Origin of the sequence: Limimaricola sp. AA108-03, from assembly GCF_050847355.1 — a bacterium.
Taxonomy (GTDB): Bacteria; Pseudomonadota; Alphaproteobacteria; order Rhodobacterales; family Rhodobacteraceae; genus Limimaricola.
Genome location: NZ_CP193755.1, coordinates 3,121,375 through 3,177,121, shown reverse-complemented (window position 1 = coordinate 3,177,121; position 55,747 = coordinate 3,121,375). Strand labels below are relative to the sequence as shown.

Annotated in this window: 50 protein-coding genes and 1 tRNA gene (1 of these 51 cut by a window edge); 16 read left to right on the top strand and 35 right to left on the bottom strand. The window is 68.4% G+C overall.

Annotated elements, in window-relative coordinates; all coding sequences use genetic code 11:
• Positions 1–382 carry the 3' portion of a flagellar type III secretion system pore protein FliP gene (gene fliP, locus ACRAQ3_RS15470; RefSeq protein WP_432255213.1) on the top strand. It extends 344 nt beyond the left edge of the window, so only the last 382 of its 726 coding nucleotides appear in the window; its start codon lies beyond the left edge, outside the window; the stop codon is at positions 380–382.
• 84 nt (positions 383–466) lie between these two features.
• Here the strand turns inward: fliP and ACRAQ3_RS15465 are convergent, their stop codons facing one another.
• The 9 genes from ACRAQ3_RS15465 to ACRAQ3_RS15425 all read right to left on the bottom strand — a co-directional run bounded on the left by ACRAQ3_RS15465 (position 467) and on the right by ACRAQ3_RS15425 (position 11,120).
• Entirely contained in the window at positions 467–1,567 is a 1,101-nt protein-coding gene (locus tag ACRAQ3_RS15465; RefSeq protein ID WP_432255212.1) for a flagellar basal body P-ring protein FlgI, read from the bottom strand.
• Positions 1,564–2,571 carry a flagellin gene (locus ACRAQ3_RS15460; protein WP_432255211.1) on the bottom strand — a complete coding sequence of 336 codons (1,008 nt, stop codon included), beginning with the start codon at positions 2,569–2,571 and terminating at the stop codon, positions 1,564–1,566. The genes ACRAQ3_RS15465 and ACRAQ3_RS15460 overlap by 4 nt, the downstream gene beginning before the upstream one ends.
• A gap of 2 nt (positions 2,572–2,573) precedes the next feature.
• Entirely contained in the window at positions 2,574–4,028 is a 1,455-nt protein-coding gene (gene flgK, locus ACRAQ3_RS15455) for a flagellar hook-associated protein FlgK (RefSeq protein ID WP_432255210.1), read from the bottom strand.
• A 20-nt stretch (positions 4,029–4,048) separates the two neighbouring features.
• Positions 4,049–5,350 carry a flagellar hook protein FlgE gene (locus tag ACRAQ3_RS15450; protein ID WP_432255209.1) on the bottom strand — a complete coding sequence of 434 codons (1,302 nt, stop codon included), beginning with the start codon at positions 5,348–5,350 and terminating at the stop codon, positions 4,049–4,051.
• A 69-nt stretch (positions 5,351–5,419) separates the two neighbouring features.
• Positions 5,420–6,250, bottom strand: coding sequence for a flagellar motor protein MotB (locus tag ACRAQ3_RS15445; protein ID WP_432255208.1), 831 nt, complete (start codon positions 6,248–6,250; stop codon positions 5,420–5,422).
• 86 nt (positions 6,251–6,336) lie between these two features.
• Complete coding sequence (locus tag ACRAQ3_RS15440) at positions 6,337–7,125, bottom strand: hypothetical protein (RefSeq protein WP_432255207.1); 789 nt, start codon at positions 7,123–7,125, stop codon at positions 6,337–6,339.
• A 74-nt stretch (positions 7,126–7,199) separates the two neighbouring features.
• Positions 7,200–7,970 carry a sulfite exporter TauE/SafE family protein gene (locus tag ACRAQ3_RS15435; protein WP_269397365.1) on the bottom strand — a complete coding sequence of 257 codons (771 nt, stop codon included), beginning with the start codon at positions 7,968–7,970 and terminating at the stop codon, positions 7,200–7,202.
• 19 nt (positions 7,971–7,989) lie between these two features.
• Complete coding sequence (locus ACRAQ3_RS15430) at positions 7,990–8,862, bottom strand: ribokinase (protein ID WP_432255206.1); 873 nt, start codon at positions 8,860–8,862, stop codon at positions 7,990–7,992.
• The gene (locus ACRAQ3_RS15425; protein ID WP_269397363.1) at positions 8,859–11,120 is read right to left on the bottom strand and encodes an NADP-dependent malic enzyme; all 2,262 of its coding nucleotides are present in this window, start codon (positions 11,118–11,120) and stop codon (positions 8,859–8,861) included. Before ACRAQ3_RS15425 ends, ACRAQ3_RS15430 begins: the two co-directional genes overlap by 4 nt.
• Positions 11,121–11,264: 144 nt before the next feature.
• Here ACRAQ3_RS15425 and mutS point away from each other — a divergent pair, with 144 nt between their 5' ends.
• A complete protein-coding gene (gene mutS, locus ACRAQ3_RS15420) occupies positions 11,265–13,916 on the top strand; it encodes a DNA mismatch repair protein MutS (protein WP_432255205.1) in 2,652 nt (883 codons plus the stop codon).
• A 97-nt stretch (positions 13,917–14,013) separates the two neighbouring features.
• Here mutS and ACRAQ3_RS15415 read toward each other — a convergent pair whose 3' ends face one another.
• Entirely contained in the window at positions 14,014–14,574 is a 561-nt protein-coding gene (locus ACRAQ3_RS15415; RefSeq protein ID WP_085895172.1) for a nucleotide exchange factor GrpE, read from the bottom strand.
• Positions 14,575–14,589: 15 nt separating this feature from the next.
• Entirely contained in the window at positions 14,590–15,624 is a 1,035-nt protein-coding gene (hrcA, locus tag ACRAQ3_RS15410; RefSeq protein WP_432255204.1) for a heat-inducible transcriptional repressor HrcA, read from the bottom strand.
• A gap of 166 nt (positions 15,625–15,790) precedes the next feature.
• On the opposite strand from hrcA, the gene rph reads away from it, so the two are divergent.
• The 3 genes from rph to hemW are packed head-to-tail and all read left to right on the top strand — an operon-like array spanning position 15,791 to position 18,259.
• The gene (gene rph / locus ACRAQ3_RS15405; RefSeq protein WP_432255203.1) at positions 15,791–16,498 is read left to right on the top strand and encodes a ribonuclease PH; all 708 of its coding nucleotides are present in this window, start codon (positions 15,791–15,793) and stop codon (positions 16,496–16,498) included.
• Complete coding sequence (gene rdgB, locus ACRAQ3_RS15400) at positions 16,498–17,106, top strand: RdgB/HAM1 family non-canonical purine NTP pyrophosphatase (RefSeq protein ID WP_432255202.1); 609 nt, start codon at positions 16,498–16,500, stop codon at positions 17,104–17,106. Before rph ends, rdgB begins: the two co-directional genes overlap by 1 nt.
• Positions 17,096–18,259 (top strand): radical SAM family heme chaperone HemW, encoded by a 1,164-nt coding sequence (hemW, locus tag ACRAQ3_RS15395; protein ID WP_432255201.1) that lies wholly within the window; start codon positions 17,096–17,098, stop codon positions 18,257–18,259. The genes rdgB and hemW overlap by 11 nt, the downstream gene beginning before the upstream one ends.
• Before the next feature lie 6 nt (positions 18,260–18,265).
• Here the strand turns inward: hemW and ACRAQ3_RS15390 are convergent, their stop codons facing one another.
• From ACRAQ3_RS15390 to hemJ, 7 genes are all read right to left on the bottom strand, one after another.
• Complete coding sequence (locus ACRAQ3_RS15390) at positions 18,266–19,147, bottom strand: ParB/RepB/Spo0J family partition protein (protein ID WP_269397358.1); 882 nt, start codon at positions 19,145–19,147, stop codon at positions 18,266–18,268.
• Between the two features lie 8 nt (positions 19,148–19,155).
• Positions 19,156–19,938: a ParA family protein gene (locus ACRAQ3_RS15385; protein ID WP_432255200.1), complete on the bottom strand. Its 783-nt coding sequence runs from the start codon at positions 19,936–19,938 to the stop codon at positions 19,156–19,158.
• Positions 19,931–20,551 (bottom strand): 16S rRNA (guanine(527)-N(7))-methyltransferase RsmG, encoded by a 621-nt coding sequence (gene rsmG / locus ACRAQ3_RS15380; protein ID WP_432255199.1) that lies wholly within the window; start codon positions 20,549–20,551, stop codon positions 19,931–19,933. The genes ACRAQ3_RS15385 and rsmG overlap by 8 nt, the downstream gene beginning before the upstream one ends.
• Complete coding sequence (gene mnmG, locus ACRAQ3_RS15375) at positions 20,548–22,413, bottom strand: tRNA uridine-5-carboxymethylaminomethyl(34) synthesis enzyme MnmG (RefSeq protein ID WP_432255198.1); 1,866 nt, start codon at positions 22,411–22,413, stop codon at positions 20,548–20,550. The genes rsmG and mnmG overlap by 4 nt, the downstream gene beginning before the upstream one ends.
• A gap of 3 nt (positions 22,414–22,416) precedes the next feature.
• Complete coding sequence (gene mnmE / locus ACRAQ3_RS15370) at positions 22,417–23,700, bottom strand: tRNA uridine-5-carboxymethylaminomethyl(34) synthesis GTPase MnmE (protein ID WP_432255197.1); 1,284 nt, start codon at positions 23,698–23,700, stop codon at positions 22,417–22,419.
• Positions 23,701–23,724: 24 nt separating this feature from the next.
• On the bottom strand, positions 23,725–24,999 hold the full coding sequence (gene rho / locus ACRAQ3_RS15365) for a transcription termination factor Rho (protein WP_269397353.1): 1,275 nt from the start codon (positions 24,997–24,999) through the stop codon (positions 23,725–23,727).
• Between the two features lie 133 nt (positions 25,000–25,132).
• Entirely contained in the window at positions 25,133–25,582 is a 450-nt protein-coding gene (gene hemJ, locus ACRAQ3_RS15360; RefSeq protein WP_269397352.1) for a protoporphyrinogen oxidase HemJ, read from the bottom strand.
• A 417-nt stretch (positions 25,583–25,999) separates the two neighbouring features.
• Here hemJ and ACRAQ3_RS15355 point away from each other — a divergent pair, with 417 nt between their 5' ends.
• The 4 genes from ACRAQ3_RS15355 to dnaQ are packed head-to-tail and all read left to right on the top strand — an operon-like array spanning position 26,000 to position 28,695.
• Positions 26,000–26,599 carry a Maf family protein gene (locus ACRAQ3_RS15355; protein WP_432255196.1) on the top strand — a complete coding sequence of 200 codons (600 nt, stop codon included), beginning with the start codon at positions 26,000–26,002 and terminating at the stop codon, positions 26,597–26,599.
• Positions 26,596–27,426 (top strand): shikimate dehydrogenase, encoded by an 831-nt coding sequence (locus ACRAQ3_RS15350; RefSeq protein WP_432255195.1) that lies wholly within the window; start codon positions 26,596–26,598, stop codon positions 27,424–27,426. The genes ACRAQ3_RS15355 and ACRAQ3_RS15350 overlap by 4 nt, the downstream gene beginning before the upstream one ends.
• Positions 27,423–28,016 carry a dephospho-CoA kinase gene (gene coaE / locus ACRAQ3_RS15345; protein WP_432255194.1) on the top strand — a complete coding sequence of 198 codons (594 nt, stop codon included), beginning with the start codon at positions 27,423–27,425 and terminating at the stop codon, positions 28,014–28,016. Before ACRAQ3_RS15350 ends, coaE begins: the two co-directional genes overlap by 4 nt.
• Complete coding sequence (gene dnaQ, locus ACRAQ3_RS15340) at positions 28,009–28,695, top strand: DNA polymerase III subunit epsilon (protein ID WP_432255193.1); 687 nt, start codon at positions 28,009–28,011, stop codon at positions 28,693–28,695. Before coaE ends, dnaQ begins: the two co-directional genes overlap by 8 nt.
• A 3-nt stretch (positions 28,696–28,698) precedes the next feature.
• On the opposite strand, the gene secB is transcribed toward dnaQ, so the two are convergent.
• Positions 28,699–29,244, bottom strand: coding sequence for a protein-export chaperone SecB (secB, locus tag ACRAQ3_RS15335; protein ID WP_085895187.1), 546 nt, complete (start codon positions 29,242–29,244; stop codon positions 28,699–28,701).
• A gap of 55 nt (positions 29,245–29,299) precedes the next feature.
• On the bottom strand, positions 29,300–29,797 hold the full coding sequence (locus ACRAQ3_RS15330) for an FxsA family protein (protein WP_269397347.1): 498 nt from the start codon (positions 29,795–29,797) through the stop codon (positions 29,300–29,302).
• A gap of 141 nt (positions 29,798–29,938) precedes the next feature.
• Here ACRAQ3_RS15330 and ACRAQ3_RS15325 point away from each other — a divergent pair, with 141 nt between their 5' ends.
• From ACRAQ3_RS15325 to ACRAQ3_RS15315, 3 genes are read left to right on the top strand one after another with little or no spacing between them, the layout of a single operon-like run.
• On the top strand, positions 29,939–30,598 hold the full coding sequence (locus ACRAQ3_RS15325; RefSeq protein WP_432255192.1) for a Tim44/TimA family putative adaptor protein: 660 nt from the start codon (positions 29,939–29,941) through the stop codon (positions 30,596–30,598).
• Positions 30,595–31,626, top strand: coding sequence for a murein transglycosylase A (mltA, locus tag ACRAQ3_RS15320; protein ID WP_269397345.1), 1,032 nt, complete (start codon positions 30,595–30,597; stop codon positions 31,624–31,626). The genes ACRAQ3_RS15325 and mltA overlap by 4 nt, the downstream gene beginning before the upstream one ends.
• A gap of 2 nt (positions 31,627–31,628) precedes the next feature.
• Positions 31,629–32,243, top strand: a complete 615-nt coding sequence (locus ACRAQ3_RS15315) for a Smr/MutS family protein (RefSeq protein ID WP_432256303.1) — start codon at positions 31,629–31,631, stop codon at positions 32,241–32,243.
• On the opposite strand, the gene ACRAQ3_RS15310 is transcribed toward ACRAQ3_RS15315, so the two are convergent.
• The gene (locus ACRAQ3_RS15310; RefSeq protein WP_432255191.1) at positions 32,240–33,487 is read right to left on the bottom strand and encodes an MFS transporter; all 1,248 of its coding nucleotides are present in this window, start codon (positions 33,485–33,487) and stop codon (positions 32,240–32,242) included. The two genes, ACRAQ3_RS15315 and ACRAQ3_RS15310, sit on opposite strands and share 4 nt — an antisense overlap.
• A 121-nt stretch (positions 33,488–33,608) precedes the next feature.
• On the opposite strand from ACRAQ3_RS15310, the gene ACRAQ3_RS15305 reads away from it, so the two are divergent.
• On the top strand, positions 33,609–34,547 hold the full coding sequence (locus ACRAQ3_RS15305) for a diacylglycerol/lipid kinase family protein (RefSeq protein ID WP_269397343.1): 939 nt from the start codon (positions 33,609–33,611) through the stop codon (positions 34,545–34,547).
• The gene (locus ACRAQ3_RS15300; protein WP_269397342.1) at positions 34,544–35,332 is read left to right on the top strand and encodes a metallophosphoesterase family protein; all 789 of its coding nucleotides are present in this window, start codon (positions 34,544–34,546) and stop codon (positions 35,330–35,332) included. The genes ACRAQ3_RS15305 and ACRAQ3_RS15300 overlap by 4 nt, the downstream gene beginning before the upstream one ends.
• On the opposite strand, the gene hslU is transcribed toward ACRAQ3_RS15300, so the two are convergent.
• The 10 genes from hslU to regB form a co-directional block, all read right to left on the bottom strand.
• Complete coding sequence (gene hslU / locus ACRAQ3_RS15295; protein ID WP_432255190.1) at positions 35,329–36,627, bottom strand: ATP-dependent protease ATPase subunit HslU; 1,299 nt, start codon at positions 36,625–36,627, stop codon at positions 35,329–35,331. The two genes, ACRAQ3_RS15300 and hslU, sit on opposite strands and share 4 nt — an antisense overlap.
• Positions 36,628–36,693: 66 nt before the next feature.
• Complete coding sequence (gene hslV, locus ACRAQ3_RS15290) at positions 36,694–37,251, bottom strand: ATP-dependent protease subunit HslV (protein ID WP_269397340.1); 558 nt, start codon at positions 37,249–37,251, stop codon at positions 36,694–36,696.
• 178 nt (positions 37,252–37,429) lie between these two features.
• Positions 37,430–37,750 carry a thioredoxin gene (gene trxA / locus ACRAQ3_RS15285; RefSeq protein ID WP_085895197.1) on the bottom strand — a complete coding sequence of 107 codons (321 nt, stop codon included), beginning with the start codon at positions 37,748–37,750 and terminating at the stop codon, positions 37,430–37,432.
• Between the two features lie 57 nt (positions 37,751–37,807).
• Positions 37,808–41,179, bottom strand: a complete 3,372-nt coding sequence (gene addA / locus ACRAQ3_RS15280; RefSeq protein ID WP_432255189.1) for a double-strand break repair helicase AddA — start codon at positions 41,177–41,179, stop codon at positions 37,808–37,810.
• Positions 41,176–44,145, bottom strand: coding sequence for a double-strand break repair protein AddB (addB, locus tag ACRAQ3_RS15275; protein ID WP_432255188.1), 2,970 nt, complete (start codon positions 44,143–44,145; stop codon positions 41,176–41,178). Before addB ends, addA begins: the two co-directional genes overlap by 4 nt.
• A complete protein-coding gene (locus ACRAQ3_RS15270) occupies positions 44,135–44,836 on the bottom strand; it encodes a nucleotidyltransferase family protein (RefSeq protein WP_432255187.1) in 702 nt (233 codons plus the stop codon). The genes addB and ACRAQ3_RS15270 overlap by 11 nt, the downstream gene beginning before the upstream one ends.
• A complete protein-coding gene (locus tag ACRAQ3_RS15265; RefSeq protein ID WP_432255186.1) occupies positions 44,833–45,792 on the bottom strand; it encodes an aminoglycoside phosphotransferase family protein in 960 nt (319 codons plus the stop codon). The genes ACRAQ3_RS15270 and ACRAQ3_RS15265 overlap by 4 nt, the downstream gene beginning before the upstream one ends.
• On the bottom strand, positions 45,785–46,252 hold the full coding sequence (tsaE, locus tag ACRAQ3_RS15260; protein WP_432255185.1) for a tRNA (adenosine(37)-N6)-threonylcarbamoyltransferase complex ATPase subunit type 1 TsaE: 468 nt from the start codon (positions 46,250–46,252) through the stop codon (positions 45,785–45,787). The genes ACRAQ3_RS15265 and tsaE overlap by 8 nt, the downstream gene beginning before the upstream one ends.
• 47 nt (positions 46,253–46,299) lie before the next feature.
• Positions 46,300–47,904 carry a PAS-domain containing protein gene (locus ACRAQ3_RS15255; RefSeq protein WP_432255184.1) on the bottom strand — a complete coding sequence of 535 codons (1,605 nt, stop codon included), beginning with the start codon at positions 47,902–47,904 and terminating at the stop codon, positions 46,300–46,302.
• Between the two features lie 117 nt (positions 47,905–48,021).
• Positions 48,022–49,395, bottom strand: a complete 1,374-nt coding sequence (gene regB, locus ACRAQ3_RS15250) for a sensor histidine kinase RegB (protein WP_269397333.1) — start codon at positions 49,393–49,395, stop codon at positions 48,022–48,024.
• Positions 49,396–49,486: 91 nt separating this feature from the next.
• Here regB and ACRAQ3_RS15245 point away from each other — a divergent pair, with 91 nt between their 5' ends.
• Positions 49,487–50,113 carry an SCO family protein gene (locus ACRAQ3_RS15245; RefSeq protein ID WP_269397332.1) on the top strand — a complete coding sequence of 209 codons (627 nt, stop codon included), beginning with the start codon at positions 49,487–49,489 and terminating at the stop codon, positions 50,111–50,113.
• Between the two features lie 52 nt (positions 50,114–50,165).
• Positions 50,166–50,717 (top strand): ActR/PrrA/RegA family redox response regulator transcription factor, encoded by a 552-nt coding sequence (locus ACRAQ3_RS15240; RefSeq protein WP_085895205.1) that lies wholly within the window; start codon positions 50,166–50,168, stop codon positions 50,715–50,717.
• Positions 50,718–51,095: 378 nt separating this feature from the next.
• On the opposite strand, the gene ACRAQ3_RS15235 is transcribed toward ACRAQ3_RS15240, so the two are convergent.
• From ACRAQ3_RS15235 to ACRAQ3_RS15220, 4 genes are all read right to left on the bottom strand, one after another.
• Positions 51,096–51,875: a hypothetical protein gene (locus ACRAQ3_RS15235; protein ID WP_432255183.1), complete on the bottom strand. Its 780-nt coding sequence runs from the start codon at positions 51,873–51,875 to the stop codon at positions 51,096–51,098.
• A 605-nt stretch (positions 51,876–52,480) separates the two neighbouring features.
• Positions 52,481–52,556 (bottom strand) — tRNA-Thr (locus tag ACRAQ3_RS15230).
• A gap of 42 nt (positions 52,557–52,598) precedes the next feature.
• Positions 52,599–54,188: a heme biosynthesis protein HemY gene (locus tag ACRAQ3_RS15225; RefSeq protein ID WP_432255182.1), complete on the bottom strand. Its 1,590-nt coding sequence runs from the start codon at positions 54,186–54,188 to the stop codon at positions 52,599–52,601.
• A 10-nt stretch (positions 54,189–54,198) separates the two neighbouring features.
• Complete coding sequence (locus ACRAQ3_RS15220; protein WP_432255181.1) at positions 54,199–55,683, bottom strand: hypothetical protein; 1,485 nt, start codon at positions 55,681–55,683, stop codon at positions 54,199–54,201.
• Between the last annotated feature and the right edge of the window lie 64 nt (positions 55,684–55,747).

Sequence of the window (55,747 nt, the reverse complement as noted above, 5' to 3'; positions counted from 1 at the left end):
GGGCGTGGCGCTGGAGACCGCCCTGCCCCGCGCCATCGATCCGTTTCGCGGCTTCATGGCGAACCGGACCATGCCGGATACGTTCGCCGAACTGGCGGCGCTGCGCCCTGCCACGGAGGCCCCGCGCGGGACCGGCGACGCGCCGCTTTCGCTGCTCGTCCCCGCTTTCCTGCTGTCCGAGATCGAGCGGGCGTTCCAGATCGGTTTCCTGATCTTCCTGCCGTTCCTGATCATCGACCTGGTGGTGGCGGCGGTGCTGATGTCGATGGGCATGATGATGGTGCCGCCGGCCATCGTCTCGATGCCCTTCAAGCTGGCGTTCTTCGTGGTGGCCGATGGCTGGAGCCTCGTCGCGGGAAGCCTGGTGCGCAGCTATCAGTGATCGCCTGCACTGCCACCTCGGCATCGATCTGAGACCCTAGATCGGGCCTTTTGGGGCCCTGTATCATGCTCTGCCACTTCCGCCCTAGCGGACGATGAACTCCGCATGCAGCGCGCCCGCGGCGCGAATGCTCTTGAGAATGTCGATCATGTCATGTGGCGCCACGCCCAGCGCGTTGAGCCCGGCGACGAGCTGCGACAGGGAGGTGCCGCCCGCCACCTCGGCCAGTCCGATCCCCGGCTCCTGCCGGATCTCGGCCTCGCTGCGCGGCACCACGACCGTCTCGCCGGGGGAGAACGGGTTCGGCTGGACCACCACCGGGGCCTCCTCGACCGAGAGCGTCAGGTTGCCCTGGCTCACCGCGACGCGGGAAATCCGCACATCCTCTCCCATCACGATGGTGCCGGAGCGTTGATCCACCACCACCCGGGCCCGGATCTCGGGCTCCACCAGCACGTTTTCGATCCGGCCCAGCGCATGGGCGGTCGTCGGCATGTTCATGCCCGCGATATCGAGCCGCACCGTGCCGGCATCGGTCATCAGCGCCACCGCGCGACCGAACTCGGCGTTGATCGCCCGCTCGATACGGCCTGCGGTGGTGAAATCGGGACTGCGCAGCGCCAGGCGCAGCTCGGACAAGTTGCCGAAGTCGAAGGCCACCTCGCGCTCCACCTTGGCACCCGCCGGAATCACCCCCGCCGTGGGCACGCCCTGCGTCACCCGGGCAGCCTCGCCTTCGGCGGTGACGCCGCCAGCGATGATCGTGCCCTGCGCCACGGCATAGATGTCGCCATCGGCCGCGTTGAGCGGCGTCATCACCAGCGTGCCGCCCAAGAGCGACGAAGCGTCTCCGATCGCGCTCACCGTCACGTCGATCGGCGAGCCCGCGCGCGCGAAGGGTGGCAGGCTCGCCGTGACCATCACGGCGGCGACGTTGCGGGGCCGGAACTGCTCGCCCGACACGTTGACCCCGAGCCGCTCGAGAATGTTGGTCATGATCTCTTCGGTGAAGGGCGCGTTGCGCAGCCCGTCGCCTGTCCCTGCAAGCCCGACCACGAGCCCATAGCCCACGAGGTCGTTCTCGCGCACGCCGTCGAACTCCACCAGATCCTTGAGCCGCACCGGCGCCGCCGTCGCCGGTAAGGCGCCGCAGCCCAGGAGCGCCGCGATGAGCAGCGCCCTCATCTCAGATACCGGGTCAGCGACAGCTCCGAGAGCCGCGCCGTGAGCATGTAATGGGTCTCGAGCTGGGTCTGGATCTCCTGCAGCGCGGTCGCCGTCGCATAGGGATCGGCGGCGGTCATCCGGTTCTGCATCAGGCCGAGCGCCGTGGCACGGGCGGCGTGGCGCGTGGATGTCGCCTCGACCGTGGCCTCGGCGGCGCCCAGCGCCGCCCGGGTTTCGGTCATCCCGGAGGCGGCCGAGAGCAGCATGGTGCCGGCCTCGCGGATCAGCGCCCCGCGCGCCGCGCCGCCCATCGCTTCGGCCTCGCCCGCCAGCGTTGCGAGCGCCAGCGCCTTCATCACCGTACGCGGCGCCGGATCGTCGGCCCGGGCCGCGAGCGTCACCGTCACGCCCGCGCCGACCCGTGGCGTCGCATGACCCTCGGCATCGCCGAGATAGCCTGCGCTTTCGAACCCGCCCTCCGGCGTGTCGAACCAGTCCGACACCGCGATGCGCAGGGCCTCGGCACCCGGCTGCGGCGGCAGGGTCGCGCGGATCGCGTCTAGCATCTCGCCGGGCGGGGTCAGCGCGGTCGCGTCGCCGTCGCGCCCGGCGAAAAGCGCGGTGCCGCCCATGCGCCGGTTCAAGGCGGAGACGACAGCCTCGAAACCCTGCTCCGCCGAACGGCCCATATTGGAGAGCACGCCATCGCTGCTGGTTTCGCCCACCAGGACGAGTTGCTCCGCGAGCGCCTCGCGCAGCCCGTCCAACTCCCCGAGCGTGGTCTGCATCAATGCGAGCCGCTGACCGGTTTCGGCGGCGGCGCGGCCATAGGCCTCGGTCGCGCCATGGGCACTGCGCGTGGTGGCGAGGCGGGTCACGTCGCGGCCCATTGCCGCGACGGGATCGGTGGCGCGACCCGAGGACAGCGCCGAGACCAGGCCGTCGAGCCTGTGGCGCAGCGCGACGCCCTGGTTGCGCATCAGGAAATGGCGGCTGCCGTCGCCAAGCGAGGTGAGGCTCATGGTCAGATCTCCATCAGGCGGTGGATCATGGATTGCACCACCTGCATCACGCGGGCATTGGCCGCATAGCTTTCCTCGATGCGCAGCAGGCGCTGCATCTGCTGGTCGCTGTCGACACCGCCGGCCAGTTCGGCCGCGTGCAAGCTGTCGCGCCTGGCTTGGGCGAAGCCCAGCACCTCCTCGGCCCCGAGCCTGTCGGCGCCGATCCGGGCCGTGAAACGCGCGGCATGGGTGGCCGCGCCGGCGCTGCTGCCCTCGCCGTTCGAGAGGCGCGGCGCGGCCAGCGCATCGAGCCAGCGACCGATCTGCGCGGCGTCACCCGTAAGGCCCGGCGCCGTCGCGCCGACCCCGCCGCGCAGACGCCACAGCGCGCCGCCCCGTGCGGGATCGACGGCCGCGTTGACCGCGATGCGTCCGGCAAGCCCTGCCCCGCCCCCGGGGTCGAGCGTACCGCCCGCCTCGGTCAGAAGCCCGGCCTGCCCGGCGCCGCGACCGGGATCGGCCGCCGCCGTCTCGAACCGGGCGATCAGGTCGCGTGCCAGCGCGTCGAGCCCCGCCTGCGCCGCGGGGAGGACCGTGTCGCGCAGCGCGAACGCGGCGCCGAGCCCGCCGCCCCCCGTCCGTCCGAAGCCATCCGCCTCGCTGCGCGCGACCGGCTCGCCATTCCGCGTGAGACCGGAGAGCGCGCCGCCGGCAAAGCTCATTTCGGGGGTGATCAGCGGCGTGGGGGTAAAGCCGAACTCGGCGGCGCGGCCGTCGATCAGCATCACCCCCTGCGCCGAGATCAGCGCCACCTGCCCCGCCGGACGCGCCATCTCGCGCAGCGGCACGATTTCGGACAGGGCGTCGATCACCACCTGCCGCTGATCGATCAGGGCCGCCGGATCGCTGCCAGTACCGCGGGCACGGGCGATGTCGGTATTGAGCCGTTCCACGCGGGACAGGCCCTGATTGAGAGCGGCGACCTGCGCGGCGATGTCGCCATCCGCCTCGGCCCGCATCTCCGAGATCGCGGCGCTGCCGTCGTTCAGCGCGCCGGTGAGCCCGTCGAGCGCCGTGAGCACGTTGGAGAGCCTGAGATCGGAGCCGGGATCGGCAGAGGCCGAGATCAGCGCCGTGTTCAGCGCGTCGATCCGGCCCGGCAGAGAATCCGCCTCGCCGATCGCGCCGAGCCGCGTCTCGAGGCGCGACAGCGCCGTGGAGGTGGCGCGGTCGGCCGAGAGCCCCGCATCGGCCCGGCGCCGGTCGGCGAGCAGCGCCCGATCGAGCTGCCGCACCACGGCTTCGACCCGCACCCCGGCCCCGCGCCCGCCCACGGCGCGGGCCGAGAGCACGGTCTCGCGCGGGGCGTAGCCCTCGGTCATCGCGTTGGCGAGGTTCGAGGACACGGTTTCGGCCATGCGGGCGCTGGCGGTCAGCCCGCTCAGCGCGTTGGACAGCGAATAGGACAGGCCCATGACTGGTACCTCCTTTCGGATCAGCGCTTGAGATTGGTGGTTTCCTGCAGCATTTCATCGACGGTCTGGATGACCTTGGCATTGGTGGAATAGGCGCGCTGGGTCTGGATCAGCTGGGTCAGTTCGGAGGCGACGTCGACGGTCGATTCCTCGCGCGCGAAGCCGACGATGTCCCCGGTGGGGCCGTCGCCCGCGTTCCACAGCAGCATGTCGCCGCTGTCGCGGGTCAGGGTGTAGGACTGGCCGTCATGGGTTTCGAGCCCGTTGGGATTGGGCACGTCGACGAGCGGGACCTGATAGATGCGGCGGCTCGCGCCATTGTCATAATAGGCATGGACGAAGCCGCCGGGATCGACCTCGACGGAGGTCATGTTGCCGGTGGCGGCGCCGTCGCGGCTGATCGTCAGGGGCGAGAACAGCGCCGCGAGCTGCGACAACCCGCCGGAGACGTCTCCCGCGCCGATATTCACCGAGATCGGTCCGCCCGCCACCTCGATCTCGAAGGCACCGGTTTCGGGATCGTAGTCGCCGCCCAGCGTCGCCGTGGCAGAGAGAAGCGCCCCGCCCGCCTCGCGGCTGTCCTCGAAGGTAAGGGTGTATTCGCCCACAAGCGTATCGCCTGCGGCGCCGTCGGTGATCTGCATCACCCATTCGTTCGTCGGCGCGCCGCCCGCCGCCGGCAGGCTCGGCGTGAAGGTCAGGCCGAGCTGCTGCGTGGTGCCGAGATTGTCGTAATACTCGACCGTCAGCTCCTCTGGCAGGCCCTCGGCGCCGTCCTGCGTCGAGGTGGCGGGCAGGTTGACCGCGAGCGTCACCTCGGTGGTGGGAATGCCCGAGAGCTGCCCGGCGGGCACGCGCACCGGCTGCAGCCCGCCGATCGTGTCGCGTGGAAAGGTGCCGATCGTCCCGTCGAGCCCGGCGGGCCAGCCCAGCAGCGTCTGCCCGTCCGGCGTGCGCAGGTAGCCCTCCTCGTCGGCGCGGAACGAGCCGGTGGTGGCGAGCCGGAAATCCGCATCGTCGCCGCCGATGATCGCGGTGGCGCTGACCGGCAGGAAGCCGCGGCCGCGCACCGCGAGATCGGTGGGGTTCGATGTCGAAGAGAGCGCGCCGCTTTCGTCGACCAGCCGCTGCGACGTGGTCGCCACCCCGCCCGCCACGTAGCGGCCCGGCCCGCTGCCCATCATCAGAGAATGGAAATCGGTGGTGGCGCGGCGATAGCCGAACGTGGCCGAGTTGGCGATGTTGTCGGAGATCGTCGCCAACCGGTGGGCATTGGCCGCGAGACCGGAGACGCCGGCGCTGAGAGAGGAGGAGATCGTCATGGTGACCTTTCCGGTGAAACGGGTGGAGCCTGTCCCTTTCCGACCTACAGCGCCGGGCTTAAGGCGGCGCTAATGGCGGCGCAGCAGCGTGATCTCGAGCCGATCGCTGCGCGGCGCGGCGGGCCCCTCGGCCGAGGGGTCGCGGTCGCCAAGACCCGTGACGCGACGCATCCGCGCGGGGGCGAGCCCGGCCGCGACCAGCCCCGCGCGCGCCGCCTCGGCCCGGCCCGAGGACAGGCGCCAGACCGGGTTGTCGGCCAGCACCACCGGCCGCGCGGCCAGATGCGCCGCCACGGCGACCGGGTTCTCGACCAGGGAGGCAGCCTGCGCCACGAGCCCCAGAAGCAGGGTCGTGACCGGCAGCGGCGCGGTCTCGCCGGGGGCGAAGATCGGCGCGCCCGGGCGCGCGAAGATCTCGATCACCAGCCCCTCGTCGGTCAGCCGCGTCACCACGTGGCGCAGCGCCTCGCGCGCGACGAGGCTTTCGCCACCGCGGCCGAGCAGCACCTCCTCGATGTCGCGCAGCGCCGCCACCTCGGCGAGGGCGGCACCCTCGCCCGGCGGTCGTGGCGGGTCGTCGGCGAGAGGCGGCAGGGCCGCGGGACTCCCCCCATCGACGCCGGAGGCGCTGAGCCGTTCGCTGCTGGACAGGGAATCGCCCGCGAGCACCTTGTCACCGCCGCCCGAGGTGCGGCTGATCGCGATGGTCGGGGCGAAGTAGTCGGCCAGCCCCTTGCGCTGCTGCTCGGTGGTGGCGTTGAGCAGCCACATCAGCATGAAGAAGGCCATCATCGCGGTGACGAAATCGGCATAGGCCACCTTCCAGGCGCCGCCGTGATGGCCGCCGCCGGCGACGACCTTCTTGCGCTTGATGACGACCGGCGCGTTCTGTGCTGACATGCGCTCCCCCCCGGGCCGGAGCGGCCCGAGGCCCGAATGCTAGCGCCCCGGGGTTAAGCGCGGGTGTAGCCCCCGGGGCGCGACGCCTATCCCTGCCGAGACCTGCGGGCCACCGGCGTCACCAGGGTCTCGGGACGGCGCGCCTCTGCCGCCTCGAACAGCGAGAAGGTCTGGTTCACGTAGTTCACCGCGCCCGAGATCAGCTCGAGATATTCCAGCAGTTCCGGCGTGCGCTGCGCCTCGACCATGGCCACGCCGCGATCCTGCGGCAAGGTTTCGAAACAGGCATAGAACAGCGGATCGCCGCGCGCGATCTTCAGCGGCTTTTGCGGCTCGTGCCATTCGAAGGCCCACATCAGCGGCCGCGGCCAGACATTGATCGGAAAGCGTCCACCGAAGATCGTGCCGGGCAAAGGTTCGCGGCTGTAATGCATGAAGGGCGCGACCTGGCTCATGTACACCGGCTCGTCGCACAGGAACAGATAGGGCAGGGAGAGCTGGAGCGTCGGCACGCCGGGGTGGCGCCATTCGGCCTCGCCGACGAGATGCAGCTTGTCGCCGAGCTTGTTGGCGCGGATCGTGCTCGCCGCGCCGTTCAGGTTCCTCAACACCGGCTTGCCCTTATCGTCGCGGGCGAAGCCGATATGGATGTCGAAGGGGCAGCGGATCAGGAAATGGCGGCTTTCGAGGTTGATCACCGCCGGGCAGCGCGAGGCCGATTTGGCATGGCTGCGGTCGAGATCCACCGAGCGCACCCGTTCCGGCGGGGCATAGATGATGCCGGCCTTGGTCTCGTTCAGGCACCAGCCGACCGTGACCGGGCCGCTGTTGGAACCGGTATCGCGGGTATTCTCGAAACGGACGGACAACTGCATGAAACGAACACCTCGAAGCTCTGTTGGAGGCGGACCATGCCCGACCACGAGGGGCTGTCAAAGCCCCAATCGCATCAGAGCAAAGCCGAGAGCCCGTCCCAGCACAGCTTGAGACCGACGAGGACGACCATGGCGTACATCACCGGATAGAAGATCTCGGCCCGCATCCTGCGGACCACGAAGGCCCCCGCCAGCGTCGCCGCGACCGCGAGCGGCAGCAGGGTGGCCGCCGCGGTGAGATTGGCCGCGTCGAACTGCCCCAGAAAGGCGTAGGGGATCACCTTGATGGCGTTCACCACGGCAAAGAAGATCACGCTGGTACCGGTATAGAGCCGCGGATCGAGCCGGAGCGGCATCGCGTAGACCTGGTACGGCGGACCGCCCGCATGGGCGACGAAACTGGTGTAGCCCGCGAGCGTGGCCCAGAGCGAAGCGCGCATGATGCTTTCGGACCGGGGCGCGGCGCGGCGCGCATGGCCCGACAGCAGCCAGCGTGCCGAAAAGGCCAGCGCCACCACGCCGACGATCAGCCGCACCGCCGCGTCCGAGACCAGCGCCGCCGTCAGCCAGCCGATGCCGATGCCGATCGCGGCCCCCGGCAGCATCCGCTTGAGCGTGCCGATATGGTACTGGCCACGCCAGGCCCAGAGACTGATCGCGTCCATCACCAGAAGGATCGGCAGCAGGATACCCGCCGCCTGCACCGGCGGGATCGCCAGCGCCATGATCGGTACGCCCAAGAGCGCCAGCGCGCCGCCCAGGCCCCCCTTGGAGAGCCCGACGAGCACCACCGCGACGCAGCCCGCGAGCAGGGCCGAAGGCTCCGAGAAGACGAAATCCTGCATGCTCGTCCCGGCGGCGGCCTCAGAAACGCGCCGCCTCGACCTCCTCGCGCGAGGGGATCGCATCGGCCGCGCCGTGGCGACCGACCTTGAGCGCCCCGGCCCGCGCGGCCAGTTCGAGCGCCCGCGGCATCGTCAGGCCCTCGGAGAGCCCGGCCAGCAGGTAGCCGGTGAAGGTGTCGCCGGCGCCGGTGGTGTCGACCGCCGTGACCTTGGGCGCATCGACATGGTGACGCGCGCCCGTCGCGGTCTCGATCCAGTCGCAGCCCGCCGCGCCCAGCGTCACCACGACATGCGGCACCGGCAGCTTCTCCACCGGGGCGCCCAGCGCCTCCGAAAGCTGGCGGGCCTCGACTTCGTTGAGAACCAGAAGGTCGAGATGCGGCATCACCGCGCGCACCGCTTCCGCCTCGAAGGGGGCCGCCGCATAGGCCACGGTCAGCCCCAATACCCGGGCCTGCGCCGCCGCCTCGACCTGGCCATTGGTCTCGTTCTGCATCACCAGCAGATCGCCCGCGACGGCCCCGTCCAGAGCCTGTTTCACGGCGTCGAGGTCGATCTCGCGATTGGCACCGGGCCAGAGCGTGATCGCGTTCTCGGCCTGCGCGTCCACGGCGATGATCGCATGGCCGCTCGATCCCTCGCGGCGCTGCACGTGTGTGCAATCGACGCCGTAGCCCTCGAGCCGCTCGATCATCCAGCCGCCATCGTCCCCCACCGCGCCCAGATGCGCCACCCGCGCCCCGGCCCGCGCCGCCGCGACCGACATGTTGGCGCCCTTGCCGCCAAGACCGTGATCCAGCGCGGTCGCCGCCAGTGTCTCGCCCGGGGTCGGGATATGCGGCACGGCATAAACGTGATCGGCGTTGATCGAGCCGAGATTCCAGATCGTCATGCCCGGCGCGCCTTGCAGGCGGCCATGACGGCCATGTTGACGATGTCGTTGACGGTCGAGACGGTCGAGCAGATCTGGATCGGCTTGTCGACGCCGGACAGGATCGGGCCGATCACCGTGGCGCCGGCCATCTCCTGCATCAGTTTCACGCTGATCGAGGCCGAGTGGCGCGCCGGGACCACCAGCACGTTGGCCGGGCCGGTGAGCCGCGAGAAGGGATAGTTCTCCTGCCCCTTGGGGTTCAGCGCCACGTCGACGGCCATCTCGCCCTCGTATTCGAAATCGACGTTGCGCCCGTCGAGAACGCCTGCGGCGGCATGCATCTTGGTCGCGCGCTCGGAAACCGGATAGCCGAAGGTCGAGAAGCTGACGAAGGCCACGCGCGGCTCGAGCCCCAGCTCGCGCGCCACCTGCGCGCCCTGCGTCGCGATGTCGGCGAGATCCTCCTCGTCGGGCCACTCATGCACGAGCGTGTCGGCGATCAGCACGATCCGGCCGTTATGCATCACCACCGAGACGCCGACCGCCCCGTCATGCGGGCCCGCGTCGAAGACGTGGTTCACCAGTTCCATCACATGCGCCGATTTACGGGTGGCGCCGGTGATCATGCCGTCGCCATGGCCATGCGCCAGCATCAGCGAGGCAAAGACGTGCCGGTCGCGCCCGGCGAGGCGATGGATGTCGTGCTGGTCGTGGCCCTTGCGCTGCAGCCGCTCGTAGAGAAACGCCTTGTAGGTATCGAGATGCGGCGTGTTGGCGGCGTTGACCACCTCCAGCTCGGCCGCCGCCTCGGCCATGCCCTCGGCAGCGAGCTTCTCGGCCACGTCGTCGCTGCGCCCCACCACCAGGGCCTTGCCGAAGCCCGAACGCTGGTACTGCACGGCGGCGCGCAGCACCCGCGGGTCGTCGCCCTCGGCGAAGATCATGGTGGCCTGCGCCGCCCGCGCCCGGGCGTTGAGGCCGCGCAGCACGCTCGCCGTGGGGTCCATCCGGCCCTTCAGCGCCTGCTGGTAATGCTCCATGTCCTCGATCTTGCGCCGGGCCACGCCGGTGGCCATGCCGGCGCGGGCCACGGCGGGCGGAATCCGGTGGATCAGTCTTGGATCGAAGGGCGTCGGGATGATGTAGTCGCGCCCGAAGCTGAGCTTCTGGCCATAGGCCAGCGCCACCTCGTCGGGCACCTCCTCGCGCGCCAGCTCGGCCAGCGCCTCGGCGCAGGCGATCTTCATCTCGTCGTTGATGGCGCGGGCATGGATGTCGAGCGCGCCCCGGAACAGGTAGGGAAAACCGAGAACGTTGTTGACCTGGTTGGGATAGTCCGAGCGCCCCGTGGCCACGATCGCGTCCTCGCGCACCTCGTGCGCCTCCTCCGGCGTGATCTCAGGGTCGGGGTTGGCCATGGCGAAGATCACCGGGTTCGGCGCCATCGACCTGACCATCGCCTGCGTCACCGCGCCCTTGGCCGAAACGCCGAGGAACACGTCGGCCCCGTCCATCGCCTCTTCCAGCGTCCTGAGGGATGTGTTGGCGGCGTGGGCCGACTTCCACTGGTTCATCCCCTCGGCGCGCCCCTTCCAGATCACGCCCTTGGTGTCGCACATGATGCAATTGTCATGCTGCGCGCCCATCGCCTTGAGCAGCTCCAGGCAGGCGATCCCGGCCGCGCCCGCGCCGTTCAGCACGATCCGCACATCCTCGATCTTCTTGCCCGAGATATGCAGCGCGTTGATCAGCCCGGCGGCACAGATCACCGCGGTGCCGTGCTGGTCGTCATGGAAGACGGGGATGTCCATCTCTTCCTTGAGGCGCTGCTCGATGATGAAGCATTCGGGCGCCTTGATGTCCTCGAGGTTGATGCCACCGAAGGACGGGCCCATCAGACGCACCGCGTTGCAGAAGGCGTCCGGGTCCTCGGTGTCGAGTTCGAGATCGATCGAGTTCACGTCGGCAAAGCGCTTGAACAGCACCGACTTGCCCTCCATCACCGGCTTCGACGCCAAGGCGCCGAGATTGCCAAGCCCGAGCACGGCGGTGCCGTTCGAGATCACCGCGACGAGATTGCCCTTGTTGGTATAGTCATAGGCGGTCTCGGGCTGCTCGGCGATCACCTCGCAGGGGATCGCCACGCCGGGGCTGTAGGCGAGGCTCAGATCGCGCTGGGTGGTCATCGGGACGGTCGCCGTCACCTCCCACTTGCCGGGGCTCGGGGCCTCGTGGAAGTTCAGCGCGTCCTCGCGCGTGAAACGGGGTTTGGCCATCGCTCGTCCCTTCTGTCCCTTGGACGCACAGGCATAGCGGGATGCTGCGGCGCGGCGCAACGCCCTAGCGTCAGCGTGGCTGCGGGGTTTCGCGCAGGGCCGGCAAAAGCTAGGGTCGCGCCGCTGCACCCCCGGGAGAGACGCATGAACACGCAGGCCGGCACCGTGACGCCGATGATGGCGCAGTATCTGGAGATCAAGGCGGCGCATGCCGACGCGCTGCTGTTCTACCGGATGGGCGATTTCTACGAGATGTTCTTCGACGACGCGGTGGCCGCCGCCGAGGCGCTCGACATCGCGCTGACCAAGCGCGGCAAGCATATGGGCGAGGACATCGCGATGTGCGGCGTCCCGGTTCATGCCGCCGAAAGCTATTTGCTGACGCTGATCCGCAAGGGGTTTCGCGTGGCCATCGCCGAGCAGCTCGAAGACCCGGCCGAGGCCAAGAAGCGCGGCTCGAAATCGGTGGTGAAGCGCGACGTGGTGCGGCTCGTCACCCCCGGCACGCTGACCGAGGAGAGCCTTCTGGACGCGCGGCGGCACAACTTCCTCGCCGCATTCTCGGAGCTGCGCGACGACTGCGCCCTGGCATGGGTCGACATCTCGACCGGCGCGATCTCGGTGCTGGGCTGCGACCGGCTGGCGCTGGGCCCGGAGTTGGCGCGGCTGACCCCGAGCGAGCTCTTGGTCGACGAAAGCCTCGAACGGAGCTTGTCGGAGGTCACCTCGGGATTCGATCTGGCGGTGACGCCGCTGCACCGGGGGGCGTTCGACAGCGCCGGCGGCGCGGCGCGGCTGGCAGGCCTCTGGAAGGTCGCCTCGCTCGATGCCTTCGGATCGTTTTCGCGTGCCGAGATCTCGGCGATGGCGGCGCTGGTCGAATATCTGGAGCTGACCCAGAAAGGGAACCTGCCGCTGCTGCGCCCGCCGCATCAGGAGGCGCGGATGTCGGCGATGCGGATCGATGCCGCTACGCGCCGGTCGCTGGAGCTGACCCACGCGCTGCAGGGCGGGCGCGAAGGCTCTCTGCTGCATGCGATCGACCGCACGGTGACGGCGGGCGGGGCCCGGCTGCTGGAGCGGCGGGTGGCCTCGCCCTCCTGCAATCTTGACACCATCACGGGGCGCCAGCAGGCGGTGGCGCATCTGGTCGAGGAGGACCGGCTGCGCGGCGATCTGCGCGAGGCGCTTCGCGGCGCGCATGATCTCGACCGGGCGCTGTCGCGGCTCGCGCTCGACCGAGGCGGTCCGCGCGACATGGCGGCGATCCGCGCCACGCTCGACGTCGCAGACCGGATCGCCGCCTTGGCCGAGGGGCGCGACCTGCCCGGGCCGCTGGCCGAGGCGATGCGTAGCCTGAGCGGACAGGAGGCGCTGCATGCCCTACTCGACGAGGCGCTGGTGGCCGAGCCGCCGCTTCTGGCGCGCGATGGTGGCTTCGTCGCGGCGGGCTATGACGCCGATCTCGACGCGGCGCGACGGTTGCGCGACGAGGGGCGCGGTGTGATCGCCGCGATGCAGGCCCAATATGCTACGGAAACCGGTGTTCAGAGCCTGAAGATCAAGCACAACAACGTGCTGGGCTATTTCATCGAGACCACCGCCACCCATGCCGCGAAGATGCTGGCGCCGCCGCTTTCCGAGCGGTTCATTCATCGCCAGACCACTGCGAACCAGGTGCGGTTCACGACCGTGGAGCTGAACGAGATCGAAACCCGCATCCTGAACGCGGGCGGTCACGCGCTGGAGCTTGAAAAACGGGTCTATGACAGGCTGAAATCGGCCATTCTCGATCATGCCGCGCCGCTCGGGCAGCTGGCCCGGGCGCTGTCCAAGATCGATCTCGCGGCCGGTCTCGCCGATCTGGCGCGCGGCGCGGATTGGTGCCGACCGCAGCTCGATGACAGCCGCGCGTTTCACGTGGAATCCGGTCGCCACCCGGTGGTCGAGCAGGCGCTGCGCCGCGCTGGCGAGACCTTCGTCGGCAATGACTGCGATCTCGGCGATGCGCCGCTCTGGCTGCTGACGGGGCCGAACATGGCGGGCAAATCGACCTTCCTGCGGCAGAACGCGCTGATCGCGGTGCTGGCGCAAATCGGCAGCTACGTGCCCGCGGCCTCGGCCCATATCGGTCTGGTCAGCCAGATATTCAGCCGCGTCGGCGCCTCCGACGACCTGGCGCGCGGCCGCTCCACCTTCATGGTCGAGATGGTCGAAACGGCGGCGATCCTGAACCAGGCGGACGACCGCGCCTTGGTCATCCTCGACGAGATCGGGCGCGGCACCGCCACCTATGACGGGCTCTCGATCGCCTGGGCGGTGCTGGAGCATCTGCACGACGTGAACCGCTGCCGCGGCATCTTCGCCACCCATTACCACGAGATGACCCAGCTTGCCGCCAAGCTCGACGGCGTGGCGACCGCGACCGTCGCGGTGCGCGAATGGCAGGGCGAGGTGATCTTCCTGCACGAGGTGCGGCGCGGCAGTGCCGATCGCAGCTACGGCGTGCAGGTGGCGCGGCTCGCGGGGCTTCCGGCGGCGGTGGTCGATCGGGCGCGGGTGGTGCTGCAGGCCCTGGAGCAGGGCGAACGCGAAGGAGGTGGGCGGCGGCAGGCGCTGATCGACGATCTGCCGCTCTTTGCCGCCGTGAGCGCCGCTCCGGAACCCGCCGCGCCGGCGGTCTCGGCGGTGGAAGCGCGGCTGCGCGAACTGCATCCCGACGAGCTGACGCCGCGCGCCGCGCTCGAACTGGTCTACGAGTTGCACGGGCTGCTGCCCGCGTCGCGGGACCGCTGAAAAAAGAAAGGCGCGGCCATCGGCCACGCCTTCGATCACGTTTCAAATCGAACTTGCCCTTTCAACCCGCGTCGACCGGACAAGTTCCGAGAAAATTTCAGCTTTCCTTAAAGGAAGACACGCCGACCTGCGCCGGGCGCAGCAGCCGGTCATGCAGCAGGAAGCCCTGTGCCGCGACCTGGATGATCTCACCCGCCTTGGTGCCGGGCACCGGCGCCTCGAACATCGCCTGATGCATCTGCGGGTCGAACTTGTCGCCCACCTTCGGGTCAATCGGGTGGATACCGTGCTTCTTGAAGACGCTCAGCAGCTCGCGCATCGTCAGCTCGATTCCCTCGATCAGCGCCTTTTGCGCCTCGCGCTGGTCCTCGGCGATGGCGTCGAGGGCGCGTGAGAGGTTGTCATGCACCGGCAGCAGGTCGCGCGCGAGCTTGGAGCCGCCGTAGTTCTCGGCCTCGCGGCGATCGCGCTCCGCCCGCTTGCGGGTGTTCTCGGCATCGGCCAGCGCACGGATGAAACGGTCGCGGATCTCGTCGCGCTCGCGCTTGAGGATCTCGAGATCGTCCGAGCCCTCGGCGGCCTCGGCGCTCACTTCGCCGTTCTCGTCCACCTCTGCGGCCAGCTCGTCGAGGCTGCGCGGTTCGTCTTGCTCTGCCATCTATCGTCTTTCCCTTCAGGAGCGGTCGGAGACGAGGCGCCCGACCAACTGTGCTGTGTAGTCCACGATGGGCACGATCCGCCCGTAATTGAGACGGGTCGGCCCGATGACGCCCACGGCGCCGATGATCTTACGGTCGGCGTTCATATAAGGAGAAACCACCAGAGAGGAACCCGAAAGTGAGAAAAGCTTGTTCTCGGAGCCGATGAAAATCCGCACCCCGTCACCTTCTTCGGCAAGGTCAAGGAACTGCGCGATGTCACGTTTGCGTTCGAGATCGTCGAAGAGCAAACGGATCCGGTCCAGATCCGCCTCCTCGCCCGGGCCACCGAGCAGGTTTCCGCGACCCCTCACGATCAGGCGTTCGCCCTGCTCGCCCGGATTGACCCATGTGGCGAGGCCCGATTCGACGAGATCGGCGGCGAGCCGGTCGATCTCCTGCCGCCGGGCCGCGATCTCGCGCGAGATCACGCCAGCCAGTTCGCGCAACGTGTGACCGCCGGCGATGGCGTTGAGGAAATTCGCCGCTTCGCGCATCGAGGAAGGCGTCTGACCGGCCGGCGGGGTGAAGATGCGGTTCTCGACATGGCCATCGGCGAAGACCAGCACCACCAGCGCCCGATCCGGCGAAAGCGAGACGAATTCGACATGCTTGATCGGCGCCTCGTGCTTGGGCGTCAGCACCAGCGATGCGCCATGGGTGATCCCCGACAGCGCGTGTCCGACCCGGTCGAGCAGCGTGGTCACGTCGCCATCGGCCTCCTGCATCGACTGGTCGATGCGGCGGCGGTCCTCGCCATCGAGATCGCCGACCTCGAGAAGCCCGTCGACGAACATCCGCAGGCCCGTCTGGGTGGGAATCCGCCCGGCGCTGACATGCGGGCTGCCGAGCAGACCCAGATGTTCGAGATCCTGCATGGTGTTGCGAATGGTGGCGGCGGAGACCTTTTCCGACATGTGCCGGGTCAGCGTGCGCGATCCGACCGGGGCGCCGGTTTCGAGATAACCCTCGACCACGCGGCGGAACACCTCGCGGGAGCGGTCGTTCATATCCTCGATTCGGGGCGATCTGTCTGGCATCGCGGGTTTGGGTCCTGTCTGGGGGCACGGCACAGTAAGGGCGGCACCGGCAGGAGGTCAATGCGGCCCCATGCCGGCCTTGGATTTGTGGCCTGCAAGGCGTATGCGCAAGCCCGACATATGAAAGGATGAGACCATGCGCCCCTCCGGCCGGACCCCCGACGCGCTGCGCGCCGTCGAGATCGAAACGGGCTTCAACCGCCATGCGGAAGGCTCCTGCCTGATCCGCATGGGGGATACCCAGGTGATCTGCACCGCCACGGTCGAAGAGCGGGTGCCGCCGTTCAAGCGCAATTCCGGCCAGGGCTGGGTCACCGCCGAATACGGCATGCTGCCGCGTGCCACGAACAGCCGGATGCGACGTGAGGCCAAGGACAAGCAGTCGGGCCGCACCCAGGAGATCCAGCGTCTGATCGGCCGCAGCCTGCGCGCCGGGGTCGACTTCCACGCGCTCGGCGAGCGGCAGATCACCATCGATTGCGACGTTATCCAGGCCGATGGCGGCACGCGCTGCGCTTCGATCACCGGCGGTTGGGTCGCAATGAAGCTCGCGGTGCAAAAGCTGATGAGCGCCGGGCTGGTGAAGTCCGACCCACTCGGCGATCCGGTCTCGGCGGTGAGCTGCGGGCTCTATGCCGGGCAGCCGGTCCTCGATCTCGACTATCCCGAGGACAGCGAGGCCGGTGTCGATGGCAACTTCGTCATGATCGGGTCGAAGCTGATCGAGGTGCAGATGTCGGCCGAGGGCTCGACCTTTTCGCGCGAGCAGATGACCCAGCTTCTGGATCTTGCCGAAGCGGGCTGCGCCGAGCTGGCCCGGGCGCAGTTGCAGGCGACCGCCTGATGCGGCGCTTCACCGAGAAATCGCTGGTCGTGGCGACACACAATGCCGGCAAGCTGGAGGAATTCCGCGCCCTGCTCGGGCCGTTGGGGGTGACCGTGACCGGCAATGCCGATCACGGCCTGCCCGAACCCGAAGAGACCGAGCACAGTTTCGTCGGCAATGCCCGGATCAAGGCCCGCGCCGCCGTGGCCGCGACGGGCATTCCGGCATTGGCCGATGACAGCGGCCTTGAGGTCTTCGACCTCGATGGTCGCCCCGGGGTTCATACCGCGGATTGGGCCGAGACCGGGAATGGCCGCGATTTCGATATCGCCATGGAGCGGGTTCATCGCGAGCTGGAAGCGAGCGGCCGCCCTGCCCCGCATCGCGCCCGGTTCTGCTGCACGCTGGTGCTGTGCTGGCCCGACGGGCATGAAGAAGTTTTCGAGGGCTTCGCCGAAGGGCAGGTCGTCTGGCCGATGCGCGGTGCGCGGGGCCATGGCTACGACCCGATATTCATGCCGGATGGGCATGACATCACCTTCGCCGAGATGGATTCCTCGGACAAGAACGCTATGAGCCACCGGGCCCAAGCCGTCGAGAAATTGCGGGCCTGTCTTGGAGAATAGGGTCGAAAACTGGCAGAGGGGCGGGTTCGGTCTCTACCTGCACTGGCCTTTCTGTCAGGCCAAATGCCCCTATTGCGACTTCAACAGCCATGTCGCGCAGCGGATCGATCAGGACCGATGGGCCGCGGCCTATCTTACGGAACTCGACCGCTTGGCCGAGGAGACCGGGGATCGGATTCTCGGCTCGGTCTTTTTCGGCGGCGGTACACCAAGCCTGATGGAACCGCGCATCGTCGGGGCGATCCTCGACCGGATTTCGCGTCACTGGCGGTTGCGCAACGATTTCGAAGTGACCCTGGAAGCCAACCCGACCTCTATCGAGGCGGACCGGTTCACCGGATACCGCCATGCCGGGGTCAATCGCGTCTCGATGGGCATGCAGGCGCTGAACGACGTGGATCTGCGGCGGTTGGGACGCCTGCACAGTGTCGATGAGGGGCTTCGGGCCTTCGACATCGCGCGCAATGCCTTCGACCGGATCAGCTTTGACCTGATCTATGCGCGGCAGGATCAAAGCCCCGAAGCTTGGGAAAGCGAGCTGCGGCGGGCCATGGAGCTTTGCGCCGACCACCTTTCGCTTTATCAGCTTACGGTCGAGGAAGGCACGGCCTTTGGCGACCGGCTGGCGCGGGGCGGGCTTCGCGGTCTGCCGGACGAAGATCGTTCGGCGGAGATGTACGAGATCACCCAAGCGCTGACCACCGAAGCGGGCCTTCCGGCCTATGAGATATCGAACCACGCGGTTCCCGGCGCGGAGAGCCGGCACAACCTCGTCTATTGGCGCTCGGGCGATTGGATCGGGATCGGTCCGGGCGCGCATGGGCGGTTGGAATTCGACGGCATTCGTTATGCCACCGAAGCGCCGAAAGCGCCCGGAGCCTGGCTTTCGCAGGTCGAAAGTGGTCGTGGTGGCGAGATCGATCGCGTACGGCTTTCGCCGCTCGAAGGCGTCGAAGAACGCCTTATGATGGGGCTGCGGTTGGCAGAGGGTGTGCAGCTTCCGGAGAAGATCGATCTCCTCGCCGAGGATTTCGACCGGCGCGTGGATGCGCTGATGGAATTGGGTCTCTTGAACAGAGTTCAGGACCGGCTCGTCGCCTCAGAGGCGGGCCGACCGATCCTGAACGGCGTGTTGCGGGAATTGCTGGCCTAGGAGGGCTCAGTTCCCCGAGAGCACTCGAAGGATGTCGTCCAACTGCTCCAGATCGCGATAGCGCATCGAGATACGGCCGCCCTCCCCTTGGCTATCGTGATCGATGCTCACTGGCATTTGCAGCGTCGCGGAAAGCTCGCTCTCGATCTGAAGGGTATCGGCATCCTTGCTCGGCTTGCGTGCGGCCTTCGGTGTCGGTGCCTTGCCGGGTTTGCGGACCAGCGATTCAGCGTCGCGCACCGACATGCCCTTGAGCAGGATCTGGCGCGCGAGGCTGGAGGCATGTTCGTTGCCGACCAAGGTCCGCGCATGGCCGGCCGTCAGCTGGCCGGTCGTCAGCATTTCCTGCACATCCGCGGGAAGCGACAGGAGACGCATCAAGTTCGCGATATGGCTCCGGCTCTTGCCGAGCGCGCTGGCCAGTTGCTCTTGCGTATGGCCGAACCGGTCCATCAGCTGCCGATAACCGGCGGCTTCGTCGATCGCATTGAGATCGGCCCGCTGGATGTTCTCGATGATCGCGACTTCGAGAACCTCGGTGTCGCTGTATTCGCGGATCAGTACCGGGAGTTCGTGCAGTTTCGCGATCTGCGAAGCGCGCCAGCGGCGTTCACCGGCGACGATTTCGAAATAGCCGTCGCGATTGGGATCACGGCGCACGATCAGCGGCTGGATCACGCCCTTTTCACGGATCGAGGATGCGAGTTCCTCGAGCGCCGTCTCGTCGAAATGGCGCCGTGGCTGGTCCGGATTGGGACGGATCTTTTCGATCGGAACCATCATGTCGGGACGCCTTGCCTGTTCTGCGGTGGTCTGATCCTGGGTCACATCGGCCATGAGGGCGGAAAGCCCCCGCCCGAGACCGCGCGTCTTCTGCTTTTCGGCCATATCCGCTCTCATCCCTCCCGTTCAATGACTTCTGCGGCCAGATCCAGATAGGCCTTGGTGCCCGCGCAGGCGGGATCGTAATCAAGAACCGGCATGGCATGGGACGGCGCTTCGCTCAACCGCACATTGCGCGGGATTACCGTCTTGAACACGAGATCGCCCAAGGTGCCGCGCGCGTCGGCCTCGACCTGCTGGGACAGGTTGTTGCGGCGATCATACATGGTCAGGACGATGCCCTCGATCCGCAGGGCTTCATTGGCGGTGCTGCGCACCTCGCGCAATGTCAGCATGAGCTGCGAGAGGCCTTCAAGAGCGAAGAACTCGCTCTGCAAAGGCACGATCATCGAGCCGGCGGCGACCATCGCGTTGATGGTGAGAAGGTTCAGCGCCGGGGGACAATCGATCAGAACGTAGTCGTAGTCGCCCCTGTCGGCGATAAGCTCAGCCAGACGACGCTGCAGCATGCGACTGCGGCCGCCCGAGGCCATCAGCTCGGCATCGGCGGAGCTCAGATCGGTCGTCGCCGGGATGATATCCAGCCCATAGACCTGCGTCCCATGTATCCCCTCCGACGCGGGATCCTGCCCCAGTAGCAGATCGTAGGTAGTGGATCGACGATCACCGGCGGCAAGCCCGAGGCCCGTCGAGGCGTTGCCCTGGGGGTCCATGTCGACCAGCAGGACCCGGCGCCCGGCCTTGGCCAAAGCCGCGCCGAGGTTGATCGCCGTGGTGGTTTTCCCGACCCCGCCCTTCTGGTTGGCAAGGGCGATGATACGACAGGTCTCAGGCATGGGTCAGGTTGCTCACGAGCAGGATACGGGCTGCGGGGTCGGTGACACTCTGTCGGGCATCGACGTCGAATTGCCAAGACCTACGTGCTTCGGCGATCTCGGCTGCGTAGGTCTGTCCCTTCAGGAACACGCATCGCCCGCCCGGCGCAAGGTGCCGGTGCGCATAGGACAGTAGATCCGTCAGCGGCGCCAAGGCACGCGCGCTGATTGTTGCCGCCCCCAAGGGAGCGAGCTGCTCGACCCGCGTGCAGTGGACGGTCAGGGAGAGATCTAGCTCCCTTCCAGCGGTTCGCAGGAACGCCGCTTTCCGTTGGTCGCTTTCGACCAGATGCAAGTCGAGACCATTTTCCTGCTCGGCAGCCAAGATGGCCACCACGATCCCTGGGAATCCGCCCCCTGATCCGAAATCCGCCCAAGTTCCAGGCGCGTTAGGAAGGAAGTCAGCGAGTTGCAGGGAATCGGCAATGTGCCGGGTTTCGACCTGCTCCAGGTCAGATTTGGAAACGAGATTAATCGCCGGGGACCATTTGCGGACAAGTGCGGCGTAAGCGATCAAGCGTTCTCGTGTTTCACGTGAAACACCCAAGTCGAAAAAAACGCTGTCAGCGGTCATGCGGCCGACCGGCGGCTGGCGTTGATAAGCAGAAGCATACCGGCCGCGGTCATACCCTCGATCTTGCCAGCTTCGCCTACCGACCGGGGGCGCGCCGCCTCGAGTTTCTGCCGCAACTCATTCGAGAGACCGGGCAAGCTGGCGTAATCGAGATCCATTGGAAGACGACGTGCTTCGTCGCGCCGGATCGAGTCGGCGTCACGATCTTGTCTCTGCGCGTAGGCGCTATAGATCGCATCGTTCTTCAGTTGAACCGCGGTATCAGTGTCGATTTCGGCCAGTTCAGGCTCGATGGCACGCAGCATTTTGAAACCGACATCGGCGATGCTCAGGGCCTCGATACCGTCCTTTCTCGGACGATCCGGGTTGAGATTTGCACCTTGTGCGGCAAGATCCCGCGGCGCGAAACTCAGCTTCGCAAGTTTCAAACGCCCGGCTTCGAGACGGTCCATCTTGGCCGAGAACCGTTCCCAGCGCACCTCATCCACGCACCCGGCAGCGTGCCCCATGGGTGTCAGCCGCTGATCTGCGTTGTCCGCGCGAAGCGACAGCCGGAACTCCGCCCGCGAGGTGAACATGCGATAGGGCTCGGTCACACCCCGCGTGACGAGGTCGTCGATCATTACACCAATATAGCTGGATGTCCGGCTGAACTCCGGGGGCGTACGATCCAAAGCCTCTGACGCTGCGGCGAGGCCGGCGGCGCAGCCTTGGGCGGCCGCCTCCTCGTAGCCGGTCGTGCCATTGATCTGTCCCGCAAGGTACAGCCCCGGGACGTCCTTCAGCTCCAGTCCGCGCGTCAGCGCTCGGGGGTCGATGTAATCATACTCGATGGCGTAGCCAGGCTGTTCGATACGGACGTTTTCCAGCCCCGCCATCGCGCGGATGAAGGTCTCCTGCACCTCAATGGGCAGCGAGGTGGAAATGCCATTCGGATAGATCGTGTCGGTATTCAGCCCCTCGGGTTCGAGGAAGACCTGATGGCTCTCCTTCTCGGCAAACCGAACGACCTTGTCTTCGATCGAAGGACAATAGCGCGGGCCGGTGCCGCTGATATTGCCGCTATGCATTGCCGATTTCGAGAGGTTCGCGCGGATCACGTCGTGAGCTTCGGGATTGGTATGGGTGATACCACAGGAAATCTGACGCGCTTCGGGACGCTTGTTCAGGAACGACAGCATCACCGGATCGTCGTCGCCCGGCTGCATTTCCAAGCGCGCCCAATCGATCGTCTTTCCGTCCAAGCGCGCCGGCGTGCCGGTCTTGAGTCGGCCCATCTGCAATCCGAAACCGTCGATACGCTCCGCGAGACGGGTCGAGGCCTCGTCCCCTACCCGACCGCCTGGCCGTGTTTCCGCACCGAAATGCAGCACGCCGCGCAGGAAGGTTCCGGTGGTCAGAATGACGCTCCGAGCGTCCAGCCGCGTTCCATCAGCGAGGTCGACGCCGCAGATCCGACCGCCGCGCTCGACCAGGTCGTAGACCTCGCCTTCGACGAGATCGAGGTTTTCGATCGCATTCAACTCCGCCTGCATGCGGCTACGATAGATGTCGCGATCCGCTTGAAGCCGCGGGCCTTGGACGGCGGGGCCCTTACGTCGGTTCAAAAGGCGGAACTGGATGCCCGACGCATCCGCCACTCGCCCCATCAGGCCGTCGAGAGCATCGACTTCGCGGACGAGATGCCCCTTGCCCAAGCCACCGATCGCAGGATTGCAGGACATCGCGCCGATCGTCGCAATCTTCATCGTCACCAGGGCCGTCTTCGCGCCCATGCGACTTGCGATGGCAGCAGCTTCGACGCCGGCATGACCACCACCGACCACCACGATGTCGTAGGATTTCTGTTTCACGTGAAACAACTCCTATTTCCCGATACAGAAGCTGGAGAAGATCTCCCCGAGGATATCCTCCACATCGACCCGACCGACGAGGCTGTCAAGCGCCCTGACGGCAAGTCGGAGTTCTTCCGCCGCCAAGTCGAGGCTCATGGTTCCTTCCAGCAGGATGTTACGGCAACGATTGATGTGTAAGATGCCATCACGCAAAGCCAGGCGATGCCGTTCCCTGATCGCGACCCCGGCCCCTAGGGTCCTTTCCGAAAGACGGCCGGCAATTTCATCGAGTAGCTCGGCAACACCGGTGCCGGTCTTGCCGGAAATCCCCGGCCGCGGATCCGCTTCCAGATCCGCGCGTCCGATCCGAACGATGTCGTCCGGGCCGGAGATGCCGTCGTCATAAACTTCCGGCGCCACGAGATGCAGCCGCAGATCGGCACTCGCGGCGCGGCTTCGCGCCCGCGCGATCCCGATGGCTTCAACCTCGTCGTCGGAATCGCGCAACCCGGCCGTATCGAGCAGCGTAACTGGCAAACCACGAAGCTCCATCCGGACCTCGATCACGTCGCGCGTGGTTCCCGGCACATCCGAGATGATCGCCGCGTCACGACCGGCCAAGTAATTGAGAAGCGTAGACTTTCCCATGTTGGGCGCCCCGATGATCGCCACCTCGAACCCTTCGCGGATTCGTTCGGCGGCCCCGACGCCCTCCATCTCCCGGCGCATCGCCGTCTCGCAGCGATCGAGCAACTCGATCACCTCAGGCGTGACGTCGACAGGCACATCCTCCTCCGCGAAATCGATCACCGCCTCGAGAAGCGCCATGGCGCGGAGGAGATCCCGCTTCCACAGATCCGCCTTCTCGCCGAGACCGCCGGCCATGCTGCGCATCGCCTGCCGCCGCTGCGCCTCGGTCTCCGCGTCGATGAGATCGGCCAAGCCTTCGACCTGCGACAGGTCGAGACGCCCATTCTCGAGCGCCTGCCGCGTGAATTCTCCGGCTTCCGCCAAGCGTAGCCCCGGCATTTCGGACAGGCGCGCCAGAACGGCGTTGATCACGGCGCGGCTGCCATGAAGGTGCAGTTCGACCACCTCGGCCCCGGTGAAGCTGCGCCCCTCGGCAAAGGTCAGCACCAGCGCCTCGTCGAGCGCCTCCCCGTCCCCGTCCCGCAGCGTTCTCAGACCGCGCCCATGCTCGGGCAGCGCACCCGCCATCCGTTCGGCCGCGCGGCGCGCCGAAGGGCCGGAGATGCGAACGACGGCGACCCCGGCGCGCCCGCGCGCCGTGGCCAAGGCATAGATCGTGTCCATGGAGAAGTCCTCGCGCGTACCGCGTCAGGTGTTCATGGAGTCGAAGAAGTCCGAGTTGGTCTTGGTCTGCTTCAGCTTCGAGATCAGGAACTCGATCGCGTCGGTGGTTCCCATCGGGTTCAGGATGCGGCGCAGCACATAGGTCTTCTGAAGATCGACCTTCTCGACCAGAAGATCCTCCTTACGGGTGCCGGATTTGAGAATGTCCATCGCCGGGAAGACGCGCTTGTCCGCCACCTTGCGGTCGAGCACGATCTCGGAGTTGCCGGTGCCCTTGAACTCCTCGAAGATCACCTCGTCCATGCGGCTGCCGGTGTCGATCAGCGCCGTCGCGATGATGGTGAGCGAGCCGCCCTCCTCGATGTTGCGCGCCGCGCCGAAGAACCGCTTGGGCCGCTGCAGCGCGTTGGCGTCGACACCGCCGGTCAGCACCTTGCCCGATGACGGAACCGTGGTGTTGAAGGCGCGGCCCAGGCGGGTAATCGAATCCAGCAGGATGACCACGTCGCGCTTGTGCTCGACGAGGCGCTTGGCCTTCTCGATCACCATCTCGGACACGGCCACGTGCCGTGTCGCGGGCTCGTCGAAGGTCGAGGAGACGACCTCGCCCTTGACCGAGCGCTGCATGTCGGTGACCTCCTCGGGCCGCTCGTCGATCAGCAGCACGATGAGATAGCACTCGGGATGGTTCTTCTCGATCGAGTGGGCGATGTTCTGCAGGAGCACCGTCTTGCCGGTGCGCGGCGGCGCCACGATGAGCGAACGCTGGCCCTTGCCGATCGGCGCCACCAGATCGATGATCCGGGCCGAGCGATCCTTGGTCGCGGCCTCTTCCTCGACTTCCATCTTAAGCCGCTCATCGGGATAGAGCGGCGTGAGGTTGTCGAAGGCGACCTTGTGGCGGGCGCGGTCGGGATCCTCGAAGTTGATCTTCTCGACGCTGACCAGAGCGAAGTAACGCTCGTTCTCGTTCGGCTCCTGGATCACGCCCTCGACCGTGTCGCCGGTGCGCAGGGAGAACTGGCGGATCATGTCGGGCGAGACGTAGATGTCATCGGGACCCGGCAGATAGTTGGCCTCGGGGCTGCGCAGGAAGCCGAAGCCGTCCTGCAGCACCTCGAGCACGCCGTCGCCGCCGATGACCCAGTCCTCCTCGGCGCGCTCCTTGAGGATGGCGAACATCATGTCGCCCTTGCGCATGGTCGAGGCGTTCTCGATCTCCAGCTCTTCAGCCAGCGAGAGAAGATCCTTCGGGCTCTGCGCCTTGAGATCGGCGAGGTTCAGGCGGTCCTGGGACATGGGAAACGGTCCTGTGGCAGCCCGCGGGCCGCTCTTGTCGGTCGTGAAAATGGAATCGCTTTGCCCGGACGGGCAAGCGGGAGCAGTCTTAGGCGTGGATAAGTCGCACGTCAACGCCGCGCAGCGGGATGCCTCAGAACGGGCGCACCACCACCGCCACCACGATCACCAGCAAGAGCAGCGTCGGCACCTCGTTGGCGATGCGGTATTGCCTGCCGCTGCGACTGTTGGTGCCTGCGGCGAACTCCTTGCGCCGCTTCGACAGCCAGCCATGCATCCCGGTCATCGCCAGCACCGCGGCCGCCTTGATCCAGGGCCAGGGCTCGGACCAGTCAACGACGCCGAAGGAGATCAGCAGCAGCCCGAAGAGCCAGGTCGAGATCATCGCCGGCCCCATGATCAGCTTCAGGAGCTTCGTCTCCATGATCTGGAAGGTCTCGTCGAGCTGCGAGCCGCTCTCTGCCCGCTCCGCGTGATACACGAAGAGCCGGGGCAGGTAGAACATGCCCGCCATCCACGCCACGAAGGACAGGATGTGTCCCGTCTTTATCCACGGATAGGCGTAGGCGGCGAAGTCGGTCATCTCGGTCCCTCTCTCAGACCGGGTCCTTCTCAAATGAATAAGGATAAAAGAAAAGATGAAGAGGGTAGTAGGGCCGTGGATAAGCGGTCGTTGACGGCATATCCTCAGAGTCGTCCACAGGCTGGGCCTGCAGTCGAGGCCATCGGAACGACTCGGATACATCGGTTAAAATACTGAAAATGAATGATTTAAATTTTCAGCTTGCCATATGCAGCGCCCGAGTCGCGATCTTGACTCCACTATTTGCCCACAACGATCCCCAATGCCGGGCTTATGCTCTTCCCCCGTGGATAAGTCGCTGAGTCGCGGAGACGACTCACCCCGCTTGTCCCGAGTCGCGGGAGGGGTCACAACCTTCCACCGAGTCGTGCTCATGATTCGATCCCGATTCCTCCCTAGAGTCGTCCACAGGCTGCCATGACCCAGACCCTCATCCTCGCCTCCGGATCCGAGATCCGCGCCAGTCTCCTCAAAGGGGCCGCGATTCCGTTCGAGATCGAGAAGCCGCGCATCGACGAGGCGGCGCTGAAGGCCGCGTTGCTGGCCGAAGGCGCGCCGCCGCGTGATCTGGCCGACAAGCTGGCGGAGATGAAGGCGCTGAAGGTCTCGAACCGCAATCCCGGCGCGCTGGTTCTTGGCTGCGATCAGGTGCTGGCGCTCGGCGGCGAGATCTTTTCCAAGCCCGAAAGTCCCGAAGAGGCGCTCGAACAGCTCACCCGGCTTTCGGGCCGGACCCACCAGCTGCTTTCGGCGGCGGTGGTCTGCCGCGACGGTGAGCCGATCTGGCGCCATGTCGGCGTGGTTCGGCTCGACATGGCGAAATGCTCGGAGACGTATCTGCGCGATTACGTCGACCGAAACTGGGAATCGATCCGCCACTCGGTGGGCGGCTACAAGCTCGAGGAAGAGGGCGTGCGCCTATTCGTGCGGGTGATGGGCGATTACTTCACCGTGCTCGGCCTGCCGCTGGTGGAGCTGATCAACTGGCTGGTGCTGAGGGGAGATCTGCAACGATGAGCGCGCATCGCATTCCGCTGGCCGGCGTCATCGGCGCCCCGATCGCCCATTCCCGCTCGCCGCGGCTCTTCGCGCACTGGCTCGTGGATCTCGGCATCGCCGGGCATTACGTGCCCATGCACGTGGAACCGGAGGATTTCGAGCAGGTCGTGCGCACCCTGCCTCGCATGGGGTTTCGCGGTACCAACGTGACCTTGCCGCACAAGCATGCGGCGCTGCAGGTGGCCGATCATGTCAGTGCCCGCGCGGCGCGGATCGGCGCGGCCAACACGCTGAGCTTTCGCGAAGACGGCATCCATGCCGACAACACCGACGGCTACGGCTTCGTCGAGAACCTGCGTCAGGGCGCGCCGGACTGGCGGCCTGCCGACGGACCGGCGGTAGTGCTCGGCGCGGGCGGCGCGGCGCGGGCGGTCCTGGACGCGCTGATCGAAGCGAACGTGCCCGAGATCCGTCTCGCGAACCGCACCCGGGCCCGGGCCGAGGCGTTGGCCGAGGCCTTCGGCCCGAGGATCCGGGTGATCGACTGGGCCGAGGCGGCACCCGCGCTCGACGGCGCGGCGACCGTGGTGAACACAACCTCGCTGGGCATGGAGGGCGCCGATCCCTTCGATCTCGACCTCTCCGCCCTGCCCGGCTCGGCGCTGGTGACCGATCTGGTCTACACGCCGCTCGACACGCCGATGCTTCTCGCGGCGCGGGCCCGGGGCTGCCGCACGGTCGATGGTCTGGGCATGCTGCTGCACCAGGCGGTACCGGGCTTCGAGCGTTGGTTCGGCGCGACGCCACAGGTGACGGAGGCGACGCGGGCGGCGGTGCTGGCATGAGCTTTCGGCTCGGCCTCACCGGCTCGATCGGCATGGGCAAATCGACCACGGCACGGATGTTCGCCGATGAGGGCCTGCCGGTCTGGGATGCGGATGCGGCGGTGCACCGGCTCTATGGTCGCGGCGGCGCGGCGGTGGCGCCCATCGGGGCGGCCTTTCCCGCAGCGGTGATCGATGGCGCGGTCTCGCGCCCCGCGCTCAAGGAGATCATCGCCGCCGATCCCGAGGCCCTGCCCCGCATCGAGGCGATCGTCCACCCGCTGGTGCAGGCCGACCGCGAGGCGTTCGTCGCCGCGCGATCGGCCGATATCGTCGTGCTCGACGTGCCGCTCCTCTACGAGACCGGCGGCGCGACCGAGATGGACGCCGTGGTGGTGGTCAGCGCCCCGGCCGAAACCCAAGCCGCGCGCGTTCTCGCCCGGCCCGGCATGACGCGGCCGCAGTTCGAGGCGATCCTCGCGCGGCAGATGCCGGATGTTGAGAAACGCGCCAAGGCCGATTACCTGATCGAGACGACGAGCCTCGAGGCCGCCCGGCAGGGCGTGCGCGAGGTGATCGCCCGGATCAGGAGGCAGATGCGCGATGCGTGAGATCGTTCTCGACACGGAAACCACCGGTTTCGAGCCCGCCGAGGGCGATCGCATCGTCGAGATCGGCGCGGTCGAACTGCTCAACCACATGCCCACGGGCCGCACCTACCACCAATACATCAATCCCGAACGCTCGATGCCGCAGGGCGCCTTCGAGGTGCACGGGCTGGGCGACGAGTTTCTGCGCGACAAGCCGGTCTTCGCGGCCATCGCGCAGGATTTCGTCGATTTCATCGGCGATGCGCGGCTGGTGATCCACAACGCCGCCTTCGACATGAAATTCCTCAACGCCGAGTTGTCATGGGTGAAGATGCCGAAGATCCCGATGGATCGCGCGCTCGACACGCTGGCCATCGCGCGCAAGCGGTTCCCGGGCTCGCCCGCCTCGCTCGACGCGCTGTGCCGCCGCTTCGGCATCGACAACTCGTCGCGCACGCTGCACGGCGCGCTGCTCGACAGCGAGATTCTCGCCGAGGTCTATCTGGAGCTGATCGGCGGACGACAGCCCGATTTCGCGCTGAACGTCGCGCAAGGCCGTTCCGGCGAGGCCGAGGCCGACTGGCGGCCGCGCCCCCGTCCCGTGCCGCTGCCGGCGCGGCTGACGGAGGAAGAGGCCGCCGCCCATGCCGAGTTCATCGGCAAGCTGGGCGACGACGCGCTTTGGAAAAGGTTCGGCTAGGCCTCAGGCGGTGCCGGACGGACCCGGCTCGGCCTCGGAGGCCTTCTGGGCCTGCTGCGCCTGGGCGCGGCGCTGAAGCTCGTTGCGGTAGAGCTGCAGGAAGTCGATCTGCTCGAGGTTCAGCGGCGGGAAGCCGCCGTCGCGGGTCACGTCCGAAACGATCCGGCGCAGATAGGGGAAGGTGATGCGCGGGCACTCGATCAGCAGATAGGGGTGCAGCTGCTCGTCCGGCACGCCGGAGATCTGGAACACGCCGGCATACTCGATCTCGAACAGGAACAGCGGCTCGCCGGATTCCTTGGCCTTCGAGGTGATGTTGAGCTTGGTGATCACCTCGTACTGGCCTTCGGCGCCGCGCTTGCGGGCGTCGAGATTGACCTGCACCGAGACCTCGGGCTGCAGGTCGCCGGTCAGGCCCTTCTGCGCCAGCGCGTTCTCGAAGGACATGTCACGGATGTACTGCGCCACGACGCGCTGCGTCACCTTGGGCTGCTGGGGCGCCTGCCCCTCGGTCTCGGGGGTGGCGGGAGCGTCGGGTGTATCGGTCATGACTGGGTCCTCCGGTAACTGTTGGCCCTTTGTCTAGCAGCCGCCGGGGCGCCCCTCAATGCCGTGTCCATCCCGAGGGATGGGTCGGCGCGCGGCCCTCGCCCAGCTCTTGGAATTCGCCGTCGATCACGGTGTCGCGCGGTGCCTGCGGCCCGCGCGGATCATAGGGCCGGTGCGGCGATTGCTGACCCATCTCGAAGCTCGCCACCTTCACCTTGTCCTTCAGCAGCTTGAACACCCGGCTGCGTACCGCCGGCACCAGCAGCGCGAAGCCACAGGCATCGGTGAAGAAGCCCGGCGTCAGCAAGAGCGCGCCCGCGAACAGGATCATCGCCCCGTCCGCCAGCGGCCGCGAGGGATCGGAGAATTCGTTCATCGAGCGTTTCAGCCGCGCGATCGCCTGCATGCCCTGCCCGCGCACCAGCGCGGTACCGGCGATCGCGGTCAGCACCACGATCAGCAGCGTCGGCCACAAGCCGATCAGCCCGCCGACTTGGATGAACAGGCCGATCTCGATCAACGGCACGGCGAGGAAGGCGATGAAGAGCCACATGGGCGGTCTCCCGAAACTGTGTTGTCATCCCCGTACCCAAAGGCAATCCGCGCCGGTGGGTCGGTGGACTTGAACGGTTGCGTGGCTTACATAGGTGCGACATGGACCCGGTACGAGGTCCGTGCTGACAAGAGGCTCCGAATGAACTCTCCCATCATCCAGCTTCTGGTGCTCGCAGGCATCGCGATCTTCCTGATCCTGCGGTTGCGCGGCGTGCTGGGAACGCGGGAGGGCTTCGAGAAGCCGAGCCTTCCGGCGCAGGCCGAGAAGCGCCGCAACCGCCCCGAATTCGAGGTGATCGAGGGCGGGCCGGATCGTGACATCACCGATCACGTCCCCGAGAACAGCGACACCGCCAAGGCGCTCTACGCGATGAAGGCGGCGGATCCGAACTTCAATCTCAGCGAATTCCTGCAAGGCGCGCGCGGCGCCTACGAGATGATCCTGATGGCGTTCGAGAACGGCGATCTCGAAAGCGTGCGGCCGTTCCTGTCGGATGACGTCTACGAGGCCTTCGCCGAGGTGATCGCCGCGCGCGAGCGCGAGGGGCTCAAGGTCGAGGCGACCTTCGTGGGCCTTGGCGAGATCGCGGTGCGCGAGGCCAGCTTCGACGCGGCCAGCCGCGAGGGCGAGATCGCCGTGCGCTTCACCGGCGAACTGACCTACGTGGTGCGCAACGCCGCGGGCGAGATCGTCGAGGGCTCGACCTCCGAGATCAAGCGCCAGCGCGACGTCTGGACCTTCGGCCGCGTCATGGGCAGCGAAGATCCCAACTGGAAACTGGTGGCAACCGGGGAATGACCCGGCTCGCGGCGGCACTGGCGCTGGCCCTGGGGCTGCCGCTCGGCGCGGCGGCCAGCCCGAAGCTCCTTGGCTTCGACCAGCTCAGGGGCTGGGCCGCCGACGACCACCGCGCCGCGCTCGACACCTTTCTCGAAACCTGCGGCGATCTGCGCGACCGCGACTGGCAGGCGCTCTGTGCGCTGGGCCACGAGACCGAGGACGCCAAGAGCTTTTTCGAGCTGTTCTTCCTGCCGGTGCAGATCGAGGACGGGCGCGAGGCGCTGTTCACCGGCTATTACGAACCCGAGCTGCGCGGATCGGAGGTGCCCGACGGGCGCTATGTCGCGCCGGTCTACCGCGTTCCCGACGACCTGCCCTCGGAGGGGCCTTGGCTGACGCGGCAGGAGATCGACCAGGGCGGCGCGCTTCGCGGCCGCGGCCTCGAGATCGCCTATGTCGACCCGGTCGACCTGTTCTTCCTGCAGATCCAGGGGTCGGGCCGGGTGCGGCTGCCCAATGGCCGGATGATCCGGCTGGGCTATGGCGCCGCCAACCGCCAGCCCTATTCCTCGATCGGCCAGGAGCTGGTGGCGCGCGGCGTCTACGAGCCGCACCAGGTCTCGGCCGACGTGATCCGGTCCTGGGTGCGGCGCAACCCGGTGGATGGCAAGGAACTGCTCTGGACCAACCGCTCCTACGTGTTCTTCCGCGAGGTGAACGAGGTTCCGGCCGAGCGCGGCCCGCTTGGCGCGATGAACCGCTCGATCACGCCGTTGCGCAGCATCGCGGTGGACCCGGCCTTCGTGCCGCTGGGCGCGCCGGTCTGGATCGAGACCGAGGGCGAGGATCGGTTCCGCCGGCTGATGATCGCGCAGGACACCGGATCGGCGATCAAGGGCGCCCAGCGCGCCGACATCTTCTTCGGCACCGGGCGGCTCGCGGGCAAGCGCGCGGGCCGGACCCGCGATACCGGCCGGATGGTGGTGCTGCTGCCGATCCAGCGCGCGTGGGACATGTTGCCGCAGACGCTGGCCGACCCGGCCTGATGGTGCGCAAACCGAGGCATCTGTCGCCCGAGGAACGGGCGTTGTGGGACAGTGTCGCGCGTCAGGCGGCGCCGATGCACAAGCGCGGCAAGCCAAGTCTCGGCGCGGAGATTTCGTCCTCTCCCGCCCCAAAACCTTCGGCCCCGCCGGAGCCCGCCTTGTCCGAGCGTTTCGATCCCCTGCCCCGGTTCCGTGTCGGTCAGAAGGCCGATCCGAAGCGGCCCGACGATCTGCTGCCCGGCCTGCGCGATCGGCTGCGTGCCGCCCCCGTGGCGATGGATGCAAAGGCGCATGGGCGGATGACCCGGGGCAAGCTCAAGCCCGAGGCGCGGCTCGACCTGCACGGCATGACGCTGTCGGAGGCGCATCCCGAGCTGGTGGCCTTCATCCTGTCGAGCCAGGCGATGGGTCGTAGGCTGGTGCTGGTGATCACCGGCAAGGGGCGCGCGCGCGATTACGAGGCTCCGATGCCGGTGCGGCACGGGGTGTTGCGCCATCAGGTGCCGCAATGGCTCGGCCTGTCGCCGCTGCGCGAGGCGGTGTTGCAGATCACGCCCGCCCATATCCGCCATGGCGGCGAAGGGGCCTATTACGTCTATCTGCGCCGCGCCCGCTAGGCGGCGCGGACCAGCGGCTCCGAGATGGGCAACAACCGGGCCGCCCGCCGCACGCCGATAGCGAGCATCAGGCCCGCCAGCCCGAGATAGGCGGCGATGCCGAGCATCTGCTCCGGAAAATCGATGCCACGATCTATCAGCACGCCGCTCACCCCCGGCCCGATCGCGGTGCCAAGCACCATCACGGCCGCCGCCGCCGACTTGATCGCGCCGATATGGCGGGTGCCGTAGAACTCGGCCCAGAACGCGCCCGGCAGCACCGCCTGCACGCCGCCGCCGAACCCCGCGATGGCGAGCCCCAGCGCCGCGAGACCAAGCTCGTCGGCCTGGCTCAGCACCAGGAAGGCCAAGGTCCAGGGCAGCATCAGGAACGGCATCAGCCGCGCCGTGCCGAGCCGGTCCAGCGCCGCACCCGCGGCGAAGGTCCCCGCGATGGTCATGCCGGTGAAGACGGGCATCAGGGCCACCCATTGCCCGAGGCTCCAGGGCTTCACCTCGGCGAGGTGCACCTGCTGGAAGAACAGAGCCGTGCCCCAGGCGGGCGGCCCCATCAGCGCCGGTACCAGCATCCAGAACAGCCAGTGCCGCACCGTGCCAAGACGGGTCCAGTGCCGGCCCTCCATGCCAAGGCTCTGGCTGTCCTGCGCGATGCTCTGCGGGGTCCGCTCGCGGCGCAACAGTCGCAGCGCCAGCGGTACCGCCATGAGCGACAGCGCCGCCGCCGCGACCCAGAGAAGGCGCCAGTCGATCAGGCCGAGCCCCGCCACGAAGATCACCGGCAGCACCGCCTGCCCCAGCGCCACGCCCATCGAGGCGATCGACAGCGCCTTGCCGCGCCCGGCGGCGAACCAGCGCGCCATGGCGACGACCGAGATATGCGTCAGCATCCCCTGCCCGGCAAAGCGCAGCAGGAATATCACCGGTACCAGCGCCCAGCCCCAACTGCCCGGCAGCACCGCCATGCACAGGCAGCCCAGCGCCAGCAGTGTCATCGCGGCGGGGCCGAGACGGCGCGCCCGGAACCGGTCGGTCAGCCCGCCGGCCCAGATCATCACCAGCGCCGAAAGCGTGGTGCCCAGCGTGTAGATCCCGCCCCAGGCGCCGTGGCTCAGACCGAACTCGGCGCGGATCTCGCCCGCGAAGATCGAGATGAAGAAAGTCTGCCCGAAGGAGGAGCCGAAGCTGAGCAGCGCACCGGCCGCGAGAAAGGGCGCGTTGTCGCGCAGGAAACGGATCAGGGTCATGGAATGCCGCCTTTCGTGCCCTTGGTGCCAGCCTTGGTCCGGAGGTGGAAGTCGGTAGGCCCCGAAACCTTCCCCGACTCCAAGCGTTTATCCGCCGAACCCTTTCAGGAGCCTCGCGGACATGTCCGACCCGATCGCTGCCCGACCCGCCCCGGACCGGGCCGGCATCCGTGTGATCTGTAACGATCATTCCGGCCGCAACAGCCGCGAGGCCGAGGCCATCGACCGCGCGATGAAGGTGCTGGGTCCGGAGGCCGAGCTGTGCCACGTCAAAGGGCGCGACATCGCCGAAACCGCCCGGGCCGCGGTGCGCGACGGCTATGGCACGGTGGTGGCGGCGGGCGGCGACGGCACGATCATGGCGGTGGCCTCCGCGCTCAACGGCTCGGATTGCGCGCTGGGCGTGCTCCCCTTGGGAACCTTCAACTTCTTCGCGCGCGGCTACGGCATCCCCGAGGACCCCGAGGGCGCGGCGAAGGTCATCGCTGCCGGGCACAGCCGCAGCATCGATCTCGGCGCGGTCAACGGGCGGCTGTTCCTGAACAATGCCAGCATCGGGGTCTATCCCGCGATCCTCAAGGAGCGCGAGACGGTCTATCGCCGCTGGGGCCGCAGGCGCATCGCGGCGCATTGGTCTGTGCTCAAGACCTTCTGGCGCTTTACCCGGCCGCTCAAGGTCGAGATCGAGGTCGAGGGGCAGCGCCGCCGGTTTCGCACGCCGCTGGTCTTCGCCGCACGCTCGGCGTTCCAGCTTGAGCATTTCGGGCTGCAGGGCGCGGACTGCATCCGCCGGGGCGGCTTCGCGGTCTTCGTGGCGCCGGACGAAGGCCGGATGGGCCTCTTGTCGGATGCGGTGCGGCTGGCGGTCAAGCAGATGCGGCTGGGCGAGGATTTCGAACTGATCTGTGCCGACCGACTGGTGATTCACGTGAAGCGCCGTCGTCAGCTCGTCGCCTGCGACGGCGAGAAATTCGCAATGGACGGTCCGCTCGAATTCGAGATGGTCCGCAATGCCTTTCGGATCATCGTGCCCGACACCGCCGGCGAGGCGGCGGCATGAGGCGGGTGCTGCACATCTCGGACCTGCATTTCGGCCGCACCCGCGAGGATCTCCTCGAGCCGCTGATCGAGACGATCAACCGGCTCGGTCCCGACATGGTGGCCTTTTCGGGCGACCTGACCCAGCGCGCCCGCGAAAGCCAGTTCGCCCAGGCCGCCGACTTCATCTCGCGGCTGGAAATGCCGGTCTATACCGTGCCCGGCAATCACGACACGCCGATCGACAACCCGTGGCTGCGCTTCGTGAAGCCGTTCCACCGCTATCGCAGCCTGATCTGCGAAGAGCTGGAGCCCGAGTACATCGACGAGGAGGTGGCGCTGATCGGCGTCAACACGGTGAACCGCTTCGCCTGGCAATCGGGCAAGATCAGCCAGCGCACGATCCGCCGTGTCTGCGACGCCTTCGCGGGCGCGCCGGACGGGCGCACGCATCTGGCGATGATGCATCACCCGCTCGAACACGATCCGGGCACCGAAAAGCGGCTGATGCGCGGCGCCCGTGCCGCCGTGGCCTGCCTCGGGCGCTGCGGCGCCGACGTGGTGCTTTCGGGGCATTTGCACAACGCCGCGGTGGCACCTCTCACCGCGGCGCCGGGTGTGCTTCTGGTGCAGGCCGGAACCGGGCTCTCCTCGCGGCTGCGCGAGGAGACCAACAATTTCAACCTGCTCCATATCGAGCCCGACCGCATCAAGGTCGAACGTTACGGGGCCGAGGACCGGCCCCGTTTCGAGATCATCCAGACCGCCCGCTTCGCCAAGGGAAAAGGGGTCTGGCGCGAGGTCTAAAGCACGTAGCGCGACAGGTCGGTCGAACGCGACAGTTCGCCCAGATGCGCCTCGACGAAATCCTCGTCGACCTTGATCGTCTCGCCGGCCCGGTCGGGCGCGGTGAAGCTCAACTCCTCGAACACCCGTTCCAGCACGGTATAAAGCCTCCGCGCGCCGATATTCTCGACCGAGCGGTTCACCTCGGCCGCGATCCGCGCCAGCGCCGCGATGCCACCTTCGGTGAACTCGACCGTCACCTCTTCGGTGCCCATCAGCGCCGCGTATTGCCGGGTCAGCGCGTTGTCGGTCTCGGTCAGGATGCGCACGAAATCCTCTTCGGTCAGCGCGCGCAGTTCGACCCGGATCGGCAGGCGGCCCTGAAGCTCGGGCAGCAGATCCGAGGGCTTGGCCACATGGAACGCGCCAGAAGCGATGAACAGGATGTGATCGGTGCGGATCGGGCCGTGCTTGGTCGAAACCGTGGTGCCCTCGATCAGCGGCAGAAGGTCGCGCTGCACGCCCTCGCGGCTCACATCGGCGCCCCGAGCATCGGCCTTGGCGCAGACCTTGTCGATCTCGTCGAGGAACACGATGCCGTTCTGCTCGACATTCTCGACCGCGGCCTTGGTCACCGTCTCGTCGTCCAAGAGCTTGTCGGCCTCGTCGGCGATCAGCAGCTCGTAGCTCTCGGCCACGGTGACGCGCTTCTTCACCTTGCGGCCGCCCATCGCCTTGCCGAAGAGATCGCCGAGATTCATCATGCCGCCGGGCTGACCGGGAACGTCGAAGCCCTGCATCGGGTTCGAGCTGTCGGTCACCTCGATCTCGATCATCGTGGTGTCGAGTTCGCCGTTCTTCAGCTTGCGGCGGAACATCTCGCGAGTCTGGTCGCGGGCATCGGTGCCGGCGATCGCCGTGATCACGCGGTTCTCGGCGGCCTCATGCGCCTTGGATTTCACGTCCTCACGCATCTGCTCGCGGGTCTGGAAGATCGCGGCCTCCACGAGATCGCGGATGATCTGTTCCACGTCGCGGCCGACATAGCCCACCTCGGTGAACTTCGTCGCCTCGACCTTCAGGAACGGCGCATGCGCGAGCTTGGCGAGACGGCGCGAGATCTCGGTCTTGCCGACGCCGGTGGGGCCGATCATCAGGATGTTCTTCGGGTACACCTCGTCGCGCAGATCCGATGAGAGCTGCTTGCGCCGCCAGCGCGAGCGCAGGGCGACGGCGACGGCGCGCTTGGCCTCCTTCTGGCCGATGATGAAGCGGTCGAGCTCGGAGACGATCTCGCGGGGGGTCAGGTCGGTCATGGGGTTCCTCGTCGGATGAGGGGCCAAGATCCTTCGAAGGATCTTGCCAAATTTCTTCGAAGAAATTTACGCGCTCAGCGTCTCAACGGTGAGCTTGCCATTGGTGTAGACGCAGATGTCGGCGGCGATCGCCATGGCGCGCCGCGCCACCTCCTCGGCGTCGAGATCGGTCTCCATCATCGCCCGGCCCGCGGCGAGCGCGTAGTTGCCGCCCGAGCCGATCGCAGTGACGTCGTGTTCGGGTTCGAGCACGTCGCCAGCGCCGGTGATCACCAGCAGGTCCTTGCCGTCCGAGACGATCAGCATCGCCTCGAGCTTCTGCAGATACTTGTCGGTGCGCCAGTCCTTGGCAAGCTCGACCGAGGCCCGCGCCAGCTGGCCCGGCGTCGCCTCGAGCTTCTTCTCCAGCCGCTCCAGCAGGGTGAAGGCATCGGCCGTCGACCCGGCGAAGCCGGCGATGACCTCGTAGCCGCCGGGGGCGAGGCGGCGCACCTTGCGCGCGGTGCCCTTGATCACGGTCTGGCCGAGGCTCACCTGGCCGTCGCCCGCGATCACCACCTTGCCACCCTTGCGCACGCCGATGATGGTTGTGCCATGCCAGCCGGGGAAGTCGTCGCTCATCATGCCTCCAGTCGGGCGCGGGACGAACCGCGCGCCATGCGTATTTGTCGAAAGATGAAGGGGAAGGCCCCGCCACCGTTCGGGCCGATATGGGGGCCGGGGGCCGGAAGGGCAAGTTTGCCCCGGATCAGAGACGAAAAAGGCGCCCGAAGGCGCCTTTGGTCATCCAATGAAAGGAAGATCAGATCGACTCGTCGATCCAGCCCTTCAGCGCGGCCTTGGGGGCGGCGCCGGCGCGGTTCGAGACGATCTCGCCATCCTTGAACAGGAACAGCGCCGGGATGCCGCGCACGCCGAGCTGTGCCGGGGAGTTCGGGTTCTCGTCCACGTTAACCTTCACGATCTTCACGCGGCCCTGGTACTCGTCCGACAGCTCCTCGAGGGCCGGGCCAATCGTCTTGCAGGGGCCGCACCACTCGGCCCAGAAATCCACCACGACGGGGACATCGGACTGGCGCACTTCGGCGTCGAAATTCGCGTCATTGACTGCAACGGTGGCCATCGGGCTCTCCTTGGGTCTCGGGTTGGGTGAGAGACGTAAGGACGCGCGTTCGGCGCGTCAATGGGCGGCCCGGCGCAAGGCCGCCATGACGAGGTCATGGGGCAGGGGCATCAGCCGCGCCGTCGCGGTCCACAGGATCGCCGTCTCGACCCGCCGGTCCGGCCAGAGCCGCGACAGCATCGCCGCATAGGCGCCCATCTGCCGCAGGATGCCCTCCGGCGTGTCCTCGGGCCCTTTCGGCGCGACGCGATTGGTCTTGAAATCGATGGCGAGCACCCGGTCCTCCTCGATCAGCAGCCGGTCGATCGCGCCGTGCAGCCGCCGCCCGCCCAGCTGCGGCAGATCGGCGGTGATCGCGACCTCGGCCAGCGTGCCGGGGGCAAAAACCGGCTCCAGCCCCGGAGCCGAGACCAGCGCCAGCGCATTGGCGAGCAGGCTCTCGGTCTCGCCGGCCTCGGCCGCCTCCTCGGCATTGTCGAGCAGGCGGCGCCCCTGGGCTTCCCGGCTGGTTTCGGGCAGGGCGGGCAGGTGCTCGAGCAGGAGGTGCATCAGCGTGCCGCGCGCCCTCGCGACCTCGCCCTCGTCGGGGTCGCTGTCGCCCGGCAGCACCTTGGCGCCGCCCAGATCCGACGGGCTCAGGATCGGCGTGGCCTCCTCGGGCATGGTGACGGCGGGGTAGACCGGGGGCGGGGGCAGGGCGGTCGCGGCCGCGCGGGGCGGCAGCAGCTCGCCGCAGGCCCAGTCGAGATGCGCAAAGCGCCGCCCTTCGCCGCCCGGCATCGGCGCGGCATCGGCGCCGAGCCGATCGAGACCCTCGGTCACCGTGGCGTGCCAGCTCTGGCCCGCCTCGCCGGTATCGCCGGCGGCGCAGAGGATGAGCCAGCTCTCGGCCCGGGTCATCGCCACGTAGAGAAGCCGCCGCCGCTCGCGCTCCTGCGCGTCGATCAGCCCCTCGCGCAATTCCTGCATCGGCGGCGGCATCTCGGCCGCCGCGCCGGCCCAGAGCTGCGCCCCACCCGCGTCATAGAGCCGGTCGCGCAGCCGCACGTCGCGCTTGGCGGTATCGGGGAGGATCACGATCGGCGCCTCGAGACCCTTGGCGCCATGCACCGACATCACCCTGAGCCGGTCGCCCGCGGATTCCGCCTGCCGCTTGATCTCCAGATCGTCGGTCTCGAGCCATTCGAGGAAGCCGGTGAGCCCCGGCACCTCGGACTGCTCGTAGGACAGCGCCTGGCTGAGCAGCGCGTCGATCCCGTCCTCGGCCTCGGGCCCGAGCCGGGCCAGAAGCTTGCGGCGGCCGTCATGCCGCAGAAGCAGCCGGTTGATCAGGTCGTAGGGGCGCAGGTAGTCGGACTGACGCCGCATGTCGTCGAGCACGGCCATGGTTTCGGGAAACGCCTCGCGCCGGTCGCGCAGCCGCGGCCAGAGATGGCCGGGACGGCCCTGCGCGAGACGGTAGAGGTCGTTCTCGCTCCAGCCCAGCAGCGGCGAGCGCAGCGCGCAGGCGAGCGACAGGTCGTCCTCGGGCAGCGCCAGAAAGCGCAGCACCGCCGCGATGTCCTTGACCGCCAGCTCGCCACCGATCCGCAGCCGGTCGGCCCCGGCGACGTTGAGCCCGGCCGCCTTGCAGGCGCGGATGATCTCGGAGAACAGCGCCGAGCGCCGCTGCACGAGGATCAGCACGTCGCCCTCGCTGACGGGGCGGCGATCATAGACGCCGGAATGCCCGCGCTCGACCGGGATCGTCTCCTCGGCCTTCATGCGGACGATCTCCTCGGCGATGCGCCGGGCGAGCTCGACCGAGGGGGCGGTCTCGCCGGGTCGGTCCACCGGGTCGGTCCAGTCGGCCTCCTCGGCCTCGGTTTCGGGCTTTTCGACCGTGGGCCACAGATCCACGCGGCCCGGCATCGCGGATTTGAACGCCCGGTGCGGCACCTCGACGCCGAGCCCCTCGCGATGCGGGCCCACGAAGGTCGCGTCCACCGCTCGCAGCACCGCTTCGGAGGAGCGGAAGCTGTGCTCCAGATCGAGCCGGTTCAGACCCGCCCCCGCCGCCTCGAGCCGCTCCGCGAAATGCTGCTGCATCCGGTCGAAGCCCTCGGGATCGGCCCCTTGGAAGGAATAGATCGACTGCTTCTTGTCGCCGACGACGAAGATCGTGCGGTTGCGGTCGGGTTGCGCGCCCTCTCCGGCGGCGAATTCCTGCGCCAGCCGCTCGATCACCGCCCATTGCGCCGGGCTAGTGTCCTGCGCCTCGTCCACGAGGATGTGGTCGATGCCGCCATCGAGCCGGAACAGCACCCATTGCGCCACTGCCGGGTCGGTCAGAAGCTTGCGCGCCTTGCCGATCAGATCATCGAAATCGAGCATGCCGCGCAAGAGCTTGCGCCGTTCATAGGCGGGCACGAAGGCGCGGGCGAAGGCGTCGAGATGGCGGGTCTTTTCCAGCGCCATCAGCGCCAGGCGGGTGGTGCGGCCCTCTTCGGTCCGGGCCATCAGATCGTCGAGTTGCTCGATCAGCGTCGGATCGCTCTCGCGCAGCTTCTTGGTGGGGAACTTGCCGATCTTGGCGCCGAAGGGGGCGGCGGCCTTGGCACCGAACAGGAACAGGCTCTCCAGCAGGTCGAGCAGCGCCGGGCCGGGTGCGGCCTTCAGATCGACGGCGTCGAGCCTGTCGGCGGCCTTCTGATCGGTCACCGTGCCCTTGCGCAGCAACAGCCTGAGCGCGCCCAGCAGCTCGAAATCATCCGGCTTCAGGCAGACATCGTAGAACCGCTCCAGCGTCAGCCCGGCGGGGACGTCGAAATACCGCGCCAGGGCCGCCTCGTCCGGGGCGTCGAGGAAGGCCTCGCGCCGGGCCGTGATCTCCGACAGGAGCGCGTCGAAATCGCCCTCGGGCGCCTGCAGCGCCAGCGCGTCCACGAGCGCCCGTTCGGGCCCCGAGGCCATGGCGTCGACCACCTCGGCGCGCAGAAGCTGCGCGGTGCGGTCCTCCATCTCGGTGAATTGCGGGCTCACCCCGGCTTCGAGCGGAAACCGACGCAGCAGCCCCGCGCAGAAGGAGTGGATCGTCTGGATGCGCAAGCCCCCGGGCGTCTCGATCGCGCGGGCGAACAGCGTGCGGGCCGAGCGCAGCGAGATCGCCTGCGGCGTGCCGAGCCGTTCCAGCGCATCCCTGAGCGCGGTGTCCTCCATCATCGCCCATTCGCCCAGGCGCCTGAACAGGCGGTTCTGCATCTCGGAGGCGGCGGCCTTGGTGTAGGTCAGGCACAGGATGTTCTGCGGGTCGGTGCCATCCAGGAGCAGCCGCGCCACCCGGTCGGTGAGCACGCGGGTCTTGCCCGATCCGGCATTGGCCGAAAGCCATGTCGAATTGGCCGGATCGGCGGCGCGGACCTGCCGCTCGGTCGCGTCGTCGCGGATCATCCGACGTCCTCCCCTCGGGCCGTTTCGGAAAAGTCCCACTCGCCGAAGCGCGACAGGTGGTCGTAATCGCTGCGGTCCTTGTCGCTCATCATCGCCATGCGGGCCGAATAGCCGCGTCCGGGATCCTGCCAGCGCGCGATCAGATCGCGCAGCTGCGACCAGACGAGGTCCGGCGGGATCTCGTCGAGCGGCGCGTCGACGGTGGTGCCTCGTCCGGCGAGGCCGATATAGGCCGCCCCCGCGACGCGGCCCGCCTCCACGTTCTTGAAGCCGCCGCGCTCGGCCATCGCCGCCTCCAGAAGCAGCTGCTTCTCGAAGATCTTCTGCTGCGGCACGCTGGGCGGCGCCCCGGTCTTGTAGTCGTAGATCCTGAGCCCGTCCTCGCCGATGTCGATCCGGTCGGCCTGCGCGGTCAGGGTGAAGCCCAGATCCTCCATGCCGGACGAACCGTCGATTTCGAAATGACTTGGCGTGGCCAGCGCCTGCCGCTTGGCCTCGCTGTGCAGGAACCAGTCCGCGATCCGGGCAATCCGGGCGATCCAGAGCCGGCGCACGGTGGGCCACGGGCACTCCGCCTCGAGCACCTGCTCGGTCACCGCCATCAGCCGCGCCTTGGCGCCCGGATCGGTGGGGGCTATGCCGTCCCGCAGGAAGGTCTCGAACACCTTGTGCAGCACCGTGCCGCGCAGCGCCGCATCGGCGCTGGGCGTCAGCGGGTCGAGCGCGCGCAATCGCAGCACGTGGCGTGCATAGATCGTGTAGGGATCGCGGATCAGGGTGCGGATTGTCGTGACTGAAAGCCGGTCGGGCCGCGCCGCCACCGGCGGACGCGGCGATGGGCGCGGCGCGGGCGGCACCCGGGCCTCGGGCACCGAGAGCGCGGTGGCGCGGGCGAGCCAGTCGGCGCCGCGCGCCCGCATCCCGGCCAGCGCCGCGCGGCCGCCCTGGTCGGGCAGGCCTTCGAGCAGGTTGGTCAGCCGGTTGATCCAGCGCGAGGGCACGGTCTCGGCATCCGATGAACGGGTCGAGCGGGTGATCCAGACCTCGCGCACCGCCACCGCCTGCTGGTAGTCATGCGCCGAGAGGCCGATCCGCCGCTCGGGCAGCAGCAGCCCGGCCTGCGCGCGCATCTTGCGATTGAGCCATGGGTCGGCGGGCGGCGCCTCGGGCCACGAGCCCTCGTTCATCGAGGCGAGGATGGTGAGATCGGCGCCCTGCACCCGCGCCTCCAGCGTGCCGCGGATCAGCACCTGCGGGTGGCCGATATCGGGGTTGCGCACCTCGACCCGGCGCAGCACGCCCAGAAACAGCGAGCGGTAATCGCGCGTGGCCATCTCGCCCGCCGCCTCGGCGTGTTCGGCAAGCCCCTCGCAGGCCTGCCGCGCGGCGCGTCCCGCCACCTCGTCCCAGAGCCCGCCGCTGCCCTCGGCACCGGGGCCGGAGGCGAGGCATTCGGCCAGCTTCAGGTGGCAATCGAGATGCGTGCCGAGCGGCCGGTCGCCCGCCTCGGGCACGAGGCCCAGCGCCTCGCAGAGCCAGTCGGCCCAGCCCATGCGACCGGTGTCATGTTCGCCGGTCTTCTCGGCCCAGCGCCTGAGCAGGGCGGCCTCGGGATAGGCCGCGCCCTCGCGGCGCAGCGCCAGTTCAAGCTCGCGGGTGCGCAGGAGGTGCGGGCCGCGATCCTGCCCCGAATGGCATAGCGGGTGCTTGAGCAGCGACAGGATCGCCGAGGGGCCGGGCCGTTCCCCCATGATCTCGGACACCAGCCGCAGGAACCGCCCCGGCGGGGTCAGCGGCAGCGGCACGCCGGCGCTGTCATCGACCACGAGATCCCAGCGGTCGAGCGCCGCCGAGACCTGCCGCGTCAGCATCCGGTCGGGGGTGACCAGCGCCACGGTCTTGCCCTCGTCCACGGCGGCGCGCATCCGCAGCGCGATGGTCTCGGCCTCCATCCGGGGCGAGGGCGCCTCCAGAAGCGTCAGCCCCTCGGTGGCGGGGCCGAGATCGCCCAAGTCCGGCCCTTCGTCGCGCCACTGGTCGGTGACCGGGGCGGGGCGCAGCGACAGCGACACCAGCCGGTTGCGTTCGGGCGAGGGGGCGGGCGTGTCGTGCCAGAGCCGCAGATCCCCGGCCTCCATCTCGAGCATCCGCAGGATCCGGCGAAACCGGAACTGCGGGTGGTCCTCGGCGGCCAGCGCCTCGTCGAGCCGCTCCCAGACCTCCTGCGGCTGGTCCATGTCGACGCCGGGCAGCACCACCGCGCCCTGCGCCTGCCGCGCCACCGCCTGCAAAAGCAGCGCCGTCGCGCCGCGCGATCCGGTGGAGCCCGCGACGATCACCGGGTCGCTGGGGGGCGCCTCGGCCCATCTCTCGACCAGCCGTTCCACCGCCATGCGCTGGCGCGCCTCGCGGTCCGGGGCGGCGTCCGGGCCGAACCAGATGTTGACGATGTTGAGGAATTGCAGCGAGCGGGCCCAGTGGCCCGACAGGTCGGTCACGTCGAGACCGGCGATGTCGTCGGGCGACACCCCTTCGCCCTGCATCTCGTCCATCAGCCCGGCGAGGCTGTCGGAGAGGTCGTAGAGCGCGGCGCGGGGCGCGAGATCGGGCTGCGCCTCGATCAGCCGCGACACGAGCTGGGTCAGCTCCAGCCTGCGGCGCAGCCCGTTGACCGGCAACGGCAGCTCCGGCCCTAGCGGGTCGAGTGCCAGATCGGTGATCAGCCGCAGCCGCGGCAGCAGCGTCGCCGGGCCCTGATCGAAGATGTCGCGCACCCGGCGGCGCATCCGGTTGGTGTTGAGGTAGACCGTGACCCGGGCCATCGCCTCGGGGCCCTTGTCGCCGAAGCGCGCGCGCAGACCCGCGACGAGGCCTTCGGCGAAATCGACGCCGCAGGGCAGGGCATAGAGATGGGCGGGGCCGGTATCCGAGAAAGGCCCGGCGTCGCGAAAGCTCTCAGACGGCATGTGTACCTTGCAGCATCTCTTCGGCCAGGGGGATGCAGTCGGGGCGGCCGACATCGCACCAGCGCCCGTCATGCACCACGCCGAAGAGCCTGCCCCGCGCCGCGATCTCGTTCCACAGAAGGTTCAGCGAGAAGGCGTCTTCGGGTATCGCGTCGAGCCCGTCCGGCACGATGATCTGCGCCCCCGAATAGACATGGCCCGGCCCGCGCGACAGCCGCCCATCGGCATCGACGAGGAAATCGCCCTGCCCGGTATGGCCCAGCGCGTTCTCGCGCGGGAGCAGCAGCAACAGCGCTTCCATGCGCGACGGGTCCCATGCGCGCCTCAGCGCGGTGAGCGGGTTCGGCCCGGACCAGATCGCGTCGGAATTGAGCGTGTAGACCGGCCCCGGCCCGAGCAGCGGCCGCGCCTTTCTCAGGCCGCCCCCGGTTTCCAGCAGCTTGTCGGTCTCGTCCGACAGGATCACGTCGCGGCCCTGAAGATGCTCGCGCAGCACCTCGCCCCGGTGATGCAGGTTGACGACGCGCCTGAGCGGCATCAGCGGCGCGGTCAGATCGAGCGCGTGGTCGATCAGCGGCCGCCCCCCGACCTCGACCATCGGCTTGGGCCGGTGGGCCGTGAGCGGCCCCATGCGGCGGCCGAGCCCGGCGGCGAAGATCATGATGGCGCTGGGCGTCCCTTGGGTCGTCATGAAGCGGTCTCCTCGGGAGCATGCTGGGGAGCGGGAATGGCGGCGGCGTGGGGCCGAAGCTCGGCCAGCGCCGGATGCGCGAGATCGGCGCGGATCTGGCCCCAGACGCGGGGCATCAGCGCGAGGTAGCGGGTCTTGCCGTCGCGCTTGGCGAGGCGGGCAAAGATGCCGAGGATGCGCAGGTTGCGCTGCAGTCCGAGCACGGCGCAGGCAGCCTCGACCGCCTCCGGCGCGCGGCCGGTGGCCTCGGCGAAACGGGCGATCATCGCGGCGCGGAGCCGGTCCGAGACGTCGCGCCGCGCGTCGCGCAGCAACGACACCAGATCGTATTCGGGCGGCGCCAGCAGCGCGTCCTGAAAATCGAGCAGGCCGATCCGGTCGGCGCCGGGACGTTCGGGGCGCCAGATCAGGTTCTCGGCGTGGTAGTCCCTGAGCGCCAGAACCGAAGCCGTCGGCGCGTGCCGCTCCAGCGCGCCTTGCAGCGTCGCGCGCAGCGGCGCGAGGTCGAGCCCGGGCGCGTACCATTCGCCCAAGGGCGCGATCATCTCGGCCCCGATCCCGGGCGTCAGCGCCGCGAGCCCCTCGGGCGGCGGCGCCGATTGCAGCCGTGCCAGCACGTCGATCGCGGTTTCGTAGGGGGCCGTGTCGCCGGGATGCGCCTCGGCCCACTGCGCCACCTGGGTCGGACCGAGATCCTCGAGCACCGCGAGCCCCGCCGCGCGGTCGAGCGCGTGGATGCGCGGCGCGCAAAGGCCGAGGCCGGTCAGGTGCCGCGCGATGGCGAGGAAGGCATCGAGCGCGGGCAGCGTGTCGGCCGGGCAGATCATCAGGATCAGGCTCTCGCCCATAGGGTCCTGCAGCCGCTCGTAGCGCCGCGACGAGGCGTCGCCCGCAAGCGGGGTACGGGCATGGCCGCCAAGGCCATGACGGGCGAGGAAGGCGTCGATTTCAGCCAAGGACCGGCTCCAGCCGCGCGCGCCAGCTCTCGGGACCGCGAATGCTCAGCCGATGACCCTCTGCGCGCGCCTCGAAGTCGAGCGACAGCGCCTCGGGCGGGGCCATTTCGCCCATCCGGTCGGGCCATTCGATCAGGCAGATCGCGCGGCCCATCGCCTCTTCGAGCCCGAGTTCGACCAGCTCGAACGGGTCGGAGAGCCGATAGAGGTCGCAATGCCAGATCTCGCCGCCGGGCGCCTCGTAGCTCTGCACCAGCGTGAAGGTGGGCGAGGGCACCTCCTCGTCGGGATTGCCGATGCGGGCGCGGATCAGCGCGCGGGCGAAAAAGCTCTTGCCCGCGCCGATCTGACCCGAGAGCAGCAGCGTGTCGCCCGCGCGCAGATGCGGCGCGAGCCGACGGGCCAGCGCGAGGCTGTGCGATTCGTCGGAAAGGGGGATCGGTCCGGCCAACAGGGTCATGGCCGCAACCTAGGCGCTGGGCCGTGTGCTGCAAGCCGAAACGCCGCTCAGCCGCCGCGTGCGCGGACCAGCGCGGACTCCGCGCCGCCATTGGCCCGGGCGGCGATGCAGGGCGCCTCGGGCGCGTCGGGCCAGAAGCTCGCCAGCGTCGCGCCGCCGGGCAGCGGCGTGAAGCGGCAGCCCAGGCCGCGCCCGTCATTGAGCCTAAGCCGGTCGCACCATTCGGCGCGCTCGCCGAAGGCGGTGGCGAAATCGCGCAGCTCGCCCAGCACCGGAGAGGGCGCGACCAGCGCCTGCCAGCGGGCGATCTCCTCGGTCAGCCCGATCTCGGCGAGACCGCCCTCGGGCAGGTCCCACAGCGCCGCGTAGCCCCCGTTATGCAGCAGCCGCGTGCCGCCGGCCGAGAACACCGCGATCGCCTCGGGCAGCGTGTCGAGCACCGCCCGCGCGGTATCGAGCCCGGCCCGGAAATGCCGGGTCAGGGAGATCTCGGCGCTGATATTCTCGAACAGGAAGGCCACCGCGCCGTCGGGATGCGGCCGCCCGGTGACCCGGTAGGTCTGGCCGCCCGGCAGCGACCACGTCTCGCAATAGGTGCCGCGCGCCGCCTGCGCCTCGAGCGCGGCGACCTGTTCGCGCCAGCTGGTGTAATCCTTGGGCTCGGGGAGCATGTTGCGGTCGCGCAGGCGGTCGAGCACGCATTGCACCTGCGGGCGCGAGCTCAGGAAGGCGATCGGCAGGCCGGTCAGGTCGTGGAAGGCGGGGTTGAACATCACCAGCTTGCGGTCGCGGTCGAAGATGGCGAGGCCGATGGCGAGTTGCGCGAAGGTCTTGGTCAGGGTCTGCACGAATTTGCGTCGGGCCTGCTCGGCCTCGACGACCTCGGTCACGTCGAGCGCGAAATGCACGTGTTCCGCGCCGCGCCTGATGCGGGTGATCTCGAACCAGCTGCGGCGCGCCTCCCCGAGCGACAGGCTGGTGCGGCAACGCTCGCGGTCGGGGCCGGCGGGCTCGAAGCCCGGCGCCTCGAACAGCTCGCCCGGCATCCAGTCGACATCCCCGGCCGGGCAGGGCGGGTCATGCGCCTGCCGCCGCGCCTCGGCGAGCTGCATATAGGCGCGGTTGGCCCAGCTCAGTCGTCCCTCGGGGTCGAGCTTCCAGATCAGCTGCGGCGCGTCCTCGCCGATGCAGCGCAGGGTCTCCAGCTCGTCCTGGAGCGCCGCGAAGGCGATCGCATCGACCGCCTCGCGGGTCAGGTCTGAGGTCCCGTCAGGGCACAGGGTCAGCCGCAGCAGCCCGTCCCAATGCTCGATCTCGATCCGGCCGATGCCGCCGCGCGCCTCGAGCCGGCTGTGGCCGTCGCCCTCCAGGTTTCGCAGCCGCGCGCCGAGGCCCGGAAAGCGGTGTTCCAGAAGCCCGGTGAGCAGGTCGCGCTCGGTGCCGACCCCGTCGAGCCGGTCGAGCAGGCGCCGCGCCGGGGCGCTGGCATCGATCAGGCAATCGCCGTCGAACAGGAACACGCTCCGAGGGGCGGGAGGGGGCGCGGCCTTGGTCCGGGCCGTCATTCGCCCGAGCAGGACCACGATCATCGTCGCCGACAGGGTCGAGACGCAGATGACGAGCAGGAGCGAGAGCAAGGGTGGCAAGGGCATGGACACGCAACCTCAAGGAGTGTCGACCCAGAGTGAAAACCAACCCTTAACCGGGTGTTAACCTTAACGGCGCCCGCGCCGTTCGCGACGTGGCGTCCTTGAATGGCGACGTAACGTTCAGGGAAGAAAATGCGGATTGGGCTCGTTCGCGCCGGGCTGCGCCTCCAGCGCGGCGCGCGGCCAGGCCACCATGACGATGGCACCGCCCGCCGCAACGCCGCTGGCCCGCAGCCGGTCGCCGCCATTGGCGAAGCTGAGCCGCGCGCCCGACCGCTCCAGCAGCGTCTTGGCGATGAACAGCCCCAGCCCCATCCCCTCGTAGCCGGGCCTGCGGCGCGATCGCATGAACGGGTCGCCGATCCGCTCGATCAGCCCCGGCGGAAAGCCGGGGCCGTCATCCTCGATCGTCACCATGACGCTGTCGGCGGTCCAGGCGAGGTCGATCTCGACCCGGCCGGCCGAGAAATCGACGGCGTTCTGGATCAGGTTGCGCAACCCGTGCACGATCTCGGGCCGGCGGTGGATCACCGGCTGGAACTCGATATCCTCCTCGGCGCCGGGCTCGGCCCCGACCGCGAAGACCACCTCGCGACCGCGCGCCAGATGCGGCTCGGCGGCCTCGCGCACCACCGCTTCGAGCGGTGCCTGCCGCAGATGCGTGTCCTCCTTGCCGGCCCGCCCCATGGAACGCAGGATGTCGCGACAGCGGATCGCCTGGGCCCGGATCAGCGCCGCGTCCTCGGCCAGTTCGGGGCTGTCCGAGAGATCGTCGGCCAGTTCGGAGGCGGTCAGGGTGATGGTAGCCAGCGGCGTGCCCAGCTCATGCGCGGCCGCCGCGACCACGCCGCCCAGATCGGTCAGCTTCTGCTCGCGCGCCAGCGCCAGCTGCGTCGCGGCCAGCGCGTCGCCCATCGCCTGCCGCTCGAGCGTCACCCGCCGCACGTAGAGCCCGATGAAGGTGATGCCGATCGCCAGCGCCAGCCAGAAGCCGAAGCGCAGCAGCTCGGGCGGCGAAAGCGGCGTCATCTGCGGCGACAGGATCGGCATGCTCCACAGCCAGAGCACCGTCACCGAGACCAGTGCCAGCCCGCCCACCAGCAGCACGCCGGGCAGCCGCAGCATCGTGGCCGAGATGGTGACCGGGGCCAGCATCAGGAGCGCGAAGGGGTTGGAGATGCCGCCGGTGAGCCACAGCAGCACCGAGAGCTGGACGATGTCGAAGACCAGCATCGCGGTGGATTCACCCTCGCTCAACCGCCGCGCCGAAGGCAGCAGGAAGGCCGCGAGCAGGTTGGCGATGCCGGCGACGCCGATGGTGATCGCCACCAGCCCGGTGGGAAACACGAGGCCGTAGACCAGCGCCGCGACCAGCGCCGCGCCGGTCTGCCCGGCCAGCGCGATCCAGCGCAGCAGGATCTGGGTCCTGACCCGGACCCGGTTGCGGCGGCCGAAATCGCGCAGCATCGCCAACTCTGAATCGTGAAGGGGCAAGGCGCGGCTCCGGCTTGTGCGTCAATGAGGACCATTGATAGGCAGCCCCCGCGCCGCCATCAATGCGGCGGCCCGCCCCACAGGAGTTCGCATGCAGCGCCCCATCGCCCTCGCCGCCGCAGGCATCGTCGCCACCATCGTCGGCGGCGCGCTGGTCGCCACCACGATCCTCGCGCCCTCGGACCGTCTCGCCGCCTGCCGCACCGGCAATGTCGCGGGCGGCTTCGACCGGCTCGGCGGGCCGTTCACCCTGCTCGACGGCGCCGGGCGTGAGGTCACGGACGCCGATGTCATCACCGAGCCGAGCCTCGTCTATTTCGGCTATACCTCCTGCCCGGATGTCTGCCCGATCGACAATGCCCGCAACGCCGCCGCCGTCGACATCCTCGCCGAGGATCACGGCATCGAGGCGCAGCCGGTCTTCATCACCGTCGACCCGGCCCGCGATACGCCCGAGGTGATGGGCGACTACGCCGCCAACATGCATCCCGAGATGGTCGGGCTGTCGGGCAGCGAGGAGCAGATCGCCGCCGCGGCCAAGGCCTATTCGACCTATTACGCCCGTGCCGACGACGATCCCGACTATTACCTGATGAACCACCAGACGATGACCTATCTGGTGCTGCCGGAGGCGGGCACGGTGGAGTTCTTCAAGCGCGACGACGGCCCCGAGGAGGTGGCGCGCCGCACCGCCTGCCTCGTCGAGGCGGTGGATTGACCCGGCAGGGGCCGAAGCTAGCTTCCCCGAACGTCCAAGAGGAGACCCGGACATGAACGCAGAGGCGATCGATCTCGGCCCGGACCCGAGCCTGCTGCTGGTCGATGACGACGAGGCCTTTCTGAAACGTCTCGGCAAGGCGATGGAAAAGCGCGGCTTCACGGTGACGCTCGCCGGCACGGTCGAGGAGGGGCGGCGCATCGCCACGCAGACCCCGCCGGCCTATGCGGTGGTCGATCTGCGGCTCGAGGACGGCAACGGGCTCGACGTGGTCGAGGTGCTGCGCGAAAGCCGCCCGGAGGCGCGGATCGTGGTGCTGACCGGCTATGGCGCCATCGCCACGGCGGTGGCGGCGGTGAAGATCGGCGCGACCGACTACCTGTCCAAGCCCGCCGATGCGACCGAGGTGACCAACGCGCTTCTGGCGCGCGACGACGCGTTGCCGCCGCCGCCCGAGAACCCGATGAGCGCCGACCGGGTGCGCTGGGAGCACATCCAGCGGGTCTACGAGCTGTGCGATCGCAATGTCAGCGAGACGGCGCGGCGTCTGGGCATGCATCGCCGCACCCTGCAGCGGATCCTGGCCAAGCGCAGCCCCCGCTGACGCCTCCCCGGGATACACGCGACACAAGTCTGGAGATGCGGCTCCCGGCTTTGTCGGAACCCGTACAGACCGGATGCATCCTGACGTTTACTTTAGATCAGGAACGGCAGGTGGTACCCTCGTTTCGTGGGTTGATGAGTGCTGCTTGGTCGCTTGCAAGGGTCACGGCGCGGATGTGGGATCTCGGCTCGCTCCCTCGGGCGCCGAGTTCAACGGGAGGACCTTCCCCGTAGCCGTGACCCACTCCTCAGCATCCGTCGATGCACGGTCGTTCGGGTCGACGCCCGGGTGATCCGTGCGCGATCTCAGGCTTCTCAGAACCATGAGGGCGATGCGGAGAGGTGGGCCGGGACGATGTGTTTCCCGGCCCTTTCCACGTCAGGCAGCCACTGACACGCGTTGCCTGACCTCTGCTGCGTCCGGCTTTGGCGTGGCCGCTGCGTAGGAGCCGCCAGCTCGTTCTGTCGAGACGTTCTCGATAGGCTTGAGCGTGATGCCCACTTTATCGGTACTGCTGATCAGGGAGATAACGGACTCCTGCATCATCCTAGCTTGCACCCGCTTGGCAGCTTCACGCGATGCGGCGATGTCCACATCTTCTTCGGCCTCTTGGACTTCCTCGGGACGAACAGTCGCGGTCAAGGAGTCATCAACCTTGTTCCAGCCCTTCTCCTTCGGGCCAGCACGCTCAAAGGCTCTGGAGTTTTCGGAGGCGCGACTGGCGACAGCCCCGGTTTCGTCAATGAAGCCATTCTCTTTGGCGCCATCCGGTCCTTGCGCGGCAGTTGCGCCAGCAGGCCCGGCAACTGGATCACCTCCACTCCTGGAGGCGTCCTTTGCCGCCTTTGCAGCAGCTTCGACAGCTTCCTCGTCGGCCTTGGCCTGAGCCTTGGCCAGATCTTCTGCCTCCTCAGCGGCTTCCTTGGCTGCCTTTTCGGCTGCTTCAAGTGCCTCTTCCTCGGCCTTTGCCTGCGCCTCCGCTGCTTCCTCAGCGGCTTTGGCTTCGGCCTTTGCAATGTCTTCAGCGGCCTCCGCAGCCTCCTTGGCGGCTTTCGCTGCCGCTTCGAGTGCTTCCTCTTCGGCCTTTGCCTGAGCCTCTGCCGCTTCTTCTTGGACCTTCAGGGCAGCCTTCGCTGCGTCTCGCTCCGCCTTCGTCATGGTCGTCGTACTGGCAGAGTCACCGCTAGCATCTCCGGAAATATCCATGATGATCGCGGGGAAGTTTGTGTTCCGCCAGAAGGCGATGGGTCAGTCGAAGCAGTGGTAGTGGATGCGGCATTCTGCGCGGCTTGCCAGAGCGGGTCGAGCTGCTGGCCAATGGTGGAGATCGTCATTCGGATATCCTCCTTTTTGACTTGCTCGAAACCTCTGCTGCTCAATAAAGGCGCAACTTGCCAACGAAACAGGCATTTCAAAGACTTTGTCCAAACGGTAAAATATTTATCAAGGAATGGTGGGGCCGCAGCCGCCGATCTGTCTCGGGTGGAAGGTGGAATCCGCTTCGTCTATCGTGAGACTAACATTCACGTCCTGCACCGCACGTACGCCCCGCGCAGCCGCCACCCGCGCCGACCTTGCCCGAAGCAACTATAAGATCCTCGATAACGTGTAATGGCATCTCAGCTCGGTCGGCACCCGACGCTGGAAGTAGAAGATGCCATCCTTGAGGAAGCAGTGAGGGGCGGAAATGTACTCCGGCATGTACTACGCCTTGGCTTGATCCGATCGAAAGCCGAGGCGAAGCAGTGCTTTGAAGGATTGGGTGGTGCCGCTGAAGGGACTCGAACCCCCGACCCCATCATTACGAATGACGTGCTCTACCAGCTGAGCTACAGCGGCGCCCGGGCGCCTCTTAGCACCCGGGCGCCGGGGGGAAAAGGGCTATTTTCGCCCTTCGGTCACGGCCTCCGCTGCCTCGGACCGGGCAGCGGTCTTGTCGCCGTGCGGCACCACGATCTCCGCCTCGTCCATCTCGCCGTCGCCGTTCGTGCGCGGCGTGGCGGCGGCGGCGTCGCGGGCGGGCAGGGGCGAGGCGGTCGCTCCGGCCTCGCGCACCTCGGCCACTGCGGGAACGGGCGGCTCGGCGCGGCCGACACCGCCGCCGACGATCAGCGGCAGCATTTCGGTGCCGCGCGGCAGCGTCGTGCCGCTGTCGGCCGGGCGGGTCCAGCCCAGCGTGTCGAAGGCATGACAGTTCGAGCAGACCGGTTCCCAGTGCTGGTGCACGTTGTGACAGTTCTCGCAGACCCATTGCGGGCCGCGCGGCGCGGTCAGCGCCCGGGTCAGCCAGCCGCGCACCACCGCGTCGTCGGCGCCGCGGCCGCGCTCGATCGCCGCCATCAGCGTCAGCACGCGGGCGGTGGGGTCGGTCTCGACCAGATCGCCGAGCGCGCGCCGCGCCTCGTTGAACTGCTCGGCCGCAATCATCAGCTCGGCCTCGAGCATCCGGGTTTCGGGGTGGTCGGGCCGTGCCTTGAGCAGCACCGAGAAGCGCTTGAGCCGGGCCTGCGCATCCTCCTCGGGGGCGATCTCGGCAAAGACCTGCGCGAGGTCGGGATGCGGCTCCGCCTCCCAGGCCTTGCGGATCACCCGGGTGGCGTAGCGGGTGTTGCCGACGGCGAGGTAGCTGCGCGCGGCGAGCACGGCGGCGGGAATCAGGTCCGGCGACAGCCGGTTCGCCTCGATCGCCTTCTCGCGCATCTCGATGCTGGCGGTGTCGTCGATCACGTCGCGCGCCTCGGACAGCGCCAACACCGCGTCGCGGCGCCGGACCACGTTGCGCGGCAGCGCGCCGGAGCGGCGCTTGGCCTCCAGCGTGGCGCGGGCACCGGACCAGTCATGCGCCTCGGCCTGCAGCCGGAGCAGCGTGTCCTGCGTCTCGACATGGCGCGGCTTCAGGTCGAACGCCTTCTGGGCGAGCTTCATCGCGGTGTCGGTGTCACCCTCGGCGAGGCGCTGCCGCATCAGCCCGCGCACTCCGACGAAGCGGGTGCGGTCGATCTTCACCAGATCGCGATAGGCGCCCTCGGCGGTCTTGCGGTCGCCCACCAGCTCGGCGCCCTGAGCCACCAGGATCGAGGTGATCTCGGGGCGGCGCAGGTAGCGCTCGGCCTTGCGGCCCTTGGCCATCGCCGCCTCGCCCTCGCCCGCGGCCAGTGCGACGAGGCCGTCGCCCAGCGCCTTGTAGCCCTTGCGCTCGCGCGAGCGCGAGAACCAGCGGCTGACCGCGGTGTCGTCGCCATTGATGAAGTGCAGCAGGGCCAGGAGCAGGCCCAGCGCCTTGAACAGCAGCCAGCCGAGAAGCGCCAGCAATGCGATCGCCAGCACAAGCTGCAGCGGCCCGAGCGTGACCTCGTAGCCGGCCATGGCGATCTCGGCCCCGCCGGTCACGTCGGTGAGCCGCGCGGCGCCCCAGGTGAGGCCCGCCACGGCGGCGACGAAGGCCAGGATCTTGATCAGGGACAGGAGCATGTGCGGCGCCTCAATTCTCGGTCAGGGATTGCGACAGGGTGTCGGCGGCGGCGAGCGCCTCGGCACGGGTGCGGGCCGGGGCGATCCAGTCGGACAACGCCTCGCGGACCGGTTCGGGCAGCGTCCCGATCTCGTCGAGCGCCTCCTGCAGGCGACCGTCGCGCAGCGCGGCTTCGGCCCGCGACAGCACGGCGTCGGTGGTCTCGCCCTCGACCGGCGCGGTGGATCGCAGCTGCAACGTGTCGCGGAAGAAACCGGCGACCCGGCCGCCCTCCTCGCCGGACAGCCCCTCGCGGCGGGCCCGGGCCAGGGCGGCGCGGGCCGGTTCGGGAAAGGCCTCGATCAGCTCGGAGCGGCTCGCCACGCCCTCGGCCGCGGGGGCGACGAGCCCCTGCGGGATTTCGGTGGGCGAGGTGGCCTGCAATTCCTCGAGCAGCGCCGGGTAGGGCTCGCCGGTCTCCAGCGCGGCCTCGATCTCGGCCAGGGTGGCGCGGGCGCGGGCGCGGGCGGCGACGGCGGCGGCCTCGGCCTCGATCTGCTCGGCGGTGCGCCCGGCGGTGGCGACCTGCTGGGCGGCCTGTTCGGCCATCCCCGCGATCTCCTGCGCCTGCGCCTCGAGGTCGGCGCGCAGCGCGTCGACCTCGGCCTGCCAGCGGGCCACCGCCTCGCGCGCCAGAGTGCCGTCGGGGCCGGCGCTGGCCTCGGCTTCAGTGAGGCGGGTTTCGAGGGTCTCGATCCGGGTGTTCATCTCCGTCAGGCCGGTCTCGACGCCGTCGAGACGGGTGCCCAGCTCGGACAGCCCGGTCTCGCTTTGGGCGCGCAGGCCATCGAGCCCGTCGGCAAGAGGTGCGATCTCGCCCTCGATCGACGCGAGCCGCGCCTCGAATTCCTCGCCGCGCTGGCTGTTGTTGAGCCAGATCCAGCCCGCCCCGAGGCCCAGCGCCGCGGCGATCAGGCCGCCCAGAAGTCCGGCCCCGAAGCCCGAGGCACGGCTCGGCGGAGCAGGGGTCTGCGGCGTCGCAGGCGTCGCGGCGGCGGGGTCGCGCGCGTCCGAAGTCCGGACGCTGGCGGGATCGCCGGTCTTCGGGGCCTTTTCGGCGCCCGTCGCGGCCGTTTCAGTGGTCCCTTCGGTGGGCTTGTCAGCCTCGGCCGCGCGCGAGCTGCGCGTCACGGCGGGCATCGCCCCGGCGGTGGGGGCTGCCGGGCGCGAGGTGGTGCCCAGATCCACCGCCGCGCTGGCCGGGCGCGGCGCGCTGGGCGTGTCGCCCTCCTTGGCGGGCGTCGAGCTCTTGTCGGTCTCGGGGGCGGGCGTGGTCCTGGGGGGCGTCGCGCCGCCCTGCGCGGTGCCGGAGCCGGGCGTAGTCGCGGGCGTGGCGGAGGTGGCTTCGCCGGGCGTGGCGGCGCTTTTCTCGCGGTCGGTCTCGCCGGATCGCGGTGCCGCGCCTGTCTTCGCACCGGCGGGCCTGCCGGGTGTGCCTGTCGTCTTTCGTGCCAAAACCCTGTCCCTTCCGTCCCCGATCGCGTCGGATTTATCCGTGCCGCCGCAGCATTTGCAGACC

Bases quoted from the DNA above. Each gene is read 5' to 3' on its own strand.
- ACRAQ3_RS15450 (WP_432255209.1), bottom strand. From the start codon at position 5,350: ATGACGATCTCCTCCTCTCTCAGCGCCGGCGTCTCCGGTCTCGCGGCC.
- rdgB (WP_432255202.1), top strand. From the start codon at position 16,498: ATGCGGCGCTTCACCGAGAAATCGCTGGTCGTGGCGACACACAATGCC.
- ACRAQ3_RS15385 (WP_432255200.1), bottom strand. From the start codon at position 19,938: ATGCCTGAGACCTGTCGTATCATCGCCCTTGCCAACCAGAAGGGCGGG.
- ACRAQ3_RS15235 (WP_432255183.1), bottom strand. From the start codon at position 51,875: ATGACGAAGGCGGAGCGAGACGCAGCGAAGGCTGCCCTGAAGGTCCAA.
- addA (WP_432255189.1), bottom strand. From the start codon at position 41,179: ATGATCCGCGACGACGCGACCGAGCGGCAGGTCCGCGCCGCCGATCCG.
- hrcA (WP_432255204.1), bottom strand. From the start codon at position 15,624: ATGAACGACCGCTCCCGCGAGGTGTTCCGCCGCGTGGTCGAGGGTTAT.
- ACRAQ3_RS15245 (WP_269397332.1), top strand. From the start codon at position 49,487: ATGCAGCGCCCCATCGCCCTCGCCGCCGCAGGCATCGTCGCCACCATC.
- ACRAQ3_RS15240 (WP_085895205.1), top strand. From the start codon at position 50,166: ATGAACGCAGAGGCGATCGATCTCGGCCCGGACCCGAGCCTGCTGCTG.
- addB (WP_432255188.1), bottom strand. From the start codon at position 44,145: ATGCCGTCTGAGAGCTTTCGCGACGCCGGGCCTTTCTCGGATACCGGC.
- rho (WP_269397353.1), bottom strand. From the start codon at position 24,999: ATGTCCCAGGACCGCCTGAACCTCGCCGATCTCAAGGCGCAGAGCCCG.
- ACRAQ3_RS15355 (WP_432255196.1), top strand. From the start codon at position 26,000: ATGACCCAGACCCTCATCCTCGCCTCCGGATCCGAGATCCGCGCCAGT.
- trxA (WP_085895197.1), bottom strand. From the start codon at position 37,750: ATGGCCACCGTTGCAGTCAATGACGCGAATTTCGACGCCGAAGTGCGC.
- ACRAQ3_RS15325 (WP_432255192.1), top strand. From the start codon at position 29,939: ATGAACTCTCCCATCATCCAGCTTCTGGTGCTCGCAGGCATCGCGATC.
- ACRAQ3_RS15460 (WP_432255211.1), bottom strand. From the start codon at position 2,571: ATGAGCCTCACCTCGCTTGGCGACGGCAGCCGCCATTTCCTGATGCGC.
- rph (WP_432255203.1), top strand. From the start codon at position 15,791: ATGCGCCCCTCCGGCCGGACCCCCGACGCGCTGCGCGCCGTCGAGATC.
- hemJ (WP_269397352.1), bottom strand. From the start codon at position 25,582: ATGACCGACTTCGCCGCCTACGCCTATCCGTGGATAAAGACGGGACAC.
- ACRAQ3_RS15445 (WP_432255208.1), bottom strand. From the start codon at position 6,250: ATGTCAGCACAGAACGCGCCGGTCGTCATCAAGCGCAAGAAGGTCGTC.
- ACRAQ3_RS15430 (WP_432255206.1), bottom strand. From the start codon at position 8,862: ATGACGATCTGGAATCTCGGCTCGATCAACGCCGATCACGTTTATGCC.
- ACRAQ3_RS15390 (WP_269397358.1), bottom strand. From the start codon at position 19,147: ATGGCCGAAAAGCAGAAGACGCGCGGTCTCGGGCGGGGGCTTTCCGCC.
- rsmG (WP_432255199.1), bottom strand. From the start codon at position 20,551: ATGACCGCTGACAGCGTTTTTTTCGACTTGGGTGTTTCACGTGAAACA.
- ACRAQ3_RS15270 (WP_432255187.1), bottom strand. From the start codon at position 44,836: ATGACGACCCAAGGGACGCCCAGCGCCATCATGATCTTCGCCGCCGGG.
- ACRAQ3_RS15330 (WP_269397347.1), bottom strand. From the start codon at position 29,797: ATGTGGCTCTTCATCGCCTTCCTCGCCGTGCCGTTGATCGAGATCGGC.
- ACRAQ3_RS15310 (WP_432255191.1), bottom strand. From the start codon at position 33,487: ATGACCCTGATCCGTTTCCTGCGCGACAACGCGCCCTTTCTCGCGGCC.
- coaE (WP_432255194.1), top strand. From the start codon at position 27,423: ATGAGCTTTCGGCTCGGCCTCACCGGCTCGATCGGCATGGGCAAATCG.
- ACRAQ3_RS15350 (WP_432255195.1), top strand. From the start codon at position 26,596: ATGAGCGCGCATCGCATTCCGCTGGCCGGCGTCATCGGCGCCCCGATC.
- ACRAQ3_RS15225 (WP_432255182.1), bottom strand. From the start codon at position 54,188: ATGCTCCTGTCCCTGATCAAGATCCTGGCCTTCGTCGCCGCCGTGGCG.
- ACRAQ3_RS15305 (WP_269397343.1), top strand. From the start codon at position 33,609: ATGTCCGACCCGATCGCTGCCCGACCCGCCCCGGACCGGGCCGGCATC.
- mutS (WP_432255205.1), top strand. From the start codon at position 11,265: ATGAACACGCAGGCCGGCACCGTGACGCCGATGATGGCGCAGTATCTG.
- dnaQ (WP_432255193.1), top strand. From the start codon at position 28,009: ATGCGTGAGATCGTTCTCGACACGGAAACCACCGGTTTCGAGCCCGCC.
- secB (WP_085895187.1), bottom strand. From the start codon at position 29,244: ATGACCGATACACCCGACGCTCCCGCCACCCCCGAGACCGAGGGGCAG.
- ACRAQ3_RS15300 (WP_269397342.1), top strand. From the start codon at position 34,544: ATGAGGCGGGTGCTGCACATCTCGGACCTGCATTTCGGCCGCACCCGC.
- ACRAQ3_RS15465 (WP_432255212.1), bottom strand. From the start codon at position 1,567: ATGAGGGCGCTGCTCATCGCGGCGCTCCTGGGCTGCGGCGCCTTACCG.
- mltA (WP_269397345.1), top strand. From the start codon at position 30,595: ATGACCCGGCTCGCGGCGGCACTGGCGCTGGCCCTGGGGCTGCCGCTC.
- mnmE (WP_432255197.1), bottom strand. From the start codon at position 23,700: ATGGACACGATCTATGCCTTGGCCACGGCGCGCGGGCGCGCCGGGGTC.
- ACRAQ3_RS15255 (WP_432255184.1), bottom strand. From the start codon at position 47,904: ATGCCCTTGCCACCCTTGCTCTCGCTCCTGCTCGTCATCTGCGTCTCG.
- ACRAQ3_RS15440 (WP_432255207.1), bottom strand. From the start codon at position 7,125: ATGCAGTTGTCCGTCCGTTTCGAGAATACCCGCGATACCGGTTCCAAC.
- hslU (WP_432255190.1), bottom strand. From the start codon at position 36,627: ATGACCGACCTGACCCCCCGCGAGATCGTCTCCGAGCTCGACCGCTTC.
- ACRAQ3_RS15425 (WP_269397363.1), bottom strand. From the start codon at position 11,120: ATGGCCAAACCCCGTTTCACGCGCGAGGACGCGCTGAACTTCCACGAG.
- flgK (WP_432255210.1), bottom strand. From the start codon at position 4,028: ATGGGCCTGTCCTATTCGCTGTCCAACGCGCTGAGCGGGCTGACCGCC.
- ACRAQ3_RS15435 (WP_269397365.1), bottom strand. From the start codon at position 7,970: ATGCAGGATTTCGTCTTCTCGGAGCCTTCGGCCCTGCTCGCGGGCTGC.
- ACRAQ3_RS15415 (WP_085895172.1), bottom strand. From the start codon at position 14,574: ATGGCAGAGCAAGACGAACCGCGCAGCCTCGACGAGCTGGCCGCAGAG.
- hslV (WP_269397340.1), bottom strand. From the start codon at position 37,251: ATGATGAGCGACGACTTCCCCGGCTGGCATGGCACAACCATCATCGGC.
- tsaE (WP_432255185.1), bottom strand. From the start codon at position 46,252: ATGACCCTGTTGGCCGGACCGATCCCCCTTTCCGACGAATCGCACAGC.